Origin of the sequence: Leifsonia poae, assembly GCF_027921845.1 — a bacterium.
Lineage (GTDB): Bacteria > Actinomycetota > Actinomycetes > Actinomycetales > Microbacteriaceae > Leifsonia > Leifsonia poae.
The window spans coordinates 219,564-277,234 of record NZ_BSEN01000003.1; the positions used below are offsets into that span (position 1 = coordinate 219,564).

Below are 57,671 nucleotides of genomic sequence, written 5' to 3' on the forward strand. Positions count from 1 at the left end.
CGATGGTGGCTGGTCGGCGTGGCCGCCGTCATCGTCGCCGTGTCGTCCCTCCTCCCTGACTACCGGGTCGTCGCCGCGCTGCCGATCGCCTACGGCGTCATCACCGTCGGCACTCTGGTGAAGGCCCGAGCCTTCCGGCTGCGCAACGATGTGTCGTACGGCACGTACATCTACGCGTTCCCGGTGCAGCAGGTTCTGGCCTCGGCCGGCCTGTCCGCACTCGGGGTCCCGGTGTTCGCGGCGATCGCCATCCCGCTGACCCTCCTGCTCGCCACGGCCAGCTGGTTCGTCGTCGAGAAGCCGGCGATGCGCCTGAAGGGTGCACGCGTCGTCACGCCGCCGCCCGTGGTGCTCGCCGAATAGCCCGCTCTAGCGCCGCGGCGTCCGCAGCCGCAATACTGAGCCGCATCGGGTTCCAACGGCTGGACCCGCAGCGAGAGGACCGCGGATGACCGCTCACCAATCCGACACGACCGAAAACGGCTTCGTACGGTACCTCAAGCGCAAATGGCTGGCCATCCTGCTCGTGGTCCTGCTGCTGATCGTCGCCATCCAGAACGGTGTCGGCAACGACCAGGCCACCATCTTCCTGCTGTGGACGCAGCTCACGATCCCGACCTGGCTGCTCGTGCTCGTCGTCTTCCTGATCGGAGGGATCGTCGGCTGGGTGTTCGCGCGCAACCGCGCGGCACGGCGCGCTCGACGCTGATCGCAGCAGATCACCGCACACCGGCCACTCGGACTCCGGATGTACCGGTAGATTCGACATTCATGTTCGCTTTCACCACGGGCCTGCGCTCGACGAGCGGCGAGTACCGCGACGACAATCAGGATTCGCTGTACGCGTCGGCCCTCTCGGCATTCGTTGCCGACGGCGTCGGCGGCCATGCCGGTGGCGATGTCGCTTCATCCGCCGTCACGATCCGAATCGCGGCGACGCTCGACGCCACCCACGGCCTGGTGCGCTCCGACGACCGCCTGCGCGAGCTGGTCGCGATCGCGAACGCTGAGCTCGCGACGCGGTCGAGGCGCGACCCGGCGCTCGCCGGACTCGCCACGACCTTCACCGGGATCTTCAGCGACGGCGCCGTCATCCGGATCGCTCACCTCGGCGACTCACGGGCGTATCGGCTGCGTGCGGGCGAGCTGACGCAGATGACCCGCGACGACTCGCTGGTGCAGGAACTCGTCGAGAGCGGCCGCCTCACCAGCGAGCAGGCCAAGGTGCATCCGTACCGCTCCGTCGTGATGGAGGTGCTCACGGGCGATCCGGAGGACGGCCGCGCGCTGCACCTCGCGACGGACGCGCCCCAGGTCGGTGACCGCTGGCTCCTGACGAGCGACGGCCTGACCGACTACGTGCCGCTGGAGCTCGTGCGGGAATGCCTGGGCTCCGACGCCCATCCGCAGGATGTCGCCGACCTCCTGGTCGAGACCGCGGTGGCGCTTCAGGCGCACGACAACATCTCGGTGGTGGTGGCGGACGTCATGGAGGCGGAGGCCGAGCCCCCGTACCTGCCCGCCTTCGCAGGCGCGGCGGCGCTCGATCCCGCCTCGGCGGGGGAGCTCTAGCGGCTCAGCGGTCGGCCCGGCTCAGCGCCCGGCCCGGCGCAGCGCTCCGACGATGGCGGTGATCACGAAGAGCACGAGAGCGATGATGGCCAGCCAGAGCAGGCCCTTGACGGCGAACCCGACGAAGGCGAGAACCGCCCAGAGGACCAGCAGGATGATGACGATGGCGACCATCTCCCGACGCAACTCCGCCCGGCGGCTCCGGTCAACCGGCTACGCCAACTCCCGGCAGCCAATTCAGAGGAATCGCACCTGAATCGCATCGCGCTCTGTTGTTGGACAGAATCCCGCCCGGGTACGAGGGTTTAACCCATGGCCTACGTACCCGACCCCTCCCGCTACGACCACATGCAGTATCGCCGCACCGGCCGCAGCGGACTCGACCTCCCCGCGCTCTCGCTGGGGCTCTGGCACAACTTCGGCGACGACCGTCCCTTTGAGACGCAGCGCGCGACCGTGCTGCGTGCCTTCGATCTCGGGATCACCCACTTCGATCTCGCCAACAACTACGGACCGCCCTACGGCTCGGCCGAGGTGAACTTCGGGCGCATCGTGCGCGACGACCTGCGGCCGTTCCGCGACGAGATCGTCGTGTCGTCGAAGGCAGGATGGGACATGTGGCCCGGTCCGTACGGGCAGGGCGGAGGCGGACGCAAGTACATGCTGGCGAGCCTCGACCAGTCGCTCGACCGTCTGGGACTCGACTACGTCGACATCTTCTACTCGCACCGCCCGGACCCCTCCACGCCGCTCGAAGAGACGATGCAGGCCCTCGACACGGCTGTGCGCTCCGGCAAGGCCCTCTACGTCGGCATCTCCTCGTACGGCGCGGACGACGCACGCCGCGCGGCGGAGATCCTGCGCGACCTCGGCACACCCCTGCTCATCCATCAGCCGTCGTACTCGATGCTCAACCGCTGGATCGAGAAGGAGGGCCTGCTCGACACCGCAGACGAAGAGGGCTTCGGTGTGATCGGCTTCACCGCGCTCGCGCAGGGGATGCTCACCGACAAGTACCTCGGCGGCATCCCCGAGGGATCGCGCGCCGCGCAGGGCAGTTCCCTCGACGCCGACTGGCTGACGGACGACGCGCTGGGACACATCCGGGCGCTCAACGACATCGCGGCGGCGCGGGGCCAGTCCCTTGCGCAGCTCGCTCTGGCCTGGGCGCTCCGCGACGAGCGGGTCACCTCGCTGGTGATCGGCGCGAGCAGCGTGAAGCAGCTCGAGCAGAACGTCGGGGCCCTCGACAACCTGCAGTTCACCGACGCCGAGCTCGCCGCCATCGATGAGCACGCCATCGACGCCGGGGTCGACCTCTGGGCGGGAGCGCGGCGCGGGGAGCTGTAGCGGGTACCACCCGCGCGTCGGGCTGTCACTCCCCTTGTCGGCACCAGGGGCCGCTCGTACGGTGCAGAACAGCGCACCGGATGCGGCGCCCGGGGAGCCGTTCTTCACCGGCGGCGGGCGTCTTCCCAGTGCGCGTGGGGCGAGCCCCGGGTGGAACGGCGCTGCACCGATCCACCCGGGGCTCAGTCATGCATCGTGCCGCCTGGCGCGGCGCTGAACCGCGAGGCGCGGTGCTCAGCCGCTAGCCGCGGTGCTCGGTGCCGCCCTGGTCGGCGTCGTCGTGCTCGAGCGGCTGGATGAGCTCCGGTCCGTCCCCGCTGACCGGCCCGACACGGTCGAACTGCAGGTCAGCCGCGACCGGGAGGGCCGCGCGCACAGCCTCGTCGACGAGCGCCTGGTCGCCGACGACGGTCGGATCGACCCAGTGGTCCCAGAGTTCGCGAGGGAGCGGCACGGGGTTGCGGTCGTGGATGTGCTCGAGCGTCTGAACCGCGTCGGACGTGAGGATCGTCGCGGTCAGGTGCCACCGCGCCGGGTCGTCACGGTCGAGCGCCGGATCGGCCCACCAGGCGTACAGGCCGGCGAAACCGAGGAGCTCCCCCTCGGGAGCGTGGATGAAGTACGGGGTCTTCTTCTTGGTGGCCGGATCGGTCTGCCACTCGTAGTAGCCGATCGCCGGCACGATCGCACGGCGTGAGGCCACTGACGCCTTGAACATCGGCTTCTCGGCGGCGGTCTCGGCGCGCGCGTTGAACGTGGGGACCTTGGTCTTCAGCTCTTTCGACCACGACGGCACGAGCGACCAGCGGGCGAGTTCGACGCGGCGCACCGAGGGCGCGTCTTTCTTCTTGCTCTCGAGGAAGATCGGTATCTGATCCGTCGGCGAGATGTTCCAGCTCGGCCGCCAGTCGCGGAAGTCTCCGCCCTCGGCGACGAACTCCTGGATCATGTCGTCGGTCTCTTTGTCCATCGCGAACCGTCCACACATGACGTCAGCCTACGGCCGGCCACCGACAGGCGGGACCCCCGACAGAGGCGTCCGTCTGGGGGAGGCGAACGAGCGCGCAGAGACGCGTAGAGAGCGAGCGCCAGCACGCAGCGCAGTCGTCCTCCCACGCACCCGTAGATTTTCCGCGCGTGAACCACGGGGGCGCTGGGCTACGTTCGCAGTGCGCCGGACGAGCTGGGTACTCGGATCGCGTGCGCCGCCTCAGTGCGGCGGCTGCCTGGCTGCTCGGGTACGCCGGCAGCTCCGGGGCTGGTTCTGTCCATGAGAGCCAGCCCCGGGCCCATCGAACGGGCGACATCACCCCTTCACATCAACGGACGAAATGAGCGAAAAGTGATCCCGGAGTTTGCCTTGCGGAGCCAGGGAACGAGCGAGGATCATATCCTGCGACGGCCTGCCGGAGGGGAGCGAGGTTTGTTCGCGCGTGACAGCGAGGTGACGAGAATCTTCCGGCTGGCGACGGAGGGGACGAGCGTCGAGATCGTCGGCCCTCGCTGGTCGGGTCGCACGGAGATCCTGCGGCGCGTGCGTCAGCTCTACGATCAGGCCGGTCTCACCGCAATCGTGGTCCGGGGCGTCGGCGACCGGCTGCCACTGGAGGCTATCCGGGCAGCCCTTCCACTCCAGCCCCAGGGCAACACCGTTGCGCCGGCCGCCTCCCCGTCCGCTCTCGTCGCCCGCTTCGCCGCCGTGAAGCCGTCGGCGATCCTGATCGACGACGGCGACCAGCTCGACGACGCGTCCTGGGTGGTGATCGAGCAGGTGCACAAGTCGCTCGGCACGGCGGTGCTCGGCGGAACTCTGCAGCGTCCCTCGAAGGGACCGGGCGACCACGCACTCATCCGCTTCGCACATCCGGTGGTCAGGGTCTCCCTTTCGGAGCTCAGCCTGGAGACGGTGCACGACCTTCTCGAAGACCACCTCGGCGGCGCCGTCGCGCCTTCGCTGAGCGGACGCATCCACACCAAGTCCGCTGGCATCCCGGGGTTCGCGATCGCCATCGCGGATGCTGCCCTCGGCGAGGGGCACATCCGCAAGCACGGCGCGGTCTGGATCGATGGGCCCGACCTCTGGTCGTCCGACCTCAACGGTGCGTTCGAGGCGCTGCTCCTCTCCTACGACGTCGAGGTGCGGGAGGCCGTCGAGACGCTCGCGCTGGCCGGCGCCGTCGACCTTCTCACGGCGCGCGCCCTCATCGGGCAGCCCATGATCGAGACGCTCGAGCAGAACGCCCTGGTACGCGTCTTCTCCACGCAGCGGCAGACCCTCATCGCCGTGAGCCCGCCCGGGCTGGGCGACTACTTCAGCCATCGCCCGCTCTCCGCGCACCGCCTGCGCATCGTCGAGAAGATCACCGAGACGCTGGCCGTGCAGTCCCCGGCCGCCGCCCCCTCCGTGGAACTGCATCTGAACATCGCGCCCGAGCCGCGCGGACGCTTCCTGCGCGCGCCCCTCGAGCTGCCGCTCGTGGCGAGGATGTTCACCGAGTCGTACAAGATCGAGTCGGCGGCCGCCCACCACGAGTGGGAGGCGACGCGGTCGGTGGCGAGCGCCATCCGAGTGCTCAACTACCACCTCACCGGCGCTCACGACGCTGCGCTCGTCGACCAGGTGCTCTGCGACACGGATCTCGGCCAGGCGACCGACCGCGAGGAGCTGACGTTCCGCTATCTGCACTCGCGCTGGATCCTCTCGCATGGCGGATCGGCAGACGCCGCGAAGGCCGCCCTGCGCACCGATCGCGAGCTGTTCGCACACACCGCCGCCCTCGACGCGCTCCTCTACGCCATCGGGATGGAACTCGACGAGCTCTCCCCCGACTACGAGAGCACGCTCGCGCCGCTCGCTGAAGCGCCGGGCACCGATGGAGACATCGCGCGACTGGTGCTGGCCTACGGGCACATCCTGTCGAGCAGGGCGGCCGAGGCGCTTCCACTGCTCGAGCAGCGCCCGGCCGACACCGACCGGATGCTCGCCGCGCAGTACGACGTCGCCAAGGGCCTCGCCTTCTACGGCTGCGGCCGCTTGGCCGACGCGGCGGAGTGGGCTGCGTCGCACGTCGAGAAGGGCATCGCCGACATCGAGCGCATGTCCCTTGCCGGTCACAGCTATGTCGCCGTGATCGCCCTCGCCTCACTCGGACGGTTCGACGAGACGATGGATGCCGCGCGCGTCGTGCTGAGCGCGAGCGTCACCGGGGCATCCCTCCTGTTCCCCACCGATCGCGCCACCATGTACACACTCGCCATCGTCGCGATGCGCATGGGACGCAACACCGCGGCCGAGGGTCTGCTGGAGCGCGCCGACACGCTCGACCAGCGAGGCGACGCCGTGCCCTTCGGCAACAAGGGAGTGACCACAGCGGCCGCCACCTCGGCCAACGGGGACCGCCCGAAGGCGGCCGCCACCTACCTCGCGACGGCCGACGCACTGGCGGCGCGCGGCTACCGGCTCGCGGCCGATGGGGCGACGATGCTCTCGCTCATCGCGGAGTTCGATCCCGCGGTGGCGGAGACGTTCCGCCCACGCGCCGAGGTCATCGGCGGCCGGCTCTACGCCGCATACCTCGACGGGCGGCTGGCCAGCATGCAGGCCGACCCCGACGGCCTGGTGCGCGCGGCCAGGATGCTCCGCGCCGAGCACGCCGGCGACGAGGCGCTGCGCTTCTTCACACAGGCGATCACGATCTACCGCGACAGCGGCGACGAGGCGCACTCCGCCGAGATCCGGGCCGAGGTGCGCTCGCTGCTCGCCGGCGACGACTCGATGGGCTCCTGGAGCGGCTCCCGCTCGGCGGCGAACGTCGGCCTCACGTCCCGCGAAGCCGAGATCGTGCAGTATGTGGCGAGCGGCCTGGGCAACAGCGACATCGCCGACCGCTTCGGCATCAGCATCCGCACCGTCGAGACGCACTTGCGCAACATCCGGAAGAAAACGGGCGTGGTCCAGCGCGAGGACATCGCCGGATTCGGATTCGACGGCACGCGTCGCTGACGGGCAGCCGCAGTATCTGCGCCCCTCGGGTGGCCCTGCCAGGGCGGCCCGAGGGGCTTTTCGCGCGCCCTGCGACCCTGTTCGAGCGCGCGAATGATAAGTTGAGGAATAATCACCCCCCAACAGGGCTCACGTTCGGCGTCAAAAACGATGTAATCTCACTTTTGTGAATAGGTGAGAAACAATCACTTTCAGTTCGCTGAACACCTCGGTCGGTCTCACGAGTGGTTCTCGCCGGTTCACGCACCCGAATCGCACCACCAACCCGACACGCAGGGAACAACCCGTGAACCCGCATCCGCCGCGTCGAGCGACCCGATCGCTCAACCCCCTTGATGACAAGAGGGCCGCTCGGCGCGCACGGTGCCACGGCACATCCCTCACGGACGGAGCCGGCGGCGGTGAAGCCGTTCGAGACCACGGCTTTCCCCCAGCCGTCGTCGGCTCTTCGGTCGGATCGACCATCACCAGCGCGGGGAGGGCGCTTCGATGACCGTCATCAAACCGCGGATCGCCCTGGTCGGGCGCCCCGAAATCGGAACCCGGCCCGTCACATCCGAACGAACGTGGGCCCGGCAATACCGAGCCCGCCTTTTCGTGACGGACACGGCGATCATTCTCCTGTCCACGATCGGCGCGATGTTCCTGCGCTTCGGCTTCGACGAAGCCGGCGCGAGCTTCGCCGGCTTCCGCACCGACTACTTCACGCTCTCGGTGCTCATCGCCGCGACCTGGATGTTCACCCTGTCCGTCTATCACACGCGTGACTCGCACGTGATCGGCATCGGCGTCGTCGAGTACCGGCGCGTCGTGAGCGCGACAGCGATCACCTTCGGACTGCTGGCGATCGTGTTCCTGGTCGCGAAGGTCGACATCGCACGCGGGTACTTCGTGCTGGCCCTCCCGGTCGGCGTGCTCGGCGTGCTGTTCTCGCGGTGGATGTGGCGGCAGTGGCTCATCCGGCAGCGGATGTTCGACCACTACCTCTCCCGCGCGCTCGTGGTGGGCGGGTTCGACGACGTGGACTACGTCGTGCGACAGATCCACCAGAAGTCCGGCGCGGCCTACAACGTCGTCGGCGCCGCCCTCGACGCGGCGCCGCACGGCGCTCACGCGCGCAAGGGTGCGGTGCTCCCGGCATCCGGCGGCGGCAGCAGCACGGTCGCCTCACCGGAACGCGAGGTGCCGGTCGTCTCCGACCTCAGCGGTGTCGCTGAGGCCGCGGCGCGACTCGGCGCCGACACGGTCATCGTGGCCGGGCAGGCACTGACGGGCGGCGACTTCGTGCGCAACCTCGCCTGGCAGCTCGAGGGCACCGCGACCGAGCTGGTGCTCGCGTCGCGACTCACCGACGTCGCCGGGCCGCGCATCCACTTCCGCCCCGTCGAGGGCCTCCCCCTCATCCACGTGGAGATCCCGCAGTTCGAGGGCGGCAAGCACGTGCTCAAGCGCGCGTTCGACTTCTGCGTCTCGGGGCTCGCCCTGCTCGTGCTGTCCCCGCTCTTTCTGCTGATCGCCGCGATCATCAAACTCGACGACCGCGGCCCGGCGCTGTTCAGCCAGGAGCGAGTCGGGCGCAACGGCGAGACCTTCCGGATGTACAAATTCCGTTCGATGGTCGTCGACGCGGAGGCTCGCCTGGCGACCCTCAAGGCGAACGACGACGGCAATGGCGTGCTCTTCAAGATGAAGAACGATCCCCGCGTGACGCGCATCGGCCATGTGCTGCGCAAGTACTCACTCGACGAGCTGCCTCAGCTCTTCAATGTCTTCCTCGGCGATATGAGCCTCGTCGGGCCGCGGCCTCCGCTGCCCGCCGAAGTCGAGGGATATGAGAACCACGTCCACCGTCGCCTGTACATCAAACCGGGGCTCACCGGAATGTGGCAGGTGAACGGCCGCTCGGATCTCTCCTGGGAAGAGAGCGTCCGACTCGACCTCTACTACGTCGAGAACTGGTCGCTCACGGGCGACCTCGTGATCATGTGGCGCACCGTCAAGGTGCTCACCCATCCCGTGGGGGCGTACTGATGCTCCCCCGCCTCACCCGACAGAGACAGGGACGTCTCACCAGCAGTCACCTGCTCGACCAGCACGAACAGCTTGACCCGAATAACAACCCCCACCCGACCAACACAGACACCGAGGTTGTCATGAGCTCACACCCCCGCCCCCGCGCTCGCTCGCTGGGCATTCTGACCTCCGTCATCACGGCGGTCGGCCTCGTCTTCGGAGGCCTCGCACTCGCATCGCCGGCCGCCGCGGATACGGCCCCGCCCGACCCGACGAATCCGGCGTCTCCACCGACCGTCAGCGCTGACGCACTTCCGACGACGCAGATCGATGGTGTCGCGTGGGCGCAGGTCGTGGTCGGCAACACCGTCTACGTCGCCGGCAAGTTCACCACCGCCCGCCCCGCAGGAGCGGCGGCCGGAGTGAACACCACCCCGCGCAGCAACCTCCTCGCCTACGACATCACCACCGGCAACCTGATCTCCAGCTTCAACGTCCCCCTCAACGCGCAGGCACTGGCGATCACGGCCTCACCCGACGGATCCCGCATCTACGTCGGCGGCGACTTCACCACCGCAGGCGGCAACCCCTACTACCGGATCGTCGCCATCAGCACCGCCACCGGCCAGGTCATCACCTCCTTCCGCCCCATCATGGAGAGCCAGGTCCGCGCACTCGCCGCCACCAACACCGCCCTCTACGCCGGCGGCACCTTCTCCACGACCAACGGGGTCTCGACTCCGTACATCGCGAAGATCAACGCGTCGAACGGCTCGACCAACACGACGTGGGCAGGCAGTGCCGACTACGTCGTCGACGCGCTGGCGGTCAGCCCGGACGGCACCAAGGTCTACTCCGGCGGCCGGTTCCAGCACGTGAACGGCGCCAACAATGCGTACGGCCTCGCCATGTACGACGGCACCAGCGGCGCATTCACTCCGTTCGGCGCCAACTCGGTCGTCCGGGACGCAGGGACGCAGGCCGGTATCACCGCCCTCGTCGCCACTGCCGACAGCGTCTACGGCTCGGGCTACGTCTTCGGTGCCGGCGGCAACCTCGAAGGCAGCTTCCGCGCCGACGCGAACACCGGCAACCTCATCTGGATGGAGGACTGCCACGGCGACACGTACTCGATCTTCCCGATGAACAGCGCGCTCTATGCAGCCGGCCACCCGCACTACTGCGGCAACGTCGGCGGGTTCCCGCAGACCAACCCGTGGACCTACCACCACACGATCGCGTTCTCGAACGCGGCGACGGGAACCCTGACGAACAACGGTGACGGTGCGTACGCGAACTTCACCGGTCAGCCGGCGCCGACCCTGCTCAACTGGTACCCGCAGTACGTCACGGGCTCCTACACGGGCCAGGGCCAGGCGGCCTGGAGCATCTCCGGCAACGGCAACTACCTCGCCGTCGGCGGCGAGTTCCCGTACGTCAACGGAGTCGCCCAGTACGGACTCACCCGCTACGCGGTGAACTCGGTCGTGAAGAGCAAGGTCGCGCCGAACGTCAACACGCCGCTCGTTCCGAACGCCGCGTCGTTCACCGCCGGCCAGGCCCGCGTCTCGTGGACCGCGACCTACGACCAGGACAACGTCAAGCTGAGCTACAAGCTCGTGCGCGACGGCAACCTGGCCAACCCCGTCTACCAGGTCGACCAGATCTCGAACTTCTGGACGCGTCCCGCCATGGGATTCATCGACAAGAACCTGGTGCCGGGCAGCACGCACTCGTATCGGCTCTATGTGACCGATCCGGATGGCAACCAGGTGTCGCGGCTCGGCAATACGGTCACGATCAGTGCCACGAACTCCGGCGGGGCATACTCCGACTCGGTCACGGGCGCCGGTGCTTCGTCGTACTGGCCGCTGGATGAGGCCAGCGGGGCCGCCGGGTTCGACCACGTCGCATTCAACGACCTGCAGCTGCAGGCCGGTGTGACCCGGGGTGCAGCCGGACCGATCAGCGGCACGACTGCCTCGATCTTCAACGGCACGTCCACCGGCTTCGCTGTGACGCCGACCGCGATCGATGGACCGAACACCTTCACCGCGGAAGCCTGGATCAACACCACCACCACCAGTGGCGGCAAGATCATCGGCTTCGGCAACTCGAACACCGGTGACTCGTCCGGGTACGACCGCCACGTCTTCATGGACAACAGCGGAAAGATCTGGTTCGGCGTGTATCCGGGAGGTGTGCAGACGCTCAACAGCTCCGGCACCTACAACGACGGGCAGTGGCACCAGATCGTGGCCTCGCTCGGCGCCAACGGCATGCGGCTGTACATCGACGGCAAGCTGGTCGGAAGTCGCACCGATGTCACCACCGGTCAGGACTACGCAGGCTACTGGCGGGTCGGGGGTGACAACCTGGGCGGCTGGCCGAACCAGCCGAGCAGCAACTACTTCGGTGGCAGCATCGGCCAGGTCGCGATCTTCCCGACGGTCCTCACACCCACCCAGGTCGTGAACCAGTACGTCGCATCCGGTCGCCCGTCCCCGCTCGCGCCGGCTCCGGCCGACGCCTACGGCGCCGCGGTCTACAACGCGAACCCGGACCTGTTCTGGCGACTCGACGAGACCAGCGGCTCGGTCGCGAAGAGTGCTGACGCCTACGGGAACAACGGCACCTACTCGGGCAACGCGACGACGAAGAACCAGTCGGGCGTGCTCCCGGGCAGCACCGACAACGCCGTTCGTTTCAACACCAGCAACAACGGTGGCAACGGCAGCCTGGTGACCTCGAACCAGCAGGTCAGCAATCCGACGACCTACTCCGAGGAGATCTGGTTCAAGACGTCGACGACGAGGGGCGGCAAGCTCATCGGGTTCGGCGACCAGCAGACGGGACTGTCGAGCAACTACGACCGGCACGTCTACATGCAGGACGACGGGCACATCGTGTTCGGCGTCTGGACAGGGCAGACGAACACGATCACCTCGCCGACAGCGCTGAACGACAACCAGTGGCACTACGCGGTCGCGACCCAGGGCGCCGACGGCATGAACCTTTATGTCGACGGAGCACTGGTGGGCACCAACCCGCAGACGCAGGCGCAGGCCTACAGCGGGTACTGGCGCATCGGCGGTGACAACACCTGGGGTTCGACGGGACCGTACTTCGCCGGAACTCTCGACGAGGCCGCCGTCTACTCCAGCGTGCTGAGTGCTCAGGATGTGGCGAACCACTACGCGCTCGCCACGAGCGGGACGCTGCCGAACCAGGCGCCCACCGCATCGTTCACCAACACGCAGGACGGCCTCACGGTGAACGTGGACGGCTCGGCCTCGACCGACCCGGACGGCACGATCGCCTCGTACGCCTGGGACTTCGGTGACGGAGACACGGCCACCACGCCGACCGCCAGCCACACCTACGCGCAGGGCGGCAGCTACACGGTCAAGCTCACGGTGACGGACAACGCGGGTGCGACGAACACGAAGACCGTGGCTGTGACGGTGACGGCTCCGCCGCCGAACCAGGCTCCGGTCGCCGCGTTCACGTCGACGGTCTCGAACCTGAGCGTCGCGTTCGACGGCTCCGGATCCGCGGACTCCGACGGCTCGGTCGCCGGCTACGCCTGGGACTTCGGTGACGGCACGACCGGCACGGGAGCCACCCCGACGCACGCCTACGGTACGGCGGACACCTTCACGGTGACGCTGACGGTGACGGACGACAAGGGACTCGCGAGCACACCGGTGCAGCACCAGGTGACCACGGTCGCCGTGCCGAACCAGGCGCCGACGGCATCCTTCACCGCCACACCGAACGGCCTGGCCGTCTCGGCGAACGGTGGAGCGTCGAGCGACCCCGACGGATCGGTGGCCTCCTACGCGTGGACCTTCGGTGACGGAGGGACCGCGACCGGATCGACGGCATCGCACACCTACGCAGCCGGCGGCTCGTACACGATCACCCTCACCGTGACCGACAACCAGGGCCTCGCGTCCTCGCCGGCCACCAAGTCGGTGACCGTGACGGCACCGCCGCCCGCGGCGATCGCCTCCGACACGTTCGCACGGACATCGGCCAGCGGCTGGGGTTCGGCCGACCTCGGCGGCGCGTGGACGGGAGCCGGTGCGGCTTCGGCCTACACCGTCGGCTCGGGCACGGCGTCGATCGTGGGCGCGGCCGGCTCGACCAAGACCGAGCTGCTGAGCGGGATCTCGAGCACGAACACCGACACGACGGTGCAGTTCAGCACCGACAGGACGGCGACGGGCGGCGGGATCTACGTCTCGGCGATCGGACGGTCGAACGGCACCATCGAGTACAGCGCTCGGATCTGGGAACAGGCCAGCGGTGCGATGCAGCTGCAGCTGCTCCAGGGAGGGACGGCGATGCAGCTGGTGAACCTCACCGGCCTCACCTACACCCCTGGTCAGCAGTACCAGGTGCGGCTGCAGGTGTTCGGTACCTCACCGACCACCATCCGCGCTAAGGTCTGGAAGGTCGGCACCACCGAGCCGACCGCCTGGCAGGCCAGCGTGACCGACTCGACAGCGGCTCTCCAGGTCGCCGGTTCCGTCGGGCTCCGCGCCTACCTCTCCGGCACCGCGACCGACACCCCGCTGACCACGAAGTTCGACAACTTCGTCGTCAGCCCGGCTCAGTAGAGAACATCGGATGACCACTCCCAGCCGTCGGCGATCCACTGCGACCGTCCTCGTGGCCCACCCCAGCGCGGAGCTCTACGGCTCCGACCGGGTGATGCTCGAGAGCGTCAGCGCACTGGTCGACGACGGCTGGGACGTGGTCGTCGCCGTTCCCACCGACGGCCCCCTCCTCGCTGCGCTCCGCGAACGGGGCGCCCGCGTGGAGATCTGTCCCACCCCGGTGCTCCGCAAGAGCGTTCTGCGGCCGGCCGGGATGCTGCGCTTCCTGCGCACGACCGCCAGCGGTGTGCGCCACGGTTCGGCGCTCATCCGGCGGGAACGTCCGTCATTGGTGTACGTGAACACCATCACGATCCCGCTCTGGGCCGCCCTGGCCCGGGTCCACCGCACGCCCGCCCTGACGCACGTGCACGAGGGAGAGGCATCCGCGTCGCCTCTGATGCGCCGCATCCTCGCCCTCCCCCTCTTCCTCTCGTCGACGCTCGTTGCGAACAGCCGGTTCAGCGTCGGTGTCCTCGAGCAGTCCTTCCGGCGGCTCGCCCGCCGCGCCGAGGTCGTGTACAACGCCGTACCCGGCCCGGCGCGGCATCAGCCGGTGCGCCGCGATCTGAACGGCGCCGTGCGCGTCACCTATGTCGGCCGGCTGTCGCCCCGCAAGGGTGTCGACGTCGCGATCGACGCCCTGGTCGAGCTGCGCTCCCGGGGCGTCGAGGCCGACCTCGACCTGGTCGGCTCGGTCTTCCCCGGCTACGAATGGTACGAGAAGGAGCTGCGCGACCAGGTGGCGGCGGCCGATCTCGGCTCCAACGTCACTTTCCACGGGTTCGTCCCGTCGGTGTGGGAGCTCGTCGGGTCCGGCGATGTCGTCGTGGTGCCGTCGCGGGTCGACGAGCCGTTCGGCAACACTGCGGTCGAGGCGATCCTCGCCGGCCGTCCCGTCATCGCGAGTGCGACCAGCGGGCTGCTGGAGGCGACGGCCGGGTACAGCACGGCGACCACCGTCGCTCCGGGGAACGCAGGCGCTCTCGCCGACGCGCTCGAGGACACGATCGAGGCGTGGGCCGAGCGTGCCGACGCCATGTGGGCGGACACGCGCGCGGCCGAGGAGCGGCACAGCGTCGCCACCTACCGGCGGCGGATCGCCGAGATCGTCCGCCGGCACGCGCGCTGACCGCGCAGGGGACCGGGCGGGCCACCACCTCTCGACACCGGCGGCGCCGGATGCTCCAGCATCGCCGACGGCGACGGCTACTTCGGCAACGCCGACGGTGCCTCGATCAGCCGTCGTGCTTGCTCAGCCGCTCGGGGATCGTGTCGCGCCGCGCCGCCGAAGCCCGGGCCGGCTCGTAGGCGTCTTCGTCGTCGAGCGCGGGATCGCCGAGATCGTCCTCGAACTCCTCGTCGAGCGGAGAGTCGTCTGCTTCGGGGAACTCCAGCTCGAGCGCTGCCAGGTCGACGGCACCGGCGGACCCGCTCTGCGCCGGGTCCGCCTCCGCTGATGCAGAGCTCGACACCTCGGATTCCGATCCGGCCGGCCGTGGCTCCCCTCCACCGCCGGCGTGGGGACCGACAGCGGGCAGGATACCCGCGCTGGGCTGGGCTGCGGCGCCGCGCCGCGTGAAGATCCGCCGCCATCCCGACCGGGGCGCCTCACCGGCGTGGTGGTAGTAGGCGTACTTGTCGCGAGCGGGAGCGGTGCGGTTCAGCACTACGCCGAGAACGTTCACGCCCGACTTCTCGAGGGAGTCCATCGTCTGGGCGAGCTGTGGGCGGTGCACCCGTGTCTTGTCCACCACGATGATCGCGCCGTCGACCAGTCGCGCGAGGATACCGGCGTCGGCGACGGCCACCATCGGCGCCGTGTCGAACACGACGGCGTCGTACGACCCGACGAGCTCGTCCACCAGTTCCGCCATCATCCGCGACGAGAGCAGCTCGCTCGGGTTGGGCGGGATCGGCCCGCTCGTCAGGATGTCCAGGCCGGTCGATCCCCAGGTCTGGATGACATCCTCGGCCGACGCCCGGCCGACCAGCACCGACGTCAGGCCCGCTGCACCCGGCAGCCCGGTGTATCCGGCCACCATCGGGCGACGCAGGTCGGCGTCGACGAGGAGCACACGGCGTCCGCTCTCCGCGAGCGCGAGGGCGAGGTTGAGTGCGATGGTCGACTTGCCCTCGCCGGGGATCGACGACGTGACCACGAGGCCGAGCGAATCGGAGTCGACGGTCACGAATTCGAGGTTCGATCGCAGCTGACGATAGTTCTCGGCGGCCGTCGAGAGACTGTCGCGCAGAACGACCGGACCGACCGCCTTGCGCTTCTCGCGCTCGACCGTGCCGAGCAGCGGAGCGCCGGTGACGGACGTCGCGATGGCCGCCGACCGGACACGCGTGTCGAGCAGCTCGCGCAGCACGATGATCAGCGAGCCGAGGAGGAGGCCGAGCACGAGGCCGGCGACGAGGTTCAGCCGCGTGTTGGGGGACGACGGAGCGGAGGGCACGGCCGCCTGCTGGATGACGCGCACGGCGACGGTGGTGTCACCGGCCGCGCTCTTCGGCGCGATCTGCTCCACCTTGTCGCTGAGGCTCGTCGCGACGGCGTTGGCGATCTTCGCCGCGACCGCCGGGTCCTGATTCGCGACGGCGATCTCGAGGATCACTGTGTTCTGGGGCGTGCTGACGCCGATCGAGTCGGCGAGATCCGTGGCGGTCGTCGACAAGTTGAGGTCGTCGATCACCGGGTCGAGCACCAGCGGCGACTCGACGAGCTGCGCGAACGACAGCATCTGGTTCTGCGTGTACGTCGATCCCTGATTGAGGTCGTTCGCCGTGCCGCCGAAGTTGAGCGAGAAGTACAGGCTCGACGTGGCGGTGTACACGGGCGTCGCGATCTGGGAGAGCCCCCAGCCGCCGATGGCGCCGATGATGGTCGAGATCACGACGATGTACCAATAGCGGCGGAACGCGGCTAGGTACTGGTGCTGGCTCATTGCGGTGCCTCTCACATGGTCGGTAGTGGGGCGAAGCGGTAGGACGTGGCGTGAGCGTGCTGGTGGCATTCTAGGCTCCCCGTTCGTTCACGCTCGCCGCGAGTTCCCGCGGCGGTCGTCTGTGGGCGATGGTGGCATCCTCGTCCGCGTCCGCGCCCCCGCGCTGCGCGAGCTGCGTCGAGGCGGCGAGGCCGACGGCGAACCAGAGGAACACCGAGTACTGCGTGATCAGCGCCACGGTCGCGAGCGCCGGGATCTGCGCCACGACCGCGATCGTCGCGGGCGTCGCACGCCGGATCACCACGAGCACGATGCCGACGGCGAGTGCGACGACGATCATCCCCAAGGCGATCAACCCGCTCGAGAGCCCGGTCAGGATGAGCTGACTGTCGATCGAGCGGAAGTTGCCGAAGTACACCTGGCCTGTCGAATCGCGGCGCGCGGAATCGGCGACGCCGACGATGTTCATGCTGCCGAGGAGCGAGAGGAGGTCGCTGCGGTAGGCCGCGCTGCCTGCCGCCTCCGCCCCCGCGTCGTCGAACACGGTGGTCACCAGGGGGAAGAGCACAGCGGAGACGATGGCGATGCAGGTGGTGAGGATGATCCGGCTGCGCCGCGAGATCGCGTCGCGCATGAAGACGATCGACAGCACGAGCCCGAGCAGCGCCCCGATCATGCCGACGCGGCTGAAGGTGAGGACGGTCGCGAAAAGCATCAGCAGCACCATCGCTCCGCGCAGCAGGAGGGGGAAGCGCGCCGCGAGGGTGAGCGGGATCGCGATCGCGAGGCTCGAACCGAGCGCGATCGAGTGGCCGAACGCCCCTTCCGCGCGCAGGATGCCCCCGCGTTCCTGCAGGGTCCCCCAGATCGAGAACATCGAATTGTTCACGCGGATCAGTACGAAAGGATTCCATCCGGCGAAGAACTCGATGACGACGAACACGCTCACGACGCTGAAGGCGATGGCGATCGCGCCGTAGATCCAGCTCGGGTCGACGCGCAGCGGCGCGAGCCGGCCGAGCACGTAGCCGATGATGAAGTACGTCACGAGGGAGAACGCGAATCCGATGGCGATGGTCGGGCTCTCCGCCAGCAGGGAGGTCAGCCCGAACACCACGAGCATCAGCACCAGCCCGTCGAGCAGGCTGAACCGGAACGAGTGGATGGGCAGCAGCGCCACGATGATGAGGAGCGCCGCCGCCGAGGCGGCCGGCAGGTAGTAGTTGCCGTTGAAGCCGATCCCCAGGCCCACCCAGACCGGCACGAAGCAGAGCACCACGATCCACACCGCGACCGCGAGCTTCGGCGAGCGCCGCAGCACGAAGAACGCCGCCACCCCGGCGATCAGGCCCGCCGCTGCGACCAGGGTGCGGTCGAGCGTCGGGCCGCTGATCGCGGCGTGGACGATGGTGACGAACATCGGGTGAGTGGGCCCTTCCTCGAGCGGTACGGGTTACTTGAAGACGGTGACCGGCGTGCCGGCGGAGTCGGTCATCGTGATCACGGCCGACGCCCGCTGGTCGGTGGGCACCGAGTAGAGGTAGACGCCCTTCGCCGTGGCGCCGGCGGCGAGGGTGCCGAGGAGCGGCTTCGCGCCGTCGCTCAGCGCGACGGCCGGCGTCGCCTTCGAGCCGTAATAGCCGTTCACGGCGACTTGACCGAGCGAGACATCCTTGCCCGTCGAGTTGGTCAGGGTGACCGTCACCTTGATCGCCGGTCCGGCGGTCTCGCCCGCGCGGATCGCCTTGGCCTGGGTGGCGTCGATCGAGACCACGGTCGCCGTGAGTCCGCCGCTGAGCTTCGCTGCCTTCTTCGCGGGCACGACGTCGGCGACGGGGGCGCCGTACCGAGGGTCGACCGTCGGCTTCGCGGACGCCTTGCCCGTCGAGTGGGACGGGGCAGGGGTCGGAGTCGGCGGCGGGGGCGAGTTCGGATCGGGCGTCGGAAGGGCACCCGCCGGGAGGTTCTGGTCATTGCCGGCGTTCGTGCTCGGCGTGCTGCGCGTGCTCGCGACGACGAACACGGTGACGATGATCGCCACGACGGCGACAGCGACGACGATGAGGGCGATGATCCTCCCCCGGGGCATCGTGGACCGGCCGTCGTGTGCGGACGGGGTTGGGGGTTCGACCTTCGTCATCAGAGGTCTCCTTTCTGAGTGGTCGCGGAGGTGTCGGGACTCCACGACCGGAGCTCGCGGAACCACTTGGCCGCCGCGAGAAGAAGGAAGAGGGTCGTGGCTGCCGCGATCAGCGTGTAGACCACGACGAACACGGGGACGGCCCCCAAGAGCACGAAGGAGAGGCAGAGGACGCCGTAGTCCATCGGCAGCACGGCCAGCGCGCGCATCCAGGACGGGCGCCCCGGCTGTTCGGTCGCGAGCGGGACGCTGCCTGCGGTGCGCCGGCGAAGCTGTTCGGTGAGGATCATGCCGAAGAACAGCACGGCCGAGACGATCGCGAACGCGATCGGCACGAGCAGCCAGAGCGTCGGCACGACATCGAAGCGGTAGAAGCCGATCGCGAGCGCCAGCGGCATGGTCGAGACCTTCGTCGCGTCGACCATGTGGTCGAGCCATTCGCCGGCCGGGCTGCTCGTGCCCTGCAACCGGGACACCTGGCCGTCGGCCGAATCGAAGGCGTAGCCGATCAGCAGCAGTACGGCGACCGCGATCCCCTGCCCCCACGAGGGCGGGAGGACGATCAGCAGGGCGATCGCCACGAACGTCCACACCGCGCTGATGGCGGTGACGGCGTTCGGCGAGAGACCCGCGCGATACGCCCAGGCGGCGAGATAGCGGCCGATACGGCGGTTCACGAAGCGCGAGTACGCGGGCGCCGAACGGGCGGCCGGCTTCTGCGCGGCCGTCAGGCGGCGCACCACGTCGATGTACCGTTCGCGCGTCGCGCCGGAGCTCTCGGCGGCGATCCCGTCACTGGTCATGGCGCACTCACCTCCTCGCTGCCGGAGGCGGTACTCTGCGCGGAGCCGCGGAAGGCGGTGCCGGCGGCCGCGACCGCGGTCCGGCGGCCTTCGCGGCCGGTGCGCTGGGCGAGCAGAGGCCGTTTCGCTCGACGGAGTTCGCCGTTCGCCAATCGCAGGCACATCCCCTCGTAGGCGTCGGCCACCGCATCCCAGTCGTAGTCGTCTGCTCGCTCGCTCGCGAGCCGGCCGCGTTCGGCCACGTCGGCGGGCGATTCCTCCGCCGCTTCCAGCGCACGCGCGACGTCGGCGGCATCGGTGAAGTACATGCCCGAGCGCCCGAGCACTTCGCGATTGAACGACACGTCGAACGCGATCGTCGCGGTGCCGGCTCCCAGGGCACGGAGAAGGGACGGGTTGGTCCCCCCGACCGAGTGGCCGTGGAGGTAGGTGTAGGCGCCGGCGTAGAGCTGGTCGAGCAGCCGCTGGTCCCACACGCCGCCGAGGAACGACACGCGGTCGTCGGCCAGGCCGTGCACGCGACGCGTGTAGTCGTCGGCGTACGGCGCGGAGCCGACGACGACGAGTGGCTTGCGTGCTCCGCTGCGGCGATAGCCGTCGACGATGACGTCGACGTGGTTCTCCGCCTCGAACCGCGCGACCACGAGGTGGTACCCGTCCGGTTGCAGATCCAGGTCGCCGAGGAGATCCGATTCGCGGTCGACCCGGGGTGCGCCGTAGGCGATCAACTCGGTGTCGGCGGCGAACTCGTCGCGATAGTAGTCGGCGATGCCCTGCGCGTCGGCGATGAGCGCATCCGACCACCTGACCGCCAGCGACTCCGCGTTGCGGTAGTAGGCCTGGCCTCCACGTCCCCACTTCGCGCGGCGCCACTCGAGCCCGTCGACGTGGGTGGCCACCGGGATGCGGGCGGCTCGGATCAGGGGGAGGTACGGCGAGTTCGCGGCGTTGAAGACGATGGCCGCGTCGGTGCGATTGCGCAGGAGGTGGGCCACGGAGAGGCCCGTGTGGCTGAGCGTCTCGAGCGAGCGACGACGCATCGCACCGCGGTGCACCAGTCGCATGCCTCGGAACGTCTCGGGGTGGTCGGCCTCGTCGTCGAGGGAGCGACAGTAGACGACTACGTCGTGGCCGCGCTCCGCGAGCCTCGCCCCGACCTCCTCGACGCACGTCTCGAAGCCGCCGTACCGCGCGGGAACTCCGCGCGTGCCGACCAATGCGATGCTGAGGTAGTCACCCCCATTGCCCATGGCCCGTCTCGCTCTCGATCGCTGATGGAACAGCGAAACGACCGCGGTGTTGTCTGCTTCTCACGAGACCTGTGAGAAGAACGCTTGATGATCGCACCAGGGTCGGGTCGCTGTTGCTGTCACGAGTCTAATGCGAGGTTTTCTCATTTGTCGTCCCCTCATCCGGGGGTGGTGCCGTCAGGTCCAGTCGGCGGACTCGCCGACGGGCGCCGCCGGATTGCCGGCGACGATGACCCCCGGCGGCACCGAGCGGGTGACCACGGAGCCCGCCGCCACGACGGCCCCGTCGCCGAGCGAGACGCCCTTCAGGATGAGCGCACCGGTTCCGATCAGCACGTGCTCGCCGATCACGATCGGAGCGGTGTGCTGCCGCACCGTGCCGTCGGGCGCGGTGATGCGGTGGAAGTCGGTGTCGAGGATCTGGGCGTCCCACGAGACCTGCGTTCCGGCCCCGAGGATCACACCCGACTCCACGTTCACGATGCTGCGGGCGCCGATCGCGCTGCCGCGTGCCAACCGCAGCGTCGCGCCGGCGCCGACCCAGACGCGTGCCCCCTTGCGAACGGCGCATCCGCGCTCGAGCGCGTAGACGCCGGGACCGCCGAGCCGGACGCCCGACCCGATTCGCGCTCCCGGATGCCCGCGGAGCACACCGCGCGCGAGTTCGGTGTAGCGACGAAGCCGACCGCGGAGACTCATGAGGCATTCCTAGCAGAGTCGGGTTCGGCAGGAGCCGCACCGCCGGAGCGGGCCGCGAGCTCGTCGCGAACGATCCGGCGACCGTCGCGGAGCGCTCGCAGCGCCGCCGAGAACGGCCGCAGCGAGTGCAGGAACTGGCGGCGGCCGCCCTGGAGCAGGATCTCCCAGGCCACCGCGTTCGCGGTGCGCTGCCAGGCGAGCAGGTCGTCCGTCGACAGATTGCGGGCCGCGAACAGCAGACGGTTGCGGATGTTGAAGTAGTAGTACCCGTTCGACTTCGCCGGCGAGGCGTGCGCCTCACCGGTCTGCTGGGTGCCGCCCTCGGCGTGCACGCACACGGCGTCGTCGAGCACGGCCAGCTCGCCGCCGGATGCCAGCACGCGGTGCGAGAGGTCGACATCCTCCCAGTACAGGAAGTAGTCGTCGGCGAATCCCCCGACCCGATCCCAGAGCTCGGCGGAGACCGCCAGACAGGCGCCGCTCAGCCAGGGCTCGGCACGCCGGGCCGCCGGCTGCGGGCGTTTCGCGGCGGAGCTCATCCGGCCATCGACGAGCGAGACGTCCGCTCCCGCGAACCACGTGGAGCCGTCGGGGCGCAGCACGCGCGGAGACACCAGCGTGAGGCGGTGCGCGGCGACCGCGGCGAACAGCCGCTCGGCGTCGACGGGCTCGATCACGGCATCCGGATTCAGCAGGAGGAACCGCTGCGCGCCGCGTTCGGCGGCGTGGGCGACCCCCGCGTTCACACCGAGCCCGAATCCGAGATTGGTGTCGGGGAGCACCGTCTCCCACCCCTCGGCGTGCGCGATCCTGGTCAGTTCGCCACGCTCGTCGGGTGTGCTCGCGTTGTCCACCACGACGACGATGAGACCGTCGGCTGCCCGGGAGAGCCTGGTCAGGTTCTGCTCGAGCAGCGCGGCGGACGCGTAGTTCACCACGACGACGGCGCAGCCCGCGAAGGGCGCGTGCTCTGGCATAGACTTCCGCTCTGACGATCGAGGGGGTGCACTGTGCAACCGGATGAGCCGGTGAGAGTGACCATAGCCGTGCCGACGTTCCATCGTCCAGCCGAGCTCGCCACTCTGCTCCCGATGCTGCTCGCGCACGCCGACAGCGCCGCGCGGCTGCGTGGCCCCGCCTTCACCGCCGACGTACTGGTCGTCGACAACGATCCGCAGGGAAGCGGTCGCGACGCGGCGGTGGCGATCGGCGACAAGCGCATCCGCTCCGTCGTCGAACCGCACCCGGGGATCTCGGCCGTGCGCAACCGCGCGCTCGACGAGGCGGCCGGCTCCCGGCTGCTCGCGTTCATCGACGACGACGAGCACCCCCACGACGGCTGGCTCGAGCACCTCCTCGCCACCTGGGTCGCGGCGGACGAGCCCGCCGCGGTGGCCGGGCGCGTCGTCGCCTCGTTCGCGGGGCCGCTCGACCCCTGGCTCGAAGCCGGCGCCTTCTACGTCCGGCGGAGCATGCCGACCGGCAGCAGCATCGACGTCGCCGCCGCGGGCAATCTGCTGCTCGACCTCGATCAGGTGCGGGCCGCCGGCGTGCGGTTCGCCGACGACCTCGGCCTCAGCGGAGGCGAGGACACCCTGTTCAGCCGCCAACTCCACGCCGCGGGGAGGCGCATGGTCTGGTGCGACGAGTCCGCGATCACCGACCTGGTGCCGCTCGACCGGATGACGCGCCGCTGGGTGCTCAAACGCGCCTGGAGCCACGGCAATTCGGCGAGCGTGCTGCGCATCCGGCTCTCCGGAGGGGGACTCAAGGCCGTCACCGCACGGATCACGAGCGTGGTCGGCGGAGCGGTGCGCATCGTCGCCGGTGCGCTGCGCTGGGCGTTCGGGATGATCACCCGTTCGCTTCGCCATCAGGCTCGCGGCGCACGTGCCGTCTGGCGGGGCGGCGGCATGGTCTCCGGCGCCGCCGGCGTCGTCTACCAGGAGTACGCCAGAAAGGACGTGACCGCGTGAGCGCGAGAAGTACCGTCGCGGGGGCCGTTCGCCGGGCCACCGCGTTCGCCGGGACCGTCATGGAGGTGCGCACCGAGGCGCCCGAGTTCGTGCTGACCTACGACGACGGCCCCATCGCCGGCACCACCGACCGCCTGCTCGACGTGCTGGCGGAACGCGGAGCGACGGCGACGTTCTTCGTGCTCCTCACCCGCGTGCGCGCCGACCCCGGCCTGCTGGCCTCCGTGGTGGATGCCGGCCACGAGGTCGCCCTGCACGGCGTCGACCATCGCGATCTCACGACGCTGCCGCTCGACGAGGTCGGCCGCAACCTGAGCGACGGGCGGCGCGAGCTCGAAGACCGCACGGGTCGTCCCGTGCGCTGGTTCCGGCCGCCCTACGGACACCAGACGTACCGGGTGTGGAGGCGCATCCACGCCGAGGGGCTGACGCCGGTGCTCTGGGGACCGACGACGGGCGACTCCCGACGCGGCGTCACGCAGGCCGATCGCGTCGCCTCCGCCCTGTCGGGCGCTCGGCCGGGCGCCATCCTGCTCGCCCACGACGGGTATGCGGATGCGACCGACCGCGTCGACGACGGGCCGGCACCCGAGGTCGACCGGGTCGAGCTGCTCTCGCTCGTGCTCGACGGGTTCGCCGAGCGCGGTCTGCGTGCGCGTTCCCTCGGCGACGCCCTGGTCGCCGGGACTCCGCGGCTGGAGGGCCGGTTCACGCGCTGACACCGTGGGCCGCACCCGGCGCCGCACGTTCGGCCTCCGCAGACGGCCCGCGCGTTCAGCGGCGACGGAGCAGCGCGATCGCCCGGCGGTAGGCGGCGACGTGCGCGCGACCGGCGTCGTCCCATTCGCGGCGCGAGAGGTCCGGGCGCTCGCCCTCGGGGATGTCCTTCGCAGCGGCGAGCGCCGCCTCGAGGTGTGCACCAGTCAGGTCGCCGTCGTACCGGCTCACCCAGCGCTCGCCCACCTCGGCGGCGAGCATCCGGTTGACGTCGTTGTCGGGCACGAGCACCGGCCGGTCGAGGGACAGGGCCGACAGCGCGCCGCCCGAGTTGTGCATCTCGCGGTAGGGCAGCACGACGAGCTCGGCCGCGGTCACCGCAGAGACCAGCTCGGCGTCGCTGAGGAACGCGAAGTGCAGGGCGATCCGCGGGTCGTCGGCGGCGAGTGCGCGCAGTTGCGCCACGAGGTCGTCGCTCGACGGCTTGCCACCGACGGTGAGCGTCGCGTCCGCCGACCCCACGCTCCGGAACGCGGCGAGCAGCGCGTCGACGCCCTTGTAGCGGCGGATCAGCCCGACGTACGCCAGCCGCTCCGGCACGCGCGGCGACCGCTCGAAGGGCTGGTACCACCCTCGGTAGTGACCGTGCACGATGGTCTCGAACGGCGCGCCCTCCGGCAGCGGAGTGAGCGGGTTGAGCCGGATGCGCAGCGTGGTGCGCCGGTCGATCACCCGGAGCAGCCAGCGCTCCCGACGCGAGATCCCGTCGGGCAGGTCGAGGTTGTGCACCGTGCGCACGATCGGGGTGCGCGTGACGGCGAGCTTGCCGACGAGCAGCAGGGTCAGCGCCTGACGCACCAGCTTCTTCAACGGGCTGTGCCCCGAGACGAGGATCTCGGGCCAGTGGACGTGGAAGACGTCGAAACGCCGCGTGAGCGCATTGCGCCAGCTGAAGGTGCGCAGCTCGACACCGGGGAGCTCCTTGATGCTGTCCCGCAGCATCACGAGGTAGGGATTGGTCGTGGGCCGGGGCTCGGGGAACGACTGCTGCACGATCAAACCGGCCATCGCCTCCCCCTCGTCGTCGCGCTCCATCTTGCCCCGCCTGCGGCGGCGAGGCGAGGCCCCTGCTCCTCACGCGCCCTGAAGTGGGGGCGCAGTGCGGTGACCACCCGGCTAAGATACATGAGTAAGTCTCAACAAGAGGCACCCGTACGACGGAGGCCGGGCTCGGCGCGTGAGGGACGCGCCCCGCGCAGCCGTCGACCCGACCGCGGAAGTGTTGCCACATGCGAGTTCTCGTTCTCTGGGCCGATGACGCGTCGCCCAATCTCGGCGTGCGCGCCCTGGGGTCCGGCACGGCCGAGCTCGTGAAACGCGTGTGGCCGGATGCCGAGGTCACCTTCCAGAACTACGGGCGGCGCGTGCCCCAACTGCCGATCGGCCGCGTGCGCTCGCTCGTCAAGGAGCGCGTGCTCGGCCGGGCGGGGATGCAGAAGTGGCTCGCCGGTTTCGACCTCGTGATCGACACCCGCTCCGGAGACAGCTTCGCCGACATCTACGGCACCCGCCGGCTGGTCGTCATGTCGACCGTCGCCGAGTTCGCCACGCAGGCCGGCGTCCCCGTCGTGCTCGGCCCGCAGACCATCGGCCCCTTCGACAGTCGATCCGGGCGTGCGATCGGCCGGCACTCTCTGCGCCGGTCCGCCCTGGTGATGGCGCGCGACTCGGCCAGCGCGGGCCAGGCGGGGGAGCTCGGGCGGGCGCCCGACGTCCTCACGACCGACGTCGTCTTCGCGCTTCCCCGGCCCGACGTCCCCCGCACCCGCGACGTCGTCTTCAACATCTCCGGCCTGCTCTGGTACGCGAATCCCCACGTCGACTCGGTGGCATACCGCGACACGGTCACCCGCCTCTACCGGTCGCTCGCGGGGGACGACCGCAGGGTGACCCTGCTGGCTCACGTGCTGGACTCCGACAACCCCGATTCGGACATCGCGGCGATCCGCGAGTTCTCCTCCACGGTCGCTCCCGACGCGGAGATCGTCTTCCCGACCGGGCTCGACGACGTGCGTGAGACGGTCGCGTCGGCCGAGGTCGTCATCGGATCCCGCATGCATGCCTGCCTCAACGCGCTGTCGGTCGGAACGCCGGCGATCCCGCTCGCCTATTCGCGCAAGTTCTCGCCCCTCCTCAGCGACCTCGGCTGGACCCACACGGTCGATCTCCGCACCAGCGACGACCCTGTGGCCGCCGCGCTCGGGGAGCTCGCCTCCCCGACGCTTCGCGCGGACGCCGCGGCCCTGGTCGAGCGCGCACACGCGACGCTCGCGGTGGCCGAGGACGCGCTCCGGGAGGTCGCATGACCACCGGGATCGAGCAGACGGCGGCGCTGAGCCCGGCGGCCGCGCGACTCGACGCGGCGATCGCGCGGGTCGTCGCCTCCGGCAACTGCTCGGGATGCGGGGCCTGCGCCCTGCTCGACCCGGGCCTGGAGATGCGGATGTCCCCCGACGGCTTCCTCCGGCCGACACGCGTCTCGCCTGCTCCGGCCGACGCCACCGTCGCGGCCGACCTCGCTGACGCGGCCGACATCGCTGACGCGGCCGACGTCGCCGTGGTGACCGACGTCGACGACGACGCCGTGCGCCGCTTCGACGCCGCATGCCCCGGCGTGACCGTGTCTGCGGCACGGCCGCCCGGTTCGACGCGTCACCCGACGATGGGGCCGGTGGTCCGCGCCTGGAAGGCCTGGGCGACCGACTCGGACATCCGGCATCGGGGATCCAGCGGCGGCGCGCTCACAGCGATCGCGGCCTGGCTGCTCGAGACCGGGCAGGCGGCGCGGATGGTCGGAGCGACGGCGGACAGCAGCGAGCCCCGTCGCACCGTGAGCGTCACCATCATGTCCCGCGCCGACGCCGTCGCCGCGGCGGGCTCCCGGTACGCCCCCACCGCGAACGCGGCTCAGCCCGCTGCTCTGCAGAACGGCTCGGTGTTCGTCGGCAAGCCCTGCGAGGCATCGGCCATACGCTCCCTGGTCGGCTCCCGTCCCGCTGCCGCGGCCGCGGAAGCAGGCGGCGACCCGGTCATCCTGTCGTTCTTCTGCGCCGGCACGCCCAGCCAGCATGCGACGGATGCGCTGGTGTCGTCGCTCGGCGTCAGTGCTGACGAGCCGCTGGCCGACCTCTGGTATCGCGGGCGGGGCTGGCCCGGCCGGTTCACCGCAGTGCGGCGCGACGGTGCGTCCGTCGACGCCAGCTATGACGAGTCGTGGGGCTCGACGCTCGGGCCCTCCGTGCAATGGCGCTGCAAGATCTGCGCCGACGGAGTGGGCGAGAGCGCCGACATCACGGCCGCCGACTTCTGGCGCGCCGATGCCCACGGGTATCCCGTGTTCGCCGAGGGGGCCGGCCGCAGCGCGCTGATCGCCCGCACCGAACGCGGCTACGAGATCGTGCTGCAGGCCGTCGAGGCAGGGGTGATCTCGGTCACTCCGATGGACATCGACGATCTCGCAGCAGTTCAGCCCCTGCAGACCACGCGCAGGAGCACCCTCGCCGGCCGGCTGGTCGGTTCGCGCCTCGCCGGCGGACCGGTTCCGTCGTTCCGCGGGTTCGGTCTGCTCGTGCTCGCCGTCGGACGCCTGCGCGAGACCGTGAGGATGGCGCGGGGAACCTATCAGCGCCGCAAGCGGGCGGCGCCGTGACCGACCGGCGCTCGGTTCGGGCCGGCCGTCACCGCGCCGGTGAATCGGCGTCCGCTCTTGCCGAGTCGGACGCCTCGCCGGTGACCCCGCCGATCGATCCAGAGACCATCGGCGACGCCGCCGACTTCGCCGGAGCGACACCCGCCGAAGAGGCCGCGACCGAGTTCGCCGAGCTCTCCTCTGCCGCGCTCGCGGCGGACGGCCCCGCGGTCGGCTCGAGCGGCGGCGGCACCGGCGGCACTGGCGGCACCGGTCCGGTCGCACCGAGGCTCGGGACCCAGGCGGCGCGCGGCGCTGCCGTGACCCTCGCCGCCCAGGGCGGCAAGGTGCTCGTCCAGGTCGTCTCGGTGGTGGTGCTGGCCCGCCTCCTCAGCCCGCACGAATACGGCCTCATCGCGATGGTCCTCGCCATCATCGGCATCGGCGAGCTGTTCCGCGACTTCGGTCTGTCGTCGGCCGCGATCCAGGCGACCACCCTCAGCCGCGGACAGCGCGACAACCTGTTCTGGGTGAACGCGGCCATCGGCCTGGTGCTCTCCGTCCTCGTCTTCTTCGGCGCCGGGCTGATCGCCGCAGCATTCGGTCAGCCGGAGCTGGTGCCGATCTCCCACGCGCTCTCCCTCACGTTCCTCATCAACGGCCTGGGGACGCAGTACCGTGCCGATCTCGTGCGCCGCCTGAAGTTCTCCTCGGTCGCCGCCGCCGACATCATCGCGCCGGCCGTCGCGCTCGCGGTGGCGATCGGCGGCGCACTGCTCGGCTGGGGCTACTGGGCGCTGGTGGCGCAGCAGCTCGGCCAGGCACTGGTTCTGTTGATCGTGCTCGTCACCGCCGCCGGATGGCTCCCCCGGCTCCCGCGCCGGGGCGAGCCGATCGGCGCCTTCCTCGCGTTCGGGTGGAACATGCTCGCGTCGCAGCTGGTGAGCTACATCAGCAACAACGTGGACAACATACTGGTGGGCATCCGGTTCGGGCCTGCCTCGCTCGGTCTGTACAGCCGGGCGTTCCAACTGCTGATGACGCCGCTGAACCAGGTGCGCATCCCGCTCACCACGGTGGCCCTGCCGGTGTTCTCGCGCTTGAAAGACGAGCGCGAGCGCTTCGCCGACTGGCTCTGCCGCGGGCAGCTCGCTCTGGGCTACACGATCGTGGCCGGGCTCGCGCTGGTCGCCGGAGCGGCGGAGCCGGTGACCGAACTCCTCCTCGGGCAGCAATGGCTCGACGCGGCCCCCATCCTGCGGCTCTTCGCCATCGCGGGCATCTTCCAGATCCTCGCCTTCGTCGGCTACTGGGTCTACGTGGCGCGCGCCCTCACCGGCGACCTGCTGCGCTACTCGCTGGTGAGCGCGGCGATCAAGATCGTCTGCATCGCGATCGGGTCGTTCGGCGGGGTGCTCGGGATCGCCATCGCCTACGCCATCGCCCCGGCGATCTCGTGGCCGATCTCACTGTGGTGGCTCTCGCGACGCACGAGCATCCCGACCGCACGGCTGTACGCGGGCGCCGGACGGGTGCTCGCACTCGCCGCCCTCGCCGCGGGAGCAGCCGGAGGATCCGCCTGGCTCTCCGGAGAACTGCCTGCGGTCGTGCAAGTGGTGGCCGCCGCCCTCGGCTGCGCCGCCGTGTACGCGCTCGCGGCTCTCGTCATCCCCGTGGTGCGGCGCGACCTCGCGGGAGTTTTCGCGGCCGCGCGCATGGTCCGTCGGCACTGACGGCGTCGCCGGCGACGAGGCCGGAACGCCGGGAACGACGAAGACCGGGAGGCACCGCCTGAGCGGCGACCTCCCGGTCTTCGTGCGCTACGTGCGCTGGGTACGTGCTACTTCGTCGACCAGGCGCCGAGCTGGTGGACGCCGGCGGGCTTGCCCGTGAGGGCGGCCGTGGCAGCGGTCACCGGCTGGGCGATCGTCGCAGCAGCGGCACCGATCGTCGGGACGAGCTGCGTGATGCCGCTCAGCACGTCCGAACCATCGACGGCGCGGGACGAGCGGTCCTGACCGGTCGCCGCGGTGAACTCGGCGAGCGAGTTGTACACGGCGGGGTTGCCGGCGCCGCGCGACCAGATCACGGCCCAGGTGGGAAGCGACGCGCTGGAACGCTGGTAGACGTTCCCGTTCATCGTGATCCCCATCTGCGCGGCCGAGTGCTCGTGGCTGTAGTCCTCGACGGCCAGCACGGCGTTGCCCGTGCTCTTCGCCATGACGTTGTTGACGACGCTGACGTTGCCCGTGATCCAGGTCATCGTCGGGTCGGGCAGCGACTGCCGGGGGTCGTGACCCGCGGTGGAGAGCTGGCTGGCGCGCCGGGTGCCCTGCACGATGTTGATGTCGCGGGCATTGCCGGTGATGGTGTTGTTGTGGATCTGCACACCGTTGGTGTCGCTGACCAGGACGCCCACGATGCCGTTGTTGGCGATCACGTTGTTCGCGATGGCGAACTTGGCCGAGATCTCGGCGATCACGGCGTTACCCGAGTTGCCGATGACGTCGTTGTTGGCGACGCTCGCGTTGTACACCGACTCGTCGAACCACAGCGCGTTGCCCGCGTTGGCGAGGAAGTTGCTGTTGACGACACTCACGTTGCGCGAGCGGGCGACCTTGAGTCCGCCCGACACGGGAGCGCGGTTGAAGTGCTCGGTGTTGTTGTTCGCGGCCAGCATTCCGGAGACCTTGAGGCCGTCGGCGTAGGTCGCGGTGGCACCGAGCAGGCCGTTGCGGGCGACGGTGACGTTGGTGACGGTGTTGTTCACAGCGCCGATCGCGAGGCCGGTGGTGGAGTTGTCGGTGATCGACAGGTTCTCCAGCGTCGCGCCGGCGGCGTAGACCTGCAGCGCGCCCATGTCGGGAACCGACGGAGCGTAGCGGCGCACGCCGAAGCCGCGCAGCGTGCTGCCGTCACCGAGGACGGTGAACGCCTTGACGGTGTCGCTCGACTGCACCTGCTTGCCCGACGGGTTGGACCCGATGACGAGCTGCTTGGCGGCGGTGTCGACGAAGAACGTTCCCGCCTTGACCGCTGAACGCGAGCCGACCTGGTTGAGGGCGGTCCCATCGATCCAGATCTGGTCGGGGTGAGCGGCCATCGGGTAGGCGGGGTTCACGAACGCCCAGCCGTCCTCGGTGCCGTCGGGGGCACCGCGGGTGTAGGTGGGGCTGTCGTCGAAGTCGACGTTCCAGCCGCCAGCGACCCAGGTCGAACCGGACTGGGTCCAGTTGCTGACGGTGCGGCTGCCGTCGAACCAGACGGCTTCCTTCGGGAAGGCCTGGATCGTCAGCTTCTTGCCACGAGGAATCAGGATGGTCTCGTGGTAGGTGCCGGCGCGGAGCACGATGGTCGATCCGCTCGGAGCGGCGTCGACGGCGTGCTGCACGGTCTTCCACGGGGTCGACTGCGTGCTGCGGGCGACGGCGTCAGAACCGGCGGGGGCGACGAAGTACGCTCCGCTCGGCACGGCGTAACTGGTGGTTCCGACGGCCGCGGAACCGGTCGCGGCGCGAGCCGTCGACTGGTCGATGGTGGCGTCGCCACCCGTCTGCGGGGTGGTCGGCTGCGTCGGCTGGGTGGGCTGCGTCGGCTGCGCCGGCTCGGTCGGCTGCGCCGGAGTCGTCGGCGGGGCGGTCGGAGTGGCCGGCGGCGTGGGAGTCGTCGTCGGCGGGGTGACCGGCTGCGTCGGCTTCCCGGGCTGCACGGCCTTCAGCGAGTAGGCCGAGACGTTGTCGAACGAGACACGCGTAGCCGCGCTGCTGCTCGAGACGTAGGTCCACAGGCCGACGGCACCGGAGCCGACGAGCTTCTTCGCGCTCGAATCGCTCGCGGTGAGCTGCCAGTCGGGCATGGTCTTCGTCGAGATCCAGGCGCGGGCGCTGGTCGTGACGGTGTCGGTGCCGGTTACCCGGAAGTCGACGGAGATCTTCTGCCCGGGCGTGACGCCCTGTGCGATCAGCTTCTCGCCACCGAGGACGGTCTGATCGGCAGTCGATCCGTTGACGCGGGAGGTGGAGAGCAGAGCGTTCGCGCGGGAGTCCACGCGGACGGTCGCCTGGTAATAGGAGCCCTTCGCCGACCGCAGCTGGACGCCGGCGTACACGCCGTATCCGGAGGTCGGGATGGAGGGGACGCTGATGACGGTCGACGCGTCGGCATCCGTGGCCGTGGCCGACGGAAGGGATGCGCTGAGCGATGCGCCCGGGCGGGGGACGGCGGCGACGCCGGTCGCACCGTCGGCCGAGAAGGCCTGGGCGCTGTTGACCGTGTATGCACCGCCGACGGGGGCGACGCCCCAGCCGTTCTTCTGCACGCGGTTCAACGTGTCGGAGACGATCTGCTTGTCGTTCTGATACGTGACCGGTGCAGCATTCGCGGCAAGGGCGGGAAGGCCGAACGCAGCGATCGCCGCGGCGGTGACGCCGGCGGTGATGCCGAATCCGATTCGGCGGTTGTTTTTTGTTGGGGGTGTGAGGCGGTGAGCGGGCTGACGGACCATAAGGGAGTGTCTGTCCAATGCTTTCGTCGTTGAGGGGGGCGGAACAGTAGGTGAGACCAACGACTACTGAATTTCTGCAGGCGACGCTATCAGAGAGCGCGACCATATTGCCAACGTAACTCTCCAGCTTAGCGCTGGGAACACCTTGCGCCTATAACGATTTACCCCCCTTTCGGGTGAGCATCCGGCGGCGAAAACCCCTGTTCACGCGCCGAACGGCGAGCTGATCGGACGCGACAAGTATTCAGGATGCCGCGTCGTCTGCGCTAGGTTCCGCACACCCCCCTTCCCAGGGCCCTTCCAGCTTCGGCAGGTCCTCGCAGCGGGGGCGTCCAGCAGAATGGGGACATGTCATCCGACCCGTTTCGCGTACTCGCCGTGTGCACCGGCAACATCTGCCGATCCCCCGCGACCGAGTTGCTGCTGGCGGCCGGCCTCTCCGATGACCCGCGATTCGACGTGAGCTCGGCCGGCACCCACGCCATGGCCGGCTGGCCGATCTCCCCGCCGATGGACGAACTGCTGGCCGATCTCGGCATCCCGAGCGACCGCTTCACCGCCCGGCAGGCGACCCGGTCGCTGCTCGCCGGATCCGACCTCATCCTCACCGCGACGCGCGAGCACCGTGAGTGGGTCGTCGGCGAGCAGCCGCGCGCCCTCCGGCGCGTGTTCACCCTGACCGAGTTCGCCGACGCCGTGCGCGATCACGGCGACACGAGCGGCACGCGCGGCATGTCAGCCGCGGAGCTCGTCGCGTGGGCGGCGGCGAACCGCCCGAGCGCGCGCATCGCCGACCTCGGATCCGTCACCCGGCGCGGATATCTGGAGGGCGACATCCTCGATCCGTACGGGCGGGGACGCGCCGCGTATCACGCGTCTCTCGCCCAGATCGAGCCCCTGACCGCGTCGATCGGGAGGGCGTTGCGCGCGTCACGATGAACTCCGGGTGACCGGCGGGCGAATCATGAGTGACAAATACTCATTTACGGGCCAGAATAGGTGAGCAAACCTCAACCCGTTAAAGGAGTAGCCCGTGACCCGACGCGTCGGCTATGCAGCGGGGGCGTTCGATCTGTTCCACATCGGACACCTCAACATCTTGAAACACGCCAAGAGCGAGTGCGACTACCTGATCGCCGGTGTCGTCTCCGACGAGATGCTCCGGCTGACGAAAGGGATCGAACCCGTCATCCCGCTCGCCGAGCGGCTGGAGATCGTCTCGCACATCTCGTTCGTCGACGAGGCGGTCGCCGAGACCGTCCCCGACAAGCTCGACACCTGGCGCGAACTGCGATTCGACGTCTTCTTCAAGGGCGATGACTGGCGCGGCACCGAGAAGGGGCTGCGCCTGGAGCGCGAGTTCGCCGAGGTCGGCGTCGAGGTCGTGTATTTCCCGTACACGATGAGCACGTCGAGCACGACCCTTCGCCGCGCACTCGACGCGCTCAGCGCGTCCGCTGCTCCCGAGCGCCTCGAGGCCGCCGCGCACTGACCGTCTCTACGCGAGCGAGCCCTCTACCCAATCGAGTCCCTGCACGCAATCGAGTCCGAAGTTGCTGCCCCCGACACGCCGGACTGGGGTGCAAGAAGTTCGGACTCGATCGTAGTCAGGCGGGGAACTCGACCCCGCCGACCAGCACGAGCGCACGCGGTGGCGCCGCTACGAGCGCCTCGGGGACGTTCTGCGCGTCGACCAGCACGATGTCTGCGGGCGCGCCGACCACCAGGTCGTGAACGGGCCTGCCGACGAAGCCGGCGGCGTCGCTCGTCGCGAGGCGTACGGCCGCGGTCAGCTCGTCGTCGCGGCGGGCGCCGCTGAGCTGCGCCAGCCGCGTCGCCAGGCGCAGGAGGTCGCCGTCGCCGTACGGACCCCAGAGATCGCGGATGCCGTCCGTTCCCAGCCCGACCGGGATGCCCGCCTCCCGGAGCGATCCGAGCGGCAGCCGGGGCGCATTGATCGGCGCGACGGTCGTGAGCGAGACGCGCGCCTCGCGCATCCCGTCGATCAGCTGCTGCTGCCGTGCAGCGGAGAGCTCGCCGATCGCGAAGCCGTGAGCCACGTTGACGCGGCCGGCGAGTCCCGTCGCACGGGTGCGCTCGATGATGAGCTCGTACTCGAACGCCCCGAGCTCCCCGCCGTCGTGCAGGTGGATGTCGATCCCCACGCCGCGCCGGTCGGCGATGTCGAACAAAGCGTCGAGCTGGCCGACGGGGTCACGGTCGATCGATGCGGGATCGAGGCCGCCGATGTGCTCGGCTCCCTCGGCGGCCGCCCGGTCGAGCAGGTCGAGCACGCCGGGACGCCGCAGCACGCCGTCCTGGGGGAACGCCACGATCTCGAGCGCGACCGGGACGCCGAGCGACGCGACGGCCTCGCGGACGATCCGGATGCCGTCGAGCCCGACGCCGAGGTCCACGTCGACGTGCGAGCGGAAGGCCGTCGTCCCTTGCGCCACCAGGGCGCGTAGCAGGGCCGACGTGCTGGCCGTGCTCGGGATGCCCAGCTCGTCGCGGTGGGCGCGCTCGTGCGCGATGCGCCCCTGCGTGGTCGCCTCGCCGCCGTACGGCACCCACGGCCGGCCCCACCAGCTCTTGTCGAGGTGCGCGTGCGCGTTGACGAACCCGGGGAGCGCCAGCATTCCGTCGCCCTCGATGAACTGCGTGCCGGGGTCGCCCGAGAAGGACTCCGCGGCCGCATAGTCGGTCTCGACCGCATCGACCGCGACGATGCGGCCATCGGCGATCCTCAGATCGGAGGCGGCGCCGCCCCACGGGCGCACGTTGCGGAGGACCGTCTGCATCGGCGTCACCTACGCGAACCGGTCGGTCGCCTCGATGAGCGCGTCCAGGATGCCCGGCTCGTCGAAGGCGTGACCCGCATCGGGGATCATCCGGAACTCGGCCTCCGGCCACGCCCGGTGCAGGTCCCAGGCGGTCATCGGCGGCGTGCACGCGTCATAGCGGCCCTGCACGATGACGGCGGGGATGCCGCGGAGCTTCTCCGCGTCGCGGATGAGCTGCCCCTCCTCCCACCAGCCGCCGTGCATGAAGTAGTGGTTCTCGATGCGCGCGAAGGCGACCGCGTACTTCTCCTCGGTGAACGACTCCACGACATCCGGACGCGGGAGCAGCGTGATCGTCGACGACTCCCAGCGCGACCAGGCGACCGCGGCCGGACCGTGCACCGCGGGATCCGGATCGTTCAGCAGCCTGCTGTACGCCCGGATGAGGTGCCCGCGCTCGGCCTCGGGGACCGGTTCGAGGAACCCTTCCCAGAGGTCGGGGAAGAGCGCGGCGGCGCCGCCCTCGTAGAACCACTCGAGCTCGACGCGACGCAGCGTGAAGATGCCGCGCAGCACCAGCTCGGTCACGCGATCCGGATGCGTCTCGGCGTACACGAGCGCGAGCGAGCTCCCCCACGAGCCGCCGAAGACCATCCACCGCTCGACCCCGAGATGCTCCCGCAGCTTCTCGATGTCGGCGACGAGGTGCCACGTGGTGTTGGCGCTCAGGTCGGCATCCGGGTCGCTGGCGTGGGGCAGGCTGCGCCCGCAGTTGCGCTGGTCGAAGAGCACGATGCGGTACTTCTGCGGGTCGAAGGCCCGGCGCTGGTTGGGTGTGGTGCCGCCGCCGGGACCGCCGTGCAGGAACACGACGGGCTTGCCGTCGGGGTTGCCGCTCGTCTCCCAGTAGATCTGCTGGCCGTCACCGACGTCGAGCAGGCCGGAGGCGTACGGTTCGATTTCCGGATAGAACGTTCGCATCCCTCGACACTACGGCCGGCGCTCCCCGCACGGCTAGAGCGATGCTGCCGGCACCGAGAACGTGTCGCACGCCTTCGCGCCGGAGCCGAAGCCCCGCGTGAACCACGCCTGCCGCTGGGCGCTCGAGCCGTGGGTCCAGGTGTCCTGCCGCACCTGTCCGCCCGATGCGCTCTGGATGCGGTCGTCGCCGACGGCCGACGCCGCGTTCAGCGCATCCGCGATCTGCGCTTTCGTGATCGGCTGCAGGAAGCGCACCCCGTTCGGGCTTGTGGTGCTGGAGGCGGCCGCTGCCCAGGCGCCCGCGAAGCAGTCGGCCTGCAGTTCGAGCCGCACGCTGTCGGAAGCCGCACCCGTGGCCTTGCTGGGGTGGTCGGTCATGATGCCGCCGATGTTCTGGATGTGATGCCCCCACTCGTGCGCGACCACGTACATCTCGGCCAGCGGACCACCGCTCGCTCCGAACTGGCTGCGCAGCTGGTCGTAGAAGGCCGTGTCGACGTAGATGGTCTCGTCGGGCGGGCAGTAGAACGGGCCCGTCGAGCTGGAGGCCGCGCCGCATCCGGTCGTCGTCGACCCGGTGAACAGCTCGAACCCGGGTGAATGGTACGCACCGCCCAGGGCCGGCATCTCCGAGGTCCAGTACGTCTCCAGCGAAGCCGCGGCGCCCTTCATCCGGCAGTCGATGTTCGCGTTCGCGTCGGCGCCGGTCAAGCAGGTCTCGAGCTGGTCGCCCGTGCCGATCTGCTGGGTCTGGCCCTGCGTGCCACCGCCGGCGAGTTGGGTGAGGTCGACTCCGAGCAGCTGGGAGACGAGGAAGATCAGCACCGCTCCGACGCCGACACCTCCCGCCGCGATCCCGGCGGTGCGCCCGCGTCGTCTGACTTTGCCGCCGCTGATGTCGGCGTTCGGATCGAACGTCATGCACGCCACCGTAGTCTCACAGCAGAGCATCCGGAACGGGGCCGGAGTCACGAAAGACGCACGGAATCCGCCCGACGATGACCGGATGCCGCGGCATAGGCTGACGCTATGAACGCCGCCACGGAATTCACTCGAACGCCCGTCACCGTGACCGTCACCGGTGCGGGCGGCCAGATCGGCTACGCCCTGCTCTTCCGCGCCGCCTCCGGCCAGCTCCTCGGGCACGACGTCCCGGTGAATCTGCGCCTCCTGGAGATCCCGCAGGGCCGTGCCGCGGCCGAGGGGACGGCCCTCGAACTGCAGGACGGCGCGTTTCCGCTCGTCTCCTCGATCACCGTGACCGAGGATGCGACGGCCGCCTTCGACGGCGTGAACATCGCCCTGCTCGTCGGCGCCCGGCCGCGGGGGCCAGGTATGGAGCGGTCCGATTTGCTCGAAGCGAACGGTGCGATCTTCGGGCCGCAGGGGGCCGCGATCAACACGGGCGCGGCATCCGATGTGCGGGTTCTCGTGGTCGGGAACCCGGCCAACACCAACGCGCTGATCGCGAGTGCGCATGCTCCGGATGTGCCGGCCGAGCGGTTCACCGCGATGACCAGGCTCGATCACAACCGGGCCGTCGCGCAGCTGGCGGCCAAGCTCGGCGTGCCCGTCTCGGCGATCGACGGACTGATCGTGTGGGGCAACCACTCGGCGAGCCAGTATCCCGACATCTCGCACGCCACGGTGCACGGTCGCCCGGTGACCGAGCTCGTCGACGAGGACTGGCTGGCGCACGAGTTCATCCCCCGCGTGGCCAAGCGCGGCGCCGAGATCATCGAGGTGCGCGGCTCGTCGAGCGCGGCCTCGGCCGCGAGCGCGGCCATCGACCACGTGCACGACTGGGTCAGCGGCACCGGAGAGCGCTGGACGTCGGCCGGCGTGGTGTCCGACGGTTCGTACGGGGTCCCCGAGGGGCTCGTCTCGTCGTTCCCGGTGCGGTCGGCCGGTGGCGCGTGGGAGGTCGTGCAGGGCCTCGACATCGACGCGTTCTCGCGCGCCCGCATCGACGCGTCGGTGGCGGAACTCGTGGAGGAGCGCGACGCCGTGCGCGCCCTCGGCCTGATCTAGGCGGGCGACGACGAAGGGTCCCGACGCGCCGGGTCACCGGAATGGTGGCGGCGTGCCGGGACCCCTCGATCGCGCTAGCGCTTCTTGGTCTTGAGGGACTTCTCGTCGACGGGCGCGGTGCCGTTCGCGCGCTGCTCGGCGTAGTACGCGCGGGCCTCCGACTGACGCTCGGCCTCGGCACCGGTGGCGATCTTCGCGCGCACCAGCTCCGGGCCGTACCCGAAGGCGTCGACCAGGTCGACCGCGTGCGGCCGGATGCGCGTGATCAGCCGGTCGATGTAGGCGGTCACGGCCTGAGCGCGCTGCGGCGACAGGCGACCGTGGATGAGGTACCAGGCCGCGTGCTTCTCGATCAGCCCGAAGCCGAACAGGTCGCGCAGCCAGGTGAGCACCTGGCGCGTACCGGCGTCCGTCGTGTTCTCGAGCGCATCGGTGAACGCCTCCCACTGCAGCAGCTCGGCGTGCGCCCTTGCCGCTTCGATGAGCTCGTTCTGCTGCGAGTTGAAGAGGTCGGCCGCGGCCTTCTTGCTCAGCTTGGAGGCCGAACGGAGGCGGCCGCCGATCTCGCCGATCATGGTCGCGACACGGTCGGTGAGCAGCTCGCGCTGCGTGCTCGGCTCCTGCAGCCAGTTGACCGCACGGGCGGTCGAGCCGAAGTCCTTGACGGTCTGGGCCACGCTGCGCAGGCCCGTTCCGTGGTAGGCCTTGCCCGCCGCCTGCGTGACGACGTAGCGGGCGAGCGCTCCCGCATCCGCCTTCGCGAACTTGCGGCTGAAGTCGGTCAGCAGGCGCTTGGCGACGAGCTGCAGCAGCACGTTGTTGTCACCCTCGAACGTCACATAGACGTCGAGGTCGGAGCGCAGCGAGGTGAGCCGGTTCTCGGTGAGGAAGCCGGCGCCGCCGCAGGCCTCGCGGGCCTCCTGCAGCGTGTCCAGGGCGTGCCAGGTCGAGAGGGGCTTCAACGCCGCGGCGATCGTCTCGAGATCCTGACGGTCGGCATCCGTGTCGGTGCGGCCGCTGAAGACGTCGTCGAACTTGCGCAGGAAGACCTCGTGCGCGAAACCGGCCGCGTAGGTCGTCGCGAGAAGCGGGAAGAGCCGGCGCTGGTGGCGCTGGTAGTCGAGGATGACCTCCTCGTCGGAGTCGCTGCCCGCGGTGAACTGACGGCGCTCGCTGCCGTACGTGATCGCGATCTTGAGGCCGATCTTCGCCGCGTTCACGGCGGAGCCGTCGAGCGACACACGACCCTGCACGAGGGTGCCGAGCATCGTGAAGAAGCGGCGTCCCGGGCTGTCGATCGACGAGCTGTAGGTGCCGTCCTCCGCCACGTCGCCGTACTTGTTGAGCAGGTCGGTGCGGGGGATGCGCACGCCGGTGAAGTGCAGCCGGCCGTTGTCGATGCCGTTCAGGCCGCCCTTGAGGCCGTCGTCCTCTCCGCCGATGCCCGGCAGGAACGCGCCGTCGGCATCGCGGATCGGCACGTAGAAGGCGTGCACGCCGTGGTTCACGCCCTTGGTGATGAGCTGCGCGAACACCGTGGCGGCGATGCCGTCCTTGGCCGCGTTGCCGAGGTAGTCCTTCCACGCCCCGCGGAACGGGGTGTCGATGACGAACTCCTGCGTCTCCGGGTCGTAGGTGGCGGTGGTCGCAACGCTCGCGACGTCCGAGCCGTGGCCGGTCTCCGTCATCGCGAAGGCGCCGGGCACGTCGAGCGACATGATGCCGGGCAGGTACTTCTTGTGGTGGTACTCCGTGCCGAGCTGCATGACGGCGGCGCCGAACAGGCCCCACTGCACACCCGACTTGATCTGCAGCGACGGGTCGGCTGCGACGAGCTCCTCGAAGCCGGCGATGTTGCCGCCGTTGTCCTCACCCCCACCGACGCTCTTCGGGAAGGCGCGGTGCACCTGGCCGTCCTCGACGAGCAGTTTGAGCTGCTCGAACGTGCGGGCCCGCTGGTCGGCGAGACTCAGTCCCTCCACCTTCTGCAGCTCGGGCCGGCTCGACAGGGCACGCGACGCGAGCCGGATGTCGGCCCAGTCGCCCAGCAGTTGGCGGCCGAGCGCCTCGACATCGACCTTCGGAGCCGGGCCGGCCGGTGCGGTGGTCGGCGTGGTGGCCTTCGGGCCTGCGGCGGATGCGGCGGACGTTGTGGACGTAGTGGACGACGGCGTGGTGCGCGCGGCGGTATCAACCATGAGCGTTCCTCTTCGATCTCGCGGGGGACCTCGTTACGCTACGTCCGCTCGCTGCGAACGCGAAGCCGTCGGTGTCCGGCCTACAAATCGCGCTCGGCTGCGCCGCGGGCCGACTGTGGAATGCTCCAATTCGAGCACAGCCGGTTGTGCCCCTGTCCACAATCCGCAATACTTAACCATATGGTTGAGCTTTTGCAGCGGGACGTGGATGCGATCTTCCGCGCCCTTGCCGACCAGACCCGGCGCGACATCGTCGAGCGGCTGCGCGGCGGCGAGGCGACAGTCACCGCGCTGGCGCGACCGCATCCGATGAGCTTGGCCGCCTTCGTCAAGCACCTGGGGGTGCTGGAATCGGCCGGCCTGCTGACCAGCGACAAGCGGGGTCGCGAGCGCTGGTGCCGCCTGACTCCGGAGGCGCTCCGACCCGCCGAGCAATGGATGCGCACCTACGGCGAGTTCTGGAACGACCGCCTCGACGCGCTCGAGAACCATCTGGAGGAGAACCCGTGACCAGCATCGAACTCACTCGCACCCTCGCAGTCGATCGCGAGCGCGTCTGGCGCGCGTTCACCGAGACCGACGACTTCGTGTCGTGGTTCTGGCCGCCGCGCTTCGAGAGCACGGGACGGATCGACGCCACGGTCGGCGGCGCCTGGAGCATCGCGTCCACGGTGACCGGGATGGGCGTCTCGGGCGTCTTCGCTGCGGTCGACGAGCCGGAGCGCCTGGTCTTCACCTGGAGGTGGGACGGCGACGACGAGGAGACGCTCGTCACGATCACCCTGCTGCCGGCGACTGACGGAGGGACGCTGCTCACCGTGCTGCACGAGCGGTTCACTGACGACGAACAGGCCCGGTCGCACGCCGAGGGATGGTCCGACTGTCTCGATCGGCTCGACTACCTCCAAACAACTGTTTGACAGTTGATCGCTCATCGGCCACACTGAGGCCGTGACCGACGACCGGAACGACCTGCGCGACCAGCGCGACCTGCGGGATCTGCGCGTGCTCGCGCATCCGCTGCGCCTGCGGCTGCTGTCGCTGCTGGGCGGCGACGCCTACAGTGCCGCGGAGGCGGCCCGCGAGCTCGATGACAGCCAGGCGAACATCAGCTACCACCTGCGACGGCTGCACGAAGCGGGGCTGGTCTCCGTGGCCGAAGAGGTCGCCATCCGGGGCGGGCGGGCGAAGCGCTACCGGCACGACCCGACCAGCGCCGAGAGCATCGGGTCGGGTGATGGCGGTGTGGCGGCGCTCATGGGCGCGATGGCCGCGGAACTGGTGCGACGCGCAGCACTGTACGAGCAGGGCGGCGTCATCGCGTTCACGGATGCCGAGTTCTGGGTGGAACCCGAGGCATCGCGGGCGGCCGAGGAACTCGTCCGCGCTGCCGGTGTGCTGCTCGCCGACGCGGCACGGCCCGCGGGCTCCCCCGGCGCCGTCCCGGTCAGCGCGACACTCGCCTATTTCCAGTTGACGGCGGCACGATGACCGCCAGAACCGGCGAGCGCGAGTCCTACCTCGACGTCCTGCGGCTGCCGCACGCGCTGCGACTGATGGGGTCCGCGCTGCTCGGCCGCCTCAGCTACGCGACCGTCGGGCTCTCGCTCCTGCTGAGCGTGCAGGCCGCGAGCGGATCGTTCGCGGTCGCCGGCGCAGCGACCGGCGCCTTCGGCATCGTCAATGTGCTCGCCTCGCCGTGGCGGGCTCGAGCGGTAGACCATTTCGGACCGACGCACGCGCTGATCGTGATGGCCGTCGTGTTCAGCGCCGTGCTGACGGCCACCGGCTTCGCGTGCCTCGCGGACGCACCGGATGCCGCGCTGGTCGCCCTGTCGGCGGCCGTCGGCCTCTTCGCCCCTCCGCTCGGGTCGACCATGCGCGTGATCTGGTCGACGCTCGCACCGAACCAGCGCATCCTGACCCGCGCCTACAGCCTGGACGCGGTGAGCGAGGAGGTCGTGTTCACGACCGGACCGCTCCTGGTCGGGCTGCTGGTGCTGGTGGCGAGCCCCGTCGTCGCCCTGTTCACGACGGCGGTGGTCGCCCTGGTCGGCACGGTGCTCTTCGCGACCGCACCTGCCGTTCGCGCGCGCGGCCCGATGCGGGAGCCCCGGCAGGCGCATCAGCGCCCGCTGCGGCAGCGCGGGTTCGCGATCGTGCTGATCGCCCTCGTGGGCATCGGAGTCGTGCTCGGCACAGTCGAGACCGCGGTGCCCGCCTTCACGACGGAACATGCGTCGGCGGCGGTCGCGGGCATCCTGCTCGCGGTGATGTCGGCGGGCAGCGGCGTTGCCGGCCTCCTCTACGGACGTCGGTCGTGGGGGTCGTCGCTCGCGGTACGGCTCATCGGGCTGAGCACGGCGCTCGCGATCGTCAGCGGGCTGGCGGCGTTCGCTCCGACGACGGTGGTGCTCGGCGTGATCCTGCTGGGGGTCGGGGTGTTCCTCGCGCCGTCGATGATCACGGGCTATCTCCTTGCGGACGCGCTGACCGAGGAGAGCGTGCGCACGGAGGCGTCGACCTGGATCAACACGGCGGTGAACGCCGGTGCCGCGGTGGGCGCCGCACTGGCGGGCGTGCTGGTCGACCGCACGACGACGTCGGTGGCGTTCGCGGTCGGCGCGGGTATCGCCGTGGCCGCCACGATCGTGGCGGGGACGCGCATCCGGATGCTGCGGGAGGCGTCGACGGCGGAGCGGCCGGCTAGCGCGTAGGTGGCGTGGCCACTCGCCGATGACAGCAGAAAGGCCCTCCCCGTGGGGAGGGCCTTCGCTGCGACCGGCGCGATTACGCCGCGCGGCGGGACGAGTCGCGCTCAGCGCGGCGAGACGAGTCGCGCTCAGCGCGGCGGGCAGGACGCACCGGGGCGGCCAGCGCCGCCCGGGCCGCCGCAGCACGGCGGAGCTCGATGACCGTGCCCGACGCGATCTTCGCGTCGCGCTCGATGCGTGCACCGTTGCCGATCATCGCCTCGCGGCCGAGCTTCGCGTTGCTGCCGACACGCACTCCGCTGCCGATCCGCGTCCCGGGGCCGACGTGCACGTTCGCACCGATGAAGGTGCGGTCGCCCACGGTCGCACCCTGGTCGATCCAGCTGCCTGCTCCGACATACGCGTCGAGCCCGACGCGGGCGTCGGCTTCCACGTAGGCGGTCGCGTCGATGTAGGCGGACTCCGCGACGCGCGCAGTGGGTGCCACGAGTCCTCGCCCGTTCGCGTGCCTCTTGTACTTGATAACGGCGCCGGTCTCGTCCTCGAGTTCTTCAATCATCCTTGCCATCGCTGTCCTCCTTCGAGATCGTCGCAAAGCGGTTCATTTGGATAACGAGTAAGAGGGAAAGAAAATTCCCTGGCTGCCTCGCAGAACGCGCACTGTACACCGTCGTATTCGTACCAGAACCCCGGTGCGGATCGGTGCACAATCGGTGTATGGAAGAACGCGAGATCCACTACTTCGCCGACGCAACGGAATTCCGCGCCTGGCTCGCCGGACATCACGATTCGTCGACAGGGATCCGGCTCGCGGTCGCGAAGAAGGGCTCCGGTCACTCGAGCCCGTCGTACGCCGAGGCCGTCGATGTCGCGCTGTGCTTCGGCTGGATCGACGGGCGGCGCAACTCGCTGGACGACACGCACTTTCTGCAACTGTTCACGCCGCGCACGCAGCGCAGTATCTGGTCGCAGCGCAACCGCGACCTCGTGGCGGCGCTCATCGCATCCGGTGACATGACGGAGGCCGGGATGCGCGAGGTGGAGCGCGCCAAGGCGGACGGGCGGTGGGACGCCGCCTACCAGCGGGTCTCGGACAAGACGCTGCCCGATGACCTGGCGAAAGCCATCGCGGCGAACCCAGAGGCGGCGGCGTTCTTCGAGACCCTGACGAGCCAGAACCGCTTCGCCCTGATCTTCCGTGTCTCGAACGTCAAGCGCGCGGAGACCCGCGCCCGCCGTATCGCCGACTTCGTCGAGATGCTCGCCGCGCACGAGACCGTCTATCCGCAGGGCCCCGGCTCGGCCGGCTCCGCCGGCCCTTCTCGTTGAAGGGCGGCGAACGCACCGTAACTCGCGGTTTCAGATGCGTTCGCCGCCCCTCGACGAGAGCTGGTCAGTAGCGCAGGCCGTGACCGAACCGGAAGAGCGGGTCAGCGGTGTCGAACGGCACATCGGGCCGGTTCGCACGCACGGCGTCCATCGACGACGGCAGCTCCATCGGCAGGTTGCCCTGCGGCTCCGCATCGCCGAACAGCACGTCGAGCAACGCCCGCGGGCTGGCGCCGAAGTCGCCGAGCAGGGCAGCGACCTCGCCGGCGAACGGGGTCAGGATGGCCGGGCGGTCGAGGAAGACCTCGACGACCGTCGGCACGGCGCGGGCGATCGCGAGCACCTCGTCCACGGTCTCCTGCGGGAAGTCCAGCGATCCGGCGTGGAAGAAGTTCTCGAACATGGTCGCCCGCTGCTCGAAGGGTGCGTGCAGGCGCACCAGCGCGACCTCCGCCTCCTGGGGCGTCGCCACGACGGTCGCGTACCCGGCCACCGCCTCCGGATCGAAGCCGTGGACGAACACGCGGATGCCCCGGCTGAGCGGCAGCACCGGAGCCTCCGCGCCCTCGAGCGTGTGGTTCGCGAGCAGCGTCACCGCGGCCCGCTGAGCGGCCTCCCCCGCGGCCACGAATCCGGCGTTGCCCACGATCGCCGACGCGCGCTCGACATCGACGAACGGCGCGTCGAACAGCCCGAGCACGAACTTCTCACGGAGCAGGCGCCGCGCCGATACGTCGATGCGCTCCTCCGAGACCTCGCCGCTGCGCACCAGGTCGACGAGCAGCTCCGGGATGGCTTCGCCGCCGAACTGGTCGGCGCCGGCATTCAGCACCTTCAGCATCCGCTCGCGCGTCGAGAGGTGCTCGACGCCCCACGCGCGTGCCGGGAACGGCTGGCCGCCGAGTTCCGCATCGCTGAGGAGTCCCCAGTCGGTGCAGACGATGCCGTCGAAGCCGTAGCGCTCGCGCAGCAGGCCGGTGATGATCGACTTGTTGAAGCCGAAGCCGACCTCCTCGTACTCGGTGCCGACGGGCATCCCGTAGTAGGGCATGATCTGGCTGGTGCCGGCCGCGAACGCCGCCTCGAACGGCTTGAGGTGCAATTCGAACTGACCGCCCGGGTAGACCTGCTCGCGCCCATAGGCGAAGTGCGGGTCTTCCCCGTCTTTCTGCGGGCCACCGCCCGGGAAGTGCTTGGTCATCGTCGCGACCGAGTCCGGACCGAGCACGTCGCCCTGGAATCCCCGGATGTACGCTGCTCCGAGTCGCGAGGTGAGTTCCGGGTCCTCGCCGAAGGTCGCCATCTGGCGGGCCCAGCGGGGCTCGGTCGCCAGGTCGATCTGCGGGTGCAGCGCGACCCGGATGCCGACGGCCGTGTACTCCTGGCGCGCGATGTCGCCGAACGTCTCGACCACCTCTTCCGAACCGATCGCGCCGAGACCCATCGTTTCGGGCCACTGCGAGAACGGCCCGGCGAGCATCGCGGCTCCCGGGTTCTCGCTGAACGAGTGGCGCGGGTCGGTGGAGAGCGTGACCGGGATGCCCAGACGCGTGCTCGCCGCCAGCTCCTGCAGCCGGTTGTGCCACTCGGCCATCTCCGCCGCGGTCTGCGCCGCACCGAACACGTTGTAGTGGGTCATGTGGCGTTGCTCGACCATCTCGACGGTCGGCGGGATTCCGAACATCGGGTTGGCCCCGGCGATCTCGCCGCCCTCACCGATCGTGATCATGGTCTGGAAGAACAGGCCGGCCTTCTCGTCCAGAGTCATCTGGCCGAGCAGGTTCTCGACGCGCTCCTCGACGGGCAGCGACGGATCGCGATACGTCGGATCGACCGGATCGGCCCCGGAATCGCCCTCAGCCGTCGAGGTTTCGTGGATGTTGGTCATGACTACTTCACTCCTTTGATTCGGTAGACGAGCACCGCGCCGGCCAGTGCGACGAGAGCGCCGAAGAGGTACCAGGTCGGGTAGCCTCCGAGCGGCGTCAAGGCGCCGAGCGCGATGATGGCGGGTGCGATCGCGGGTGCGATCGACTGGGGAAGAGCGTTCGCGATGTTGAGAACGCCCAGGTCTTTGGCCGTGTCGGCCGGGTTGGGCAGCACCTGCGTCGCGAGTGCGAGGTCGACCGAGAAGAACGAGCCGGCGCCCAAGCCGATGATGCCCTGCGCGAGCAGCACGAACGGCACGCTCGGCGCGAGCGCGAGCATGACGAGGCCGACGACCATGATCAGTCCGGCGATCGCCACGAACGGGCGACGCTTGCCGATGCGATCGGAGAGGATGCCCCCGATGGGGCTCGACACGGCCATGAAGACGGTGGAGATCGCGTTGGCGGCCAGGATCGTGGCAACAGTCGCCTGCTCGTCGAGGTGGAAGCGGTCGCCGAGGTAGAACGGAAGGAACGTCGCGACCCCGGCATACCCGAACATGACGAAGAACTTGGTCAGCCAGGTCCAGCCGAAGTCGCGATGCTTTCGCGGATTGAAGACGAAGGATCCGAAGAACTCACGCAGTCCGAAGCGCTCGGCCGGCTTGGTGTCCAGTCGCCTGTCCTTCAGGAAGAGGGCGAAGAGCACTGCCAGCACGACGCAGAGCGCACCGGGCACGATGAAGCGGGCGAGATCGGCCGAGAACAGGTTGACGAGGAACGAGCCGCCGAGGATCGCCAGCGGGGTGGTGATCCCGACGATTCCGGAGACTTTGCCGCGCCGCACCTCCGGCACCTGATCGGGAAGGGTGGCGTTCGCGGCGGCGAGCACCGCGTTGAGGGCCGCCTGCGCGATGCACCAGCCGACGAGCACGATCGCGACCGAGTCGGCGACGGCGATGAGTGCGAGCGCCAGGAAGCCGACGACCGAGCCGCCGACGACCCACGGCCTACGCATCCCGAAGCGGGAGGTGGTGCGATCCGACAGCCGCCCGGCCAGTGGATTGGCGATGAGTGCGAACAGGGCACCGACGCCGAGCACCAGGCCGAGCGCGTTGGTGGCCTCCGTCGCGTTCGCAGTGATGTGCTGCAGTTTGAAGGCCATCGACACCATCACGGGCGTCAGCACGGCGACGAAGACCCCGAAGTTGGCCAGCGCGAGAGTCGGGACGAAAGATCGAGGTTCTCGTCGACCGTTCGTGGACGGCGCGATGGCGTCACGGGGTGGCAGGGTCGGCTCGAGTTCGGACGGCAGTGTCATCGGACGGTTCCTTCGGTTCTTTCGCGAGCCACCATTGGCTCGGAGGTAGTGTACGACACAAATTCGACCGTTTGGCAACAATTGCTGTCACAGGTATCCTCGGACCGTGAGCGCTGCGGTTCGGGACGCGGCGGAGACGTCATCTCCGCGCCGGTATGCGCGCGGACGCGCCCGACGCGTAGAGATTCTGGATGCGGCTGCTGCCCTCTTCGCCGACGTGGGGTTCGGCGCCGTCTCTCTTCGGGAGATCGCCGCGCGGGTGGGGATCTCACACCAGGGGCTCCTCCGGCACTTCGCCTCGAAAGACGAGGTACTGATCGCGTTGCTCGACCGGTATGAGACGGAGAATGCGGAGTGGATCGAGAGCTGGCTCGACGCGCACACGGGCTCGGGCTCGGGCTCGGGCTCGGGCTCGGATGAGAATCGCGAGGCCCTTTTCATCGCACTGGCCGACCGAAACGACGGGATCCCGGGGTACGTCGAACTCTTCACCGCGCTTGCCGGCGAGGCGACCAGCGCGGAGCATCCGGCCCATGAACGGTTCGCCGCTCGCTATGCGCAGCTCCGTGAGTTGAGCGTCGCGCAGTTCAGCTCGCCCGTCGTCGCGGGCCTCGCCGCGCGCGAAATCGAGACTGTCGACGAAGCGGTCCGTCTGGCTGCGGCGTGGGACGGCCTTCAGTTGCAGTCGTTGTACGAGCCTGACAGCGTGCGGGTAAGCGACCATCTGCGCGCACATTTCGCCTGGCTGGTCGGCGACGGCTCCGCTGCGACCGCTCCTGGCTCAGGCGGCAAATCGACCCCCGGCCTGCCGGCAACATCCTCTGCAGCGTCGGCGTGGCCTGCAGATCAGACCGGTGACGAACCGGATGCTTCAGCCGGTTACGCGAGCGGACGCGCACGACGCGACCGGATCGTGGACGACGCGATGGACCTCTTCTCGCGGGGCGGGTTCACGGCAACGAGCGTGCAGGACGTCGCGGACCGGGTCGGGATCACCAAGTCGGCCCTGCTGTACCACTTCCGGTCGAAGGACGAACTCCTGCTGGCCGTGCTGCAGCGCAGGGATCGGCTCGGGCTTGCGCAGGTGCCAGCGGGCACGGTGACCGCATCCCGGCGGCTCGAGCTCGTGGTCGAGGGGGCGCGGCACAACACCGCGACGCCGGGACTCGTCGAGCTGTACTGCGTGCTCGCGGGCGAGTCGACCAACCCCGGGCATCCGGGGCACGACTTCTTCCGTGAGCGGTTCCGGGGGACGCGTGCGTTCTTCGCGGCGACCTTCACGGAGCTCATCGCGTCGGGCGAACTGCCGGAGTCCCTCGACGCCGACCGGGAGGCCGCCTGGCTGCTGGCCTTGTGGGACGGCCTGCAGTTCCAGTGGCTCTACGACCGGGGGTCGGTGGACATCGCCGAGCAGCTCAGTCTCCACCTGGCAGCGGTCCGCACGCGCTGATACCCGCCGTGCGCTCCGTTGAGGGGTGGCGAAAGCAGCCTCTGTCGGCGTGTTTATGCGAGTTTGCCGCCCCTCAACGAAAGAGAAAGAGATGGGTCAGGCGGCGGCCACGACGCCGAGGAGGGCCTCGCCGTAGGCGTCGCGCTTCTTGGCGCCGATGCCCGTGATGCCGTCGAGGTCGCTGAGCGTTCCGGGCCGGGCCGACGCGATCGCACGCAGGGTGGCGTCGCCGAACACGATGTACGCGGGGACCCCCTGCGAGCGCGCCGCTTCGGACCGCCACGCTCGCAGCGCTTCGAACAGCGGCTGATCGGCGGGCGCGAGGTCGGCCGCGGCCGACGCGGACCGCGACGAACGCGACGCGCGCTCGGGACGCTCCGGCTCGCGGCGCAGCGTGACCACGCGCTCACCGGCGAGCACGGCTGCACTTTCGGGCGTGATCGCGAGCACCCCGTACTCGCCCTCCGGTTTGAGCAGCTCCTGGGCGATGACCTGGCGCACCACGCCGCGCCACTGGCTCTCGCTGATATCGGCTCCGATGCCCCAGGTGGCGAGCGCGTCGTGTCCGTACTGCTCGACGCGCGGAGTGCGCTTGCCGCGCAGGATATCGATGAGATGCCCGGCACCGAAGCGCTGATTGCGCTCCCGCTGCAGCCGCACCACGGTCGAGAGCAGCTTCTGCGCCGGCACGGTGCCGTCCCAGCTCTCGGGCGGAGACAGACAGGTGTCGCAGTTGCCGCACGGCTCTGCGCGCTGCCCGAAGTAGTTGAGGAGATTCACCCGGCGGCACTGGACCGTCTCGCAGAGCGCGAGCATCGCGTCCAGGTGCTGTGTCATACGGCGGCGGTGCGCCAGATCGCCTGGTGAGTCGTCGATCATGCGGCGCTGCTGAACGACGTCGTTGAGCCCATAGGCGAGCCAGGCCGTCGACGGCAGACCGTCGCGACCGGCGCGACCCGTCTCCTGGTAGTACCCCTCGACCGACTTGGGCAGATCGATGTGCGCCACGAAGCGCACGTCGGGCTTGTCGATGCCCATTCCGAACGCGATGGTCGCGACGACGATGACACCGTCCTCGCGCAGGAACCGTGACTGCGTCGCCGCGCGCGTGGCCGCATCGAGACCGGCGTGGTACGGCAGAGCGTTCAGGCCCCGTGCCCGGAGGAACTCGGCCGTGCGCTCGACGGTGTTGCGCGAGAGGCCGTAGACGATGCCCGCGTCATCGGGATGCTCGGTCGAGATGAAGTCGTGCAGCTGCTTGCGCACCTCCGACTTGGGCACGATGCGGTACTGGATGTTCGGCCGGTCGAAGTCGGCGACGAACTGCGCCGCACCCTCGAGCTGCAACCGCGTGGTGATCTCGCGATGCGTCGCCTCGGTCGCCGTCGCCGTCAGGGCGATGCGGGGCACGTCGGGCCAGCGATCGGCCAGCTCCGACAGCGCGAGGTAGTCGGGGCGGAAGTCGTGGCCCCATTGGGACACGCAGTGCGCCTCGTCGATGGCGAACAACGCGATGGTGCCGCGGGCGAGGAACCGCTTGGTCGCCTCGGACGACAGGCGCTCGGGCGCGACGTACAGGATGTCGAGCTCGCCTTCGAGATAGGCGCGCTCGACCCGAGACCGCTCTGCCGAATCTTGCGTGGAGTTGAGGAACGCGGCGCGCACGCCGACCGCCGTCAGCGCATCCACCTGATCTTGCATGAGCGCGATGAGCGGCGAGACGACGACACCGGTGCCCTCGCGCACCAGCGACGGGATCTGGTAGCAGAGGCTCTTTCCGCCGCCCGTGGGCATGAGCACGACCGCGTCGCCGCCGCCCACGAGCTGGTCGATGATCTCCGCCTGCTGGCCGCGGAAGTCGGAGTAGCCGAACACCGTGTGAAGCGCCTCCGCCGGGCTGGCGAACCGGGGCGCTGCGGCGCGGACGACGGGCACGGCGGCAGCGGGCCGCGCCGCGCGAGCGGCCGGGACGGCACCACCGGGCGCAGCGGAGTCGCCGAAATCGACGGCGCCACCGAGGTACGGGTCGTCGGGGAGGTCGGGAAACGGCGGTTCGTCATCGGGCGGCGGCGCATCGCGCTCGTCGGGCTCCCAAGGCAGTTCCGCGTTCCAGCTCATCCCTCGATCGTAACGATCACGACCGACCCTCAGCGGCGCGTCCCCGAACTGTGCAGAACACCGTCAGCCTGACGGCTGTGCAGTTCGGACTCGGTACCGAATGCTACTGAGAAGGGTCGGAAAGGAGCCTGAACCTGATCCGGCTCGTGTAATCTGACATCACCAACCCGCTCCTCCACGTGAGGGCGGGTCTTTTTTTACCATCCCGCGGGCTTTCGATACTTTCCGACGGGATCCGCCAGCTGGCTCCTGCGAAAATCACCCACCTCGAGTCGCTTCCACCAGTGCCGCCCTGCTCCTTCGACCGGGGTCCCCTTGAGCGCGCCCGCCGTCGGGTTCGTCGACGGATTGACGGTGCCGACGGGGACCCGTTGGCGGGCGAGACGCAGAGGAAGCTCGAGGTCGGAGTCGTTCGAGATGACGATGGCCGCGTCGACCCCGCCGCTCAAGACGTCGAAAAGCAGGTGAGACGCGACGTTCACGTCGGATCCCTTCTCTTCCCGTTTCCGCACGGTGGCCAGAATGATCGGATCGGCCGTGGCCTTGTCCCTGCCTCGACGAAGAGGGAGCTTCGAATCCCAGCTCTCGCCCGCGTCGACGTACAGGCTCGGACCGTAGGCTCCGCCGGGTTCCCTCACCAGCGGTGCTTCCTTCGCCCAAGAGACATAGCGACCCTCTGAGATCACATCGACCGCACCCGACTCGAGCAGCGCGCGAAGGTAGATGTTCTGGTCTGTGCTCGCACTGGGGCTGTCGATGGCGTCGACCCGTGCGGTGCAGTACACGATTCGATGCAGAGTCGACCCCGACCATGCCGCGTAGGGCCTCACCAGCTCGCGAACGTCCAACCATCGCCAACCCGGAGTCGACGTCCCGCAATGACTCCGCGCTCCGTAGTACAGGTTGTAGCCGTCGATGTATACCCCGATCCGCATGCCGTCACCCTAGCCACGCGGCCGCCCCACGTAGGCGCGATCGTCCGCGTTCGGTAGGGATCGAGTGGCGAACATGGGCGCACGGAACGAGGGGCCCGGACCATCCCCCGGCCCGGGCCCCCTCGCGTCATCGCACCGCTACGACGGCAGCGCTATCAGAGCGCTACCAGAGCAGCACCGGGAACGGCAGCGACGACGACGACTTCACCGCGTCCGATCCGCCGTAGACCGCCGTCAGCAGGTGAACGCCCGCCTTCAGCTTGGGCAGCGTGACCGTCGCCTTGCCGCCGTCGCCCGGCTTCAGGGTGATCGTGGCGATCGCCTTCGAGCCGTCGAAGACCACAACGGCTCCGGTGGCTTCGACGCCCTTGCCGGCCTTCACGTTCACCGTGTAGCGCAGCGTCGTGTTGTGGCTGCCCAGCACCGTGTTCGCCCAGCCGAGGGTGAGGCTCGAGACCTTGACCGGCGGGGTCACCGCGGCCACCTCGATCGGAACGCTCACCTTCGTGTCGGTCCCGGGAACCGCGATCGTCAGGGACTGCGTCCCCGAGATCCCGGACGGGATCGTGATCGACGCGGTCGCCCTGCCGACCTCGTCGGTGGTGTCCACGATGGCCGGGTCGATGCTCGCGGTGCCGACCACAGCATCCCCGATCGACAGCGACACCGAACCGGGCTGGGTGGCGGTGTCGCTGAACAGCAGCGACGACAGCCCGACCGAGACCGTCTCACCCGGCCGGTAGGCCGATCCGGATGCCGGAGCCGCGAGCTTCACGCCCACCGCACGCTGCGCCGTGTCGGGCGAGGCGGTGGGGTTCGCCGTGAAGTAGTCGACCATCGACTGCAGGTCGATCTTGCCCGAGTCCTTCTTGTTCGTACCGGCGCCCAGAGTGGTGAAGTTGTCACCGCCCGACGAGAGGAACGAGTTCACGACCACCGTGTGGGTGTCCGCGTCCGTCACCTCGGTTCCGTTCAGGAACACGTGCGTGATGCGCGAGCCGGCTGCGGCCGACGGGTCGTATGTGTACGTCAGACCCTTCGAGACGCCGAGCTTGAGGAACGGGCGACTGGCGGCGGCCGGCTGCCACTGCTCCTCGAGCACCTGCTTGAGCTGCGCTCCGGTGAGCGTCTCCGTGACCAGGGTGTTCGCGAACGGCTGCACCGACGCGGCTTCCTGGTAGGTGACGTTGCCGTCCGGGTCGCCCGCCCCGCTCGAGGCGAACTTCAGGTCGGCGCGGAGGCCGCCCGGGTTCATCAGCGCGATCTCGGCGCCGGCGTCTTTCGCCGCCCAGAGCTGCACATCGGCCACGAAGTTGCCGAGCGTCGACTCGCCGCCGCGGTTCTCCGAGCCGTCGGTCTGGTGTGCACGGTTGAAGTCGCCGGTGATCTTTCCCACCGAAACCGAACCGAGCTGCTTGGCGACGGCCACCGCATCCGCGACGATCGCTGCGACGGCGGGGTCGGCCGGATAGAGCGGCTTGCCCGCGGCGTCGTTCAGCGGGAGGAGCTCGCTCGAGAACGAGGCGATCTTCTTCGTCTGCGGGTCGATGCTCAGCGCGATGTGGCCGAGCTTCTCGCCGTACTGCCCCGCCTGGATCACCGGACGCGTGCGGTCGGTGCCCGGAATCGCCACCTCGTGCGTGTACGCCTGGTGCGTGTGGGCCGACACGATCGCGTCGATGTCCGCGTTGGCGCCGGTGACGATCTTTCCGAAGGCCGAGTCGTTGGTGGAGTCGGCGAGCGCCGGAGTGGCCGCCCCCTCGTGCACCAGCAGAACGGTCACGTCCGCCTCGCCGTTGGACGGGTCACCGTCGCGCAGCTGCGTGGCAACGGCGTTCACCGAAGCGGTCACATCGCGCACGTCGACTCCGGCGATGCCGGCAGGGGTGACCAGGGATGGCAGCTCGTTCGTGACGGCTCCGATGAAACCGATCCGGATGCCGTCGACCGTCTTCACCGCGTACTGGTCGAACGTGGGCGTGTTCGTGCCCTTGTTGAAGACGTTCGCCGCCAGGTACGGGAACTTCGCGGCTGGGATGACCCGGCCCGTGATGTCCGCGACGCCCTGATCGAACTCGTGGTTGCCGAGCGCGCTCACGTCGAGCTTCATCGCGTTGAGGGCGTCGAGGGTCGGCTTGTCCTTCTGGATGAACGAGGTGAAGGTCGAGGCGCCGATATTGTCGCCGCCCGACACGAACAGCGTGTTCGGGTTCTTCGCCCGGAACTGGTTCACCGCGCCCGCCAGCACGGCAGCGCCTCCGGATGCCCCGCTCGCCTCGAGACGACCGTGGAAGTCGTTGATGGTGAGCAGATCGACCGCGACCGGAGCATCCTTCTCGGTGATCCCGACCTTGATCGGGTTGTGGTCGCTCGCCCGGAACGGGGTTCCTGCCTCGGCCGCGCCGAACGCGTAACCGCGGTCGGACCACTCCGGAGCGTTGATGTCCCACACCCCGGCGCCGGCGACGCTGGCCGCGAGCTCGGGAGTCGCGAGAGCGTGGTCGAGCGAGCCGACCTCACCGTTGAAGCTGTAGGTGTAGTGGCCCTTCGCCTTGGCCGAGACGAGGTCGACGAGTCCGGCCGACGTGAAGACGTCGATCGGGTCTTCCTTCGTGTAGGCGTTGAAGTCACCGAGGAGCAGCACGTTCTTGCTGCCGCTCGACTGCTCCAGCTGCCCGACGAGACCGAGCACGCTCTTGGCCTGCGCGACGCGGTCGGCGTTGAACTGGCCCTGCCCGTCGGCCGGCTCGGTGCCGTCGCCGCTCTTGGACTTGAGGTGGTTCACGACGACCGTCAGCGTCTTGGCGCCCGCCTTGAACGTCTGCGCGATCGGCTCGCGGGCGTTGCCCCACACCGACTCATCGATGACGGTCGTGCTGTCTCCCACGCGGCTGACCGCTGCCTTCTTGTAGATGATGGCCGTGGTGATCACGTCTGTGGTGTCGACGGCGCCGGCGAGCGCGGCCGGTGTCGGCACGTAGGCCCAGACGTCCGAACCGGCGGCCGCGTTGAGCCCGGAGACCAGGTCGGCGAGGGCGGAGTCGACCGGCTTGCCGAAGTGAATCGAGTTCTCGATCTCCTCCAGCGTCACGATGTTGGCTCCGAGCGCGTTGATCGCCGCGACCTCTTTGGACTTCTGCAGCTGGAACTGCTCCGCCGTCTTCGCGCCGCGGGCGAGCGCGTTCTCGCTCTGCAGCGTGGTGAAGTAGTTCTCGACGTTGAAGGAGGCGACCGCGAAGTCGCCGCCGACGGTCGGGGCGGCATCCGGGCGCGGGTTGGTCGACTCGAAGGTCGGCTTGGCGGCGGCGGGGCTCGCGTCGTTGATCGGCGTGGTCGGCTGCAGGCGCCAGTCGTCGAAGCCGTAGTTCAGCACGTACGGCTTCGCCGGGAAGTCGACGGTGTCGCCGTTGCGCACCACCGTGTTCTTGGTGAAGTAGGGCTGGTCGCCGGGGTGGTCCTTGTTCGAGATCTGGATGTTGTAGCCGTCGTCGAGCAGGATGCGGTCGGCCAGGTTGGCCTTCGCGATCGCGTCGGCCGCGGCTCCCGGCCGCTCGGTCTCCGTACTCTTCACCAACGGGGCGTCGCCGGCCGACAGCCAGAGCGTGCCGTAGTTGTAGAGCTGGTGGCTCGATGCGACCTTGTACGTGCCGGTCGGCTCGACGAGCATGCTCTCGAACTGTTCACGGTCGGTACCGCGAACGGTGTCGGGCAACGGCGTCGCTGCCGGGACTCCCACGCCAGCGGTCACGAGTTCGACCGCACCCGCGGCCGACGCCGTGATCTGGGTCTGCCCGAAGTATTCGCTCACCTTTCCGGTGACGGTCACCAGGTCGCCGATGGCGACTCCGGGATTGGCCGTGTTGAGGAACACGAACACGCCGTCGGAGACACCGGGGGTCGCATCCGTCGCTCCGCCGCTGCCCTGGGTCTGGATGAAGATGCCCTTGTATCCGCCGACGCGGTGGTCCGCCGTGACGACGCCCTGCACCGTGACCGTCGAGCCGTTCAGGGGGCTGACGTCGCCGGCTCCCTGCACCTCGGCGATCGTGTTGGTCGGGGTCGCGGCGAGCGCGGGCGACGCCGTGATGGCGCCGAACCCGAGCGCGGCGGCCGTCGCGATGGCGAGGCCCGCCGCGAGTCGGCGGCGGCGGCGCGGTGCGGCCACGGCCGCCTCCCGCGTTCCGCCCGGAGGCGTGGATGTAGTGGAGCGTTGCAGCATTGTCGGAAATCCCCTTCACGAATCAATGTGTGGGCGGCACGCGGAAAACCGGGGGGCGCGCCGTTGCGCCTGCCCGGCATGGCCCCCTTTCGGGGGCGCACGGGTGAAACTATAGGTCTACCTCCGACGGGCACGCCAGGGCGTCTCGAAAATGTCGTGTGCTCTTAAGTTGGTGGACACCTGGGGCGTATCGTGACGCTCGTGACGGACGCCGACCGGGATGCCTCGAGTGAGCAGTCGCCACGACAGCGCCTGTGGCACGCGTCCCGCTCAGCGACCAGGTTGCTCTCCAACGAGCGTCCGTCCGCCCTCGCGGAGCGCCTCGCTGCTCTCGCCGCCTCGCCGAACGCGTCCACCGGCGAACCGGTGGACACCTACGGCGGCGGCATCGTGGAGCGACTGGAGAGCCGGGTGGCAGGGCTCCTGGGCAAGCCGGCCGCGCTGTGGTTCCCGTCCGGGACCATCGCCCAGCAGGCGATGCTGCGCGTGTGGGCAGCGCGAGCCGGCACGTCCAGGGTCGCCGTGCATCCCCTGCATCACACCCAGGTCAACGAAGAAGGAGCGTTCACCGCTCTGAGCGGTCTCGAGCCGGTGCTCCTCACGACCGACCCGCGACAGCCGACGGCGGACGACCTCGCCGAGACACCTGGACCGCTCGCGGCCGCTGTCGTCGAACTTCCGATGCAGGAGCTCGGCTACGTCCTCCCCACCTGGGAGGAGTACGAACGCTTCGCCGCCGTCGCGCGTGAGCGCTCGGTTCCTGTGCACGTCGACGGCGCGCGGCTCTGGGAGTCCCAGCACCACTTCGCACGATCCGCCGCAGAGATCGCGGCACTGGCGTCATCGGTCTACGTGTCGATGTACAAGGGGGTCGGCGGCCTCTCGGGCGCGCTGGTGGCGAGCGACGCCGACGCCGTCGAGGAGGCGCGCGTCTGGCGGACGCGCTATGGCGGCGACCTCTTCCAGCAGTTCCCGGCGATCGTCGCGGCGCTCGACGGGCTGGATGGCCGCCTCGACCGGATGCCCGTGTGGGCTCGGCAGGCTGCCGTGATCGCCGAGGGGCTCTCGTCACTCCCGCACCTCACCGTGACGCCGAACCCGCCGCACATCTGCGAGTTCTGGGTGTATGCCGACCTGCCGCCCGACGCGCTCAACCGTGCCGTACTCGAGCACCTCGAGGCGGTGGGCGAACGATGGGTGCACGGCTGGTGGCCGGACGACGACGGCCGGGCGGTCGCCGAGGTCACGGTGCGCGATGCCGCACTGAGCTGGACCGCCGAGGACGTCGAACGTGCCGGCCGCAGTGTCCTGCAGCGGGCGGCAGACCTCAGCGCTCCCTGAGGCATCCGGCCCATCGCGGCACGCAGACAGGATCGCCCGTACCCGCAGCCGCC

The 57,671-nt window shown here is 69.6% G+C and carries 44 protein-coding genes (1 of these 44 only partly in view); 23 read left to right on the forward strand and 21 right to left on the reverse strand.

The genetic code is table 11. The annotated features are described in order from the left end of the window. The 3 genes from PKE84_RS04740 to PKE84_RS04750 form a co-directional block, all read left to right on the forward strand. On the forward strand, window positions 1–363 hold the end of the coding sequence (locus PKE84_RS04740; RefSeq protein ID WP_271176062.1) for an acyltransferase family protein. The gene continues 711 nt to the left of window position 1, outside the view; 363 of the gene's 1,074 nt are visible here — the last part of the coding sequence; its start codon lies off the left edge, out of view; the stop codon is at window positions 361–363. A gap of 85 nt (window positions 364–448) precedes the next feature. Continuing rightward, window positions 449–709 (forward strand): LapA family protein, encoded by a 261-nt coding sequence (locus PKE84_RS04745; RefSeq protein WP_271176063.1) that lies wholly within the window; start codon window positions 449–451, stop codon window positions 707–709. 62 nt (window positions 710–771) lie between these two features. Beyond that, complete coding sequence (locus PKE84_RS04750) at window positions 772–1,572, forward strand: PP2C family protein-serine/threonine phosphatase (protein WP_271176064.1); 801 nt, start codon at window positions 772–774, stop codon at window positions 1,570–1,572. A gap of 21 nt (window positions 1,573–1,593) precedes the next feature. Here PKE84_RS04750 and PKE84_RS04755 read toward each other — a convergent pair whose 3' ends face one another. Continuing rightward, entirely contained in the window at window positions 1,594–1,746 is a 153-nt protein-coding gene (locus PKE84_RS04755; RefSeq protein WP_271176065.1) for a hypothetical protein, read from the reverse strand. A gap of 138 nt (window positions 1,747–1,884) precedes the next feature. Between PKE84_RS04755 and mgrA the strand changes: the two genes are divergently transcribed. Beyond that, complete coding sequence (gene mgrA, locus PKE84_RS04760) at window positions 1,885–2,922, forward strand: L-glyceraldehyde 3-phosphate reductase (RefSeq protein ID WP_271176066.1); 1,038 nt, start codon at window positions 1,885–1,887, stop codon at window positions 2,920–2,922. A 241-nt stretch (window positions 2,923–3,163) separates the two neighbouring features. On the opposite strand, the gene PKE84_RS04765 is transcribed toward mgrA, so the two are convergent. Further along, window positions 3,164–3,910, reverse strand: a complete 747-nt coding sequence (locus PKE84_RS04765) for an SOS response-associated peptidase (RefSeq protein WP_271176067.1) — start codon at window positions 3,908–3,910, stop codon at window positions 3,164–3,166. A 456-nt stretch (window positions 3,911–4,366) separates the two neighbouring features. Here PKE84_RS04765 and PKE84_RS04770 point away from each other — a divergent pair, with 456 nt between their 5' ends. The 4 genes from PKE84_RS04770 (at window position 4,367) to PKE84_RS04785 (ending at window position 14,734) form a co-directional block, all read left to right on the forward strand. Then, entirely contained in the window at window positions 4,367–6,925 is a 2,559-nt protein-coding gene (locus PKE84_RS04770) for a helix-turn-helix transcriptional regulator (protein WP_271176068.1), read from the forward strand. A 597-nt stretch (window positions 6,926–7,522) separates the two neighbouring features. After that, window positions 7,523–8,956: a sugar transferase gene (locus tag PKE84_RS04775; RefSeq protein ID WP_271176069.1), complete on the forward strand. Its 1,434-nt coding sequence runs from the start codon at window positions 7,523–7,525 to the stop codon at window positions 8,954–8,956. Between the two features lie 122 nt (window positions 8,957–9,078). Beyond that, on the forward strand, window positions 9,079–13,563 hold the full coding sequence (locus tag PKE84_RS04780) for a PKD domain-containing protein (protein WP_271176070.1): 4,485 nt from the start codon (window positions 9,079–9,081) through the stop codon (window positions 13,561–13,563). Window positions 13,564–13,573: 10 nt separating this feature from the next. Further along, window positions 13,574–14,734, forward strand: a complete 1,161-nt coding sequence (locus tag PKE84_RS04785) for a glycosyltransferase family 4 protein (RefSeq protein WP_271176071.1) — start codon at window positions 13,574–13,576, stop codon at window positions 14,732–14,734. Window positions 14,735–14,840: 106 nt separating this feature from the next. Here PKE84_RS04785 and PKE84_RS04790 read toward each other — a convergent pair whose 3' ends face one another. The 7 genes from PKE84_RS04790 to PKE84_RS04820 form a co-directional block, all read right to left on the reverse strand. Then, window positions 14,841–16,553, reverse strand: coding sequence for a tyrosine-protein kinase domain-containing protein (locus tag PKE84_RS04790; protein ID WP_271176072.1), 1,713 nt, complete (start codon window positions 16,551–16,553; stop codon window positions 14,841–14,843). A 70-nt stretch (window positions 16,554–16,623) separates the two neighbouring features. Beyond that, on the reverse strand, window positions 16,624–17,973 hold the full coding sequence (locus tag PKE84_RS04795) for an O-antigen ligase family protein (RefSeq protein WP_271176073.1): 1,350 nt from the start codon (window positions 17,971–17,973) through the stop codon (window positions 16,624–16,626). A 33-nt stretch (window positions 17,974–18,006) separates the two neighbouring features. After that, window positions 18,007–18,693, reverse strand: a complete 687-nt coding sequence (locus tag PKE84_RS04800; protein WP_271176074.1) for a hypothetical protein — start codon at window positions 18,691–18,693, stop codon at window positions 18,007–18,009. Further along, window positions 18,693–19,496, reverse strand: coding sequence for a CDP-alcohol phosphatidyltransferase family protein (locus PKE84_RS04805; protein ID WP_271176075.1), 804 nt, complete (start codon window positions 19,494–19,496; stop codon window positions 18,693–18,695). Before PKE84_RS04805 ends, PKE84_RS04800 begins: the two co-directional genes overlap by 1 nt. Beyond that, a complete protein-coding gene (locus PKE84_RS04810; protein WP_271176076.1) occupies window positions 19,493–20,746 on the reverse strand; it encodes a DUF1972 domain-containing protein in 1,254 nt (417 codons plus the stop codon). The genes PKE84_RS04805 and PKE84_RS04810 overlap by 4 nt, the downstream gene beginning before the upstream one ends. Window positions 20,747–20,923: 177 nt before the next feature. Next, window positions 20,924–21,445, reverse strand: coding sequence for an acyltransferase (locus PKE84_RS04815; RefSeq protein ID WP_271176077.1), 522 nt, complete (start codon window positions 21,443–21,445; stop codon window positions 20,924–20,926). Next, window positions 21,442–22,422, reverse strand: a complete 981-nt coding sequence (locus tag PKE84_RS04820; RefSeq protein WP_271176078.1) for a glycosyltransferase family 2 protein — start codon at window positions 22,420–22,422, stop codon at window positions 21,442–21,444. The genes PKE84_RS04815 and PKE84_RS04820 overlap by 4 nt, the downstream gene beginning before the upstream one ends. Before the next feature lie 51 nt (window positions 22,423–22,473). Here PKE84_RS04820 and PKE84_RS04825 point away from each other — a divergent pair, with 51 nt between their 5' ends. Together PKE84_RS04825 and PKE84_RS04830 are read left to right on the forward strand one after the other, a co-directional pair. After that, window positions 22,474–23,421: a glycosyltransferase family 2 protein gene (locus PKE84_RS04825; RefSeq protein ID WP_271176079.1), complete on the forward strand. Its 948-nt coding sequence runs from the start codon at window positions 22,474–22,476 to the stop codon at window positions 23,419–23,421. Beyond that, the gene (locus tag PKE84_RS04830) at window positions 23,418–24,140 is read left to right on the forward strand and encodes a polysaccharide deacetylase family protein (protein ID WP_271176080.1); all 723 of its coding nucleotides are present in this window, start codon (window positions 23,418–23,420) and stop codon (window positions 24,138–24,140) included. Before PKE84_RS04825 ends, PKE84_RS04830 begins: the two co-directional genes overlap by 4 nt. A 55-nt stretch (window positions 24,141–24,195) precedes the next feature. On the opposite strand, the gene PKE84_RS04835 is transcribed toward PKE84_RS04830, so the two are convergent. Further along, complete coding sequence (locus PKE84_RS04835; RefSeq protein ID WP_271176081.1) at window positions 24,196–25,233, reverse strand: glycosyltransferase; 1,038 nt, start codon at window positions 25,231–25,233, stop codon at window positions 24,196–24,198. Window positions 25,234–25,427: 194 nt separating this feature from the next. On the opposite strand from PKE84_RS04835, the gene PKE84_RS04840 reads away from it, so the two are divergent. From PKE84_RS04840 to PKE84_RS04850, 3 genes are read left to right on the forward strand one after another with little or no spacing between them, the layout of a single operon-like run. Then, window positions 25,428–26,504: a polysaccharide pyruvyl transferase family protein gene (locus PKE84_RS04840; protein ID WP_271176082.1), complete on the forward strand. Its 1,077-nt coding sequence runs from the start codon at window positions 25,428–25,430 to the stop codon at window positions 26,502–26,504. Next, window positions 26,501–27,847: a Coenzyme F420 hydrogenase/dehydrogenase, beta subunit C-terminal domain gene (locus tag PKE84_RS04845; protein WP_271176083.1), complete on the forward strand. Its 1,347-nt coding sequence runs from the start codon at window positions 26,501–26,503 to the stop codon at window positions 27,845–27,847. Before PKE84_RS04840 ends, PKE84_RS04845 begins: the two co-directional genes overlap by 4 nt. Further along, window positions 27,844–29,559: a lipopolysaccharide biosynthesis protein gene (locus PKE84_RS04850; RefSeq protein WP_271176084.1), complete on the forward strand. Its 1,716-nt coding sequence runs from the start codon at window positions 27,844–27,846 to the stop codon at window positions 29,557–29,559. Before PKE84_RS04845 ends, PKE84_RS04850 begins: the two co-directional genes overlap by 4 nt. Window positions 29,560–29,666: 107 nt before the next feature. On the opposite strand, the gene PKE84_RS04855 is transcribed toward PKE84_RS04850, so the two are convergent. After that, complete coding sequence (locus tag PKE84_RS04855) at window positions 29,667–32,330, reverse strand: right-handed parallel beta-helix repeat-containing protein (RefSeq protein WP_271176085.1); 2,664 nt, start codon at window positions 32,328–32,330, stop codon at window positions 29,667–29,669. 348 nt (window positions 32,331–32,678) lie between these two features. On the opposite strand from PKE84_RS04855, the gene PKE84_RS04860 reads away from it, so the two are divergent. Both PKE84_RS04860 and PKE84_RS04865 read left to right on the forward strand, forming a co-directional pair. Beyond that, window positions 32,679–33,269 (forward strand): arsenate reductase/protein-tyrosine-phosphatase family protein, encoded by a 591-nt coding sequence (locus PKE84_RS04860; RefSeq protein WP_271176086.1) that lies wholly within the window; start codon window positions 32,679–32,681, stop codon window positions 33,267–33,269. A 94-nt stretch (window positions 33,270–33,363) separates the two neighbouring features. Then, window positions 33,364–33,822, forward strand: a complete 459-nt coding sequence (locus tag PKE84_RS04865) for an FAD synthase family protein (protein ID WP_271176087.1) — start codon at window positions 33,364–33,366, stop codon at window positions 33,820–33,822. A 115-nt stretch (window positions 33,823–33,937) separates the two neighbouring features. Here the strand turns inward: PKE84_RS04865 and PKE84_RS04870 are convergent, their stop codons facing one another. The 3 genes from PKE84_RS04870 to ypfJ are packed head-to-tail and all read right to left on the reverse strand — an operon-like array spanning window position 33,938 to window position 37,015. Further along, window positions 33,938–35,131, reverse strand: a complete 1,194-nt coding sequence (locus PKE84_RS04870) for an amidohydrolase (RefSeq protein WP_271176088.1) — start codon at window positions 35,129–35,131, stop codon at window positions 33,938–33,940. A 9-nt stretch (window positions 35,132–35,140) separates the two neighbouring features. Then, window positions 35,141–36,094 (reverse strand): prolyl aminopeptidase, encoded by a 954-nt coding sequence (pip, locus tag PKE84_RS04875; protein WP_271176089.1) that lies wholly within the window; start codon window positions 36,092–36,094, stop codon window positions 35,141–35,143. A 33-nt stretch (window positions 36,095–36,127) separates the two neighbouring features. Beyond that, the gene (gene ypfJ / locus PKE84_RS04880) at window positions 36,128–37,015 is read right to left on the reverse strand and encodes a KPN_02809 family neutral zinc metallopeptidase (protein ID WP_271176090.1); all 888 of its coding nucleotides are present in this window, start codon (window positions 37,013–37,015) and stop codon (window positions 36,128–36,130) included. Between the two features lie 108 nt (window positions 37,016–37,123). On the opposite strand from ypfJ, the gene PKE84_RS04885 reads away from it, so the two are divergent. Then, window positions 37,124–38,125, forward strand: coding sequence for a malate dehydrogenase (locus PKE84_RS04885; protein WP_271176091.1), 1,002 nt, complete (start codon window positions 37,124–37,126; stop codon window positions 38,123–38,125). A gap of 74 nt (window positions 38,126–38,199) precedes the next feature. Here the strand turns inward: PKE84_RS04885 and PKE84_RS04890 are convergent, their stop codons facing one another. Continuing rightward, on the reverse strand, window positions 38,200–40,323 hold the full coding sequence (locus tag PKE84_RS04890) for an acyl-CoA dehydrogenase family protein (protein WP_271176092.1): 2,124 nt from the start codon (window positions 40,321–40,323) through the stop codon (window positions 38,200–38,202). 180 nt (window positions 40,324–40,503) lie between these two features. On the opposite strand from PKE84_RS04890, the gene PKE84_RS04895 reads away from it, so the two are divergent. The 4 genes from PKE84_RS04895 to PKE84_RS04910 are packed head-to-tail and all read left to right on the forward strand — an operon-like array spanning window position 40,504 to window position 43,040. Further along, on the forward strand, window positions 40,504–40,833 hold the full coding sequence (locus tag PKE84_RS04895; RefSeq protein WP_271176093.1) for an ArsR/SmtB family transcription factor: 330 nt from the start codon (window positions 40,504–40,506) through the stop codon (window positions 40,831–40,833). Further along, window positions 40,830–41,243: an SRPBCC family protein gene (locus tag PKE84_RS04900; protein ID WP_271176094.1), complete on the forward strand. Its 414-nt coding sequence runs from the start codon at window positions 40,830–40,832 to the stop codon at window positions 41,241–41,243. Before PKE84_RS04895 ends, PKE84_RS04900 begins: the two co-directional genes overlap by 4 nt. Window positions 41,244–41,274: 31 nt before the next feature. Further along, window positions 41,275–41,814 (forward strand): helix-turn-helix domain-containing protein, encoded by a 540-nt coding sequence (locus PKE84_RS04905; RefSeq protein WP_271176095.1) that lies wholly within the window; start codon window positions 41,275–41,277, stop codon window positions 41,812–41,814. Further along, window positions 41,811–43,040 carry an MFS transporter gene (locus PKE84_RS04910; RefSeq protein WP_271176096.1) on the forward strand — a complete coding sequence of 410 codons (1,230 nt, stop codon included), beginning with the start codon at window positions 41,811–41,813 and terminating at the stop codon, window positions 43,038–43,040. Before PKE84_RS04905 ends, PKE84_RS04910 begins: the two co-directional genes overlap by 4 nt. Before the next feature lie 73 nt (window positions 43,041–43,113). Here PKE84_RS04910 and PKE84_RS04915 read toward each other — a convergent pair whose 3' ends face one another. Next, window positions 43,114–43,605, reverse strand: coding sequence for a DapH/DapD/GlmU-related protein (locus tag PKE84_RS04915; protein ID WP_271176097.1), 492 nt, complete (start codon window positions 43,603–43,605; stop codon window positions 43,114–43,116). A 149-nt stretch (window positions 43,606–43,754) separates the two neighbouring features. On the opposite strand from PKE84_RS04915, the gene PKE84_RS04920 reads away from it, so the two are divergent. Then, a complete protein-coding gene (locus PKE84_RS04920) occupies window positions 43,755–44,366 on the forward strand; it encodes a YdeI/OmpD-associated family protein (protein ID WP_271176098.1) in 612 nt (203 codons plus the stop codon). 64 nt (window positions 44,367–44,430) lie between these two features. Here PKE84_RS04920 and PKE84_RS04925 read toward each other — a convergent pair whose 3' ends face one another. Both PKE84_RS04925 and PKE84_RS04930 read right to left on the reverse strand, forming a co-directional pair. After that, window positions 44,431–46,254 (reverse strand): glycoside hydrolase family 3 protein, encoded by a 1,824-nt coding sequence (locus PKE84_RS04925; protein WP_271176099.1) that lies wholly within the window; start codon window positions 46,252–46,254, stop codon window positions 44,431–44,433. A 2-nt stretch (window positions 46,255–46,256) separates the two neighbouring features. Then, window positions 46,257–47,555 carry an MFS transporter gene (locus PKE84_RS04930; protein WP_271176100.1) on the reverse strand — a complete coding sequence of 433 codons (1,299 nt, stop codon included), beginning with the start codon at window positions 47,553–47,555 and terminating at the stop codon, window positions 46,257–46,259. Window positions 47,556–47,661: 106 nt separating this feature from the next. Here PKE84_RS04930 and PKE84_RS04935 point away from each other — a divergent pair, with 106 nt between their 5' ends. Next, entirely contained in the window at window positions 47,662–49,005 is a 1,344-nt protein-coding gene (locus PKE84_RS04935; protein ID WP_271176101.1) for a TetR/AcrR family transcriptional regulator, read from the forward strand. Between the two features lie 96 nt (window positions 49,006–49,101). Here PKE84_RS04935 and recQ read toward each other — a convergent pair whose 3' ends face one another. The 3 genes from recQ to PKE84_RS04950 form a co-directional block, all read right to left on the reverse strand. Further along, on the reverse strand, window positions 49,102–51,123 hold the full coding sequence (recQ, locus tag PKE84_RS04940) for a DNA helicase RecQ (RefSeq protein ID WP_271176102.1): 2,022 nt from the start codon (window positions 51,121–51,123) through the stop codon (window positions 49,102–49,104). A 197-nt stretch (window positions 51,124–51,320) separates the two neighbouring features. Then, window positions 51,321–51,908: a PIN domain-containing protein gene (locus PKE84_RS04945; RefSeq protein WP_271176103.1), complete on the reverse strand. Its 588-nt coding sequence runs from the start codon at window positions 51,906–51,908 to the stop codon at window positions 51,321–51,323. A gap of 313 nt (window positions 51,909–52,221) precedes the next feature. Beyond that, window positions 52,222–56,223 (reverse strand): ExeM/NucH family extracellular endonuclease, encoded by a 4,002-nt coding sequence (locus tag PKE84_RS04950; protein WP_271176104.1) that lies wholly within the window; start codon window positions 56,221–56,223, stop codon window positions 52,222–52,224. Between the two features lie 255 nt (window positions 56,224–56,478). Here PKE84_RS04950 and PKE84_RS04955 point away from each other — a divergent pair, with 255 nt between their 5' ends. After that, window positions 56,479–57,618 carry a threonine aldolase family protein gene (locus PKE84_RS04955; protein WP_271176105.1) on the forward strand — a complete coding sequence of 380 codons (1,140 nt, stop codon included), beginning with the start codon at window positions 56,479–56,481 and terminating at the stop codon, window positions 57,616–57,618. The last annotated feature ends 53 nt before the right edge of the window (window positions 57,619–57,671 follow it).

Excerpts from the sequence above, each read along its gene's own strand:
- PKE84_RS04915 (WP_271176097.1), bottom strand. The coding sequence starts at position 43,605 with ATGGCAAGGATGATTGAAGAACTCGAGGACGAGACCGGCGCCGTTATC.
- PKE84_RS04780 (WP_271176070.1), top strand. The coding sequence starts at position 9,079 with ATGAGCTCACACCCCCGCCCCCGCGCTCGCTCGCTGGGCATTCTGACC.
- PKE84_RS04800 (WP_271176074.1), bottom strand. The coding sequence starts at position 18,693 with ATGACGAAGGTCGAACCCCCAACCCCGTCCGCACACGACGGCCGGTCC.
- PKE84_RS04835 (WP_271176081.1), bottom strand. The coding sequence starts at position 25,233 with ATGGAGCGCGACGACGAGGGGGAGGCGATGGCCGGTTTGATCGTGCAG.
- PKE84_RS04920 (WP_271176098.1), top strand. The coding sequence starts at position 43,755 with ATGGAAGAACGCGAGATCCACTACTTCGCCGACGCAACGGAATTCCGC.
- PKE84_RS04870 (WP_271176088.1), bottom strand. The coding sequence starts at position 35,131 with ATGCAGACGGTCCTCCGCAACGTGCGCCCGTGGGGCGGCGCCGCCTCC.
- PKE84_RS04815 (WP_271176077.1), bottom strand. The coding sequence starts at position 21,445 with ATGAGTCTCCGCGGTCGGCTTCGTCGCTACACCGAACTCGCGCGCGGT.
- PKE84_RS04845 (WP_271176083.1), top strand. The coding sequence starts at position 26,501 with ATGACCACCGGGATCGAGCAGACGGCGGCGCTGAGCCCGGCGGCCGCG.
- PKE84_RS04930 (WP_271176100.1), bottom strand. The coding sequence starts at position 47,555 with ATGACACTGCCGTCCGAACTCGAGCCGACCCTGCCACCCCGTGACGCC.
- PKE84_RS04820 (WP_271176078.1), bottom strand. The coding sequence starts at position 22,422 with ATGCCAGAGCACGCGCCCTTCGCGGGCTGCGCCGTCGTCGTGGTGAAC.
- PKE84_RS04860 (WP_271176086.1), top strand. The coding sequence starts at position 32,679 with ATGTCATCCGACCCGTTTCGCGTACTCGCCGTGTGCACCGGCAACATC.
- PKE84_RS04885 (WP_271176091.1), top strand. The coding sequence starts at position 37,124 with ATGAACGCCGCCACGGAATTCACTCGAACGCCCGTCACCGTGACCGTC.
- PKE84_RS04840 (WP_271176082.1), top strand. The coding sequence starts at position 25,428 with ATGCGAGTTCTCGTTCTCTGGGCCGATGACGCGTCGCCCAATCTCGGC.
- ypfJ (WP_271176090.1), bottom strand. The coding sequence starts at position 37,015 with ATGACGTTCGATCCGAACGCCGACATCAGCGGCGGCAAAGTCAGACGA.
- PKE84_RS04785 (WP_271176071.1), top strand. The coding sequence starts at position 13,574 with ATGACCACTCCCAGCCGTCGGCGATCCACTGCGACCGTCCTCGTGGCC.
- PKE84_RS04790 (WP_271176072.1), bottom strand. The coding sequence starts at position 16,553 with ATGAGCCAGCACCAGTACCTAGCCGCGTTCCGCCGCTATTGGTACATC.
- mgrA (WP_271176066.1), top strand. The coding sequence starts at position 1,885 with ATGGCCTACGTACCCGACCCCTCCCGCTACGACCACATGCAGTATCGC.
- PKE84_RS04750 (WP_271176064.1), top strand. The coding sequence starts at position 772 with ATGTTCGCTTTCACCACGGGCCTGCGCTCGACGAGCGGCGAGTACCGC.
- PKE84_RS04855 (WP_271176085.1), bottom strand. The coding sequence starts at position 32,330 with ATGGTCCGTCAGCCCGCTCACCGCCTCACACCCCCAACAAAAAACAAC.
- recQ (WP_271176102.1), bottom strand. The coding sequence starts at position 51,123 with ATGAGCTGGAACGCGGAACTGCCTTGGGAGCCCGACGAGCGCGATGCG.
- PKE84_RS04755 (WP_271176065.1), bottom strand. The coding sequence starts at position 1,746 with ATGGTCGCCATCGTCATCATCCTGCTGGTCCTCTGGGCGGTTCTCGCC.
- PKE84_RS04745 (WP_271176063.1), top strand. The coding sequence starts at position 449 with ATGACCGCTCACCAATCCGACACGACCGAAAACGGCTTCGTACGGTAC.
- PKE84_RS04805 (WP_271176075.1), bottom strand. The coding sequence starts at position 19,496 with ATGACCAGTGACGGGATCGCCGCCGAGAGCTCCGGCGCGACGCGCGAA.
- PKE84_RS04810 (WP_271176076.1), bottom strand. The coding sequence starts at position 20,746 with ATGGGCAATGGGGGTGACTACCTCAGCATCGCATTGGTCGGCACGCGC.
- PKE84_RS04765 (WP_271176067.1), bottom strand. The coding sequence starts at position 3,910 with ATGTGTGGACGGTTCGCGATGGACAAAGAGACCGACGACATGATCCAG.
- PKE84_RS04890 (WP_271176092.1), bottom strand. The coding sequence starts at position 40,323 with ATGGTTGATACCGCCGCGCGCACCACGCCGTCGTCCACTACGTCCACA.
- PKE84_RS04895 (WP_271176093.1), top strand. The coding sequence starts at position 40,504 with ATGGTTGAGCTTTTGCAGCGGGACGTGGATGCGATCTTCCGCGCCCTT.
- PKE84_RS04910 (WP_271176096.1), top strand. The coding sequence starts at position 41,811 with ATGACCGCCAGAACCGGCGAGCGCGAGTCCTACCTCGACGTCCTGCGG.
- pip (WP_271176089.1), bottom strand. The coding sequence starts at position 36,094 with ATGCGAACGTTCTATCCGGAAATCGAACCGTACGCCTCCGGCCTGCTC.
- PKE84_RS04925 (WP_271176099.1), bottom strand. The coding sequence starts at position 46,254 with ATGACCAACATCCACGAAACCTCGACGGCTGAGGGCGATTCCGGGGCC.
- PKE84_RS04795 (WP_271176073.1), bottom strand. The coding sequence starts at position 17,973 with ATGTTCGTCACCATCGTCCACGCCGCGATCAGCGGCCCGACGCTCGAC.